Here is a 56252-nt window from a genome sequence, read left to right on the forward strand (position 1 = left end):
GGAGGGGGAGGAGAGGCCCGACGATGACGGCGGAGCAGGGTGCGAGAAACCGAAGTCACCCCGCCCTTCCCTCTCCCACCGTCATCCTCTCCGCCTCCCTCCACCGTCATCCCGGCCTTGAGCCGGGACCCGCAAGGTTTCAACGCCCCGCGCAAGGGCTGGGGGCATAGGGGTTTGCCGCCGGGTGTGGTTCGTTCCACTTCTGATGAGGATGCGACAGAGCAGCAGGTCCTCGCGTCAAGCGCGAGGATGACGGCGGAGGGGGAGATGACGGAGTTCGCGAGGATGACGGTGGGGTATGGGAAGGCGCGATGCATCATGCGCCTTGCCGGACAAGAAAAATCCGGCACGATCCGACGCAGTTATGCTTGAGAGTGTCCTAAGCCGCTGTGTCTGGCTTCGAACGCAAGCCGGCGGCGATCTGGCGGTTGATGTTGATCAACGCATCGAGCTTTTCAGGGGTCGGAGCACCCATGATTTCCATGGTCTGGCCCATGACGAAAATACCGAGATTGGCAATGTTCTCGCGGATCGGAGCGGGCAAGGGGCTGGCGTCGTCCGTCACTGCGGCGATGAAAATACTCCAGACCTTGCGGTTGCGGGTCAGCGCTTCGTCGAGTTCGGAAGGGGAAACCGGCCAGTTGTCGCGGATCTGCTGGAGGCGGCCGGCGAGCTTGGCGAGCAGGTTGGCTTCGAGATCGCGGGGGTTAGCCGTTTGACGGGCCGTCTGTTGATACGCCAGAGCTCCGTGTTGATACATTGGAAAGCAGTCCCCCTTCGTAGTCGATCAACTTGCGCGCGATCCTTAGAGCTTTGTACAAATCGCCAGTTAATATCTCGTTATTGATCTGGTCGATGTAGGGCAGGGTCGAAGGGGCCGCCTTGACGATATCGTTGACCAGTTCGAAATAGCTTTTTTGCAGCTTTTCGACGTTCTGTTCGACATACATGATCTGGATGGCGAGGTAGAGCGATTTGGCGGGCGTATCCGCAGTCTTGGGCGTCAGGATGTCCTTCTCGCGAAGGATCGGCGCGGAGCCTTCGATATAGAGGCGTGTGCGCTGGTCGGAATTGGTGATCACGCTATTGCCGATCAGCATTTTCTCGCCGGGCTTGAGTTCGACTTTCAACGCCATGATTCGCTCTCCGGATTTGGGGGGAACTATGCGGTTTAGGCGAGGAAAAGGGAAGGGCGGGGTGTGTGGCACCAGGGCAATCGCTTGAAGCCAACCTCTCCCCCCTCGCTGCCCCCGACTTGATCGGGGGGCCATCAGCGCTTTGGCGAGCCGGGATCGTCGTGCGATACACGCTAGCGCCACCGCGCCTTGCCGTGCCGAATGGTGAGGGCATCGGGTGCATTGGGCCGACAACGCGCCCCTCGCGGTCTCACCATTCGGCACGCCCCCGGTTTCAGGCCGCGCTTTGCATCGCACGTCCAATTCGGGCGCGCAAACGCTGATGGGCCCCCGATCAAGTCGGGGGCGGCGAGGGGGAGGTGGAGGTGGAGGCGCCAGACCTAGAGTTCGCCTCCATCCGGGCAGATAGCACGTCCCTTCAAGCGATTGCCCCGGGGCGTGGCACGGGCGCTCTACCAAAAAAGAAAGGGCGGGCCTTCTGGCCCGCCCAATCCTCTAAACGATCTGCTCTTCTTATTCTTAGAAGAGACGGAGAACAGCCTGGTCGGCCTGCGAAGCCATCGACAGAGCGGTCGAGGACAGCTGCTGGCGGGTCTGCAGGGCGAGGAGGTTGGCGGCTTCCTCGTTGGCATCGGCCAGGGTGAGGTTGGACGCGCCGGTCTCCAGCGTGTTGACCATGTTCTTGGTGAAGTCCTGACGGTTCTGCACGATCGAGAGGTTCGAACCGAAGGTCGAGGACTGCGACCGCACCTCGTTGAGGGCCGATTTGACGTCGCCAAGGATCTTGTCGATGTTGGCGTCGCTGTCGAGGTCCTTGGCTTCCATCGTGGTCGGAACGCCCAGATTGCCCGAGTTGATGGTTTCGCCATTCTCGGTCTGGATGTTGATTTCCGACGTGCCGGTCTCGTTGAACGTGATCTGCAGGTTGTCGCCGCGCAGCAGGTTGATGCCGTTGAACGAGGCGTCGTCGGCGAGTTTGTCGAGCTGGTCGCGCAGTTCGTTGAACTGGTCGGCCAAGCCAGCACGGACGGAGTTGCCTTCGATCGTGCTGGTGCCCGCTTCGCCGTCGATTTCACCGTCAGCGTCAACGCCGGTCACGGTCAGATCCTGTGTCGACTGGTTTTCGATCCGGAGCTTGCCGTTGTCGTTGGACGCACGGATTTTGCCGTCGAGATTGGCATTATTGTTAATCGCGGTGACCAGAGCGTCAACGGTTTTGGCTTCCGTGTTCTCCAGGCTTGCCGTACCAGCGGAACCGTCGGCGCCAAACCCGAGGTCAGTCGCTGCCAACCCTGTTGCCGTACCAGCACCGGGCGCCACGGCAAGATTGCTAACCGTAACGGAAGCATCGCCACTCGTCACTGCAGTGTCGTCAGTAAACGCGAGGTTACCGCCTTCGTTGCTGGCCGTGAGGCTGACAGGAGTCGAAGCGGCATCAAATGCAGCGTTCAAGCCGGTTACGAGTTCGTCAAGCGAAACAGCGTTAGCGTCGGCTACGGTCGACGTGGTTGCAGCACCACCATCAATCGAGACGCTGAGCGTCGTGTTGTCAGTGGCGGTAACCACGACGGAACGTGTGGCACCATCGCTGCCGGTGACATCGAACGAGATGCTATCGTCGAAGTTAGCTTCAGCGTCTTCAAGGTCAAGCGCGGTGAAGGCGTTGTCAGCCGTGATCCGGCCTTGCGAATTGGTCATTTCGACCGAAACAGCCGTATCGCCAACGGCTCCACCGCTGAACGCGACGGTTTCAGTGCCGTCGAGGTCTGCGCCGTCAATGGCATAGGAAGCAGTCTCGAACGACTTGTCCTGACGGGCCTGACGCAGGGTGGACTGCATCGATTCGAGCGTCTTGGTGATCGAGGAGAGGCCGTTATCAGCGGCTTCAAGTGTCTGGATACCATTAGCCATGGAGTCCAAGAGCGAGTTCATGTCGCTGGCACGAGCGTTGAGGCCCGAGGACGTGAAGAAGTTGGTCGGGTTGTCCAGAGCCGAGTTGACCTTCTTGCCGGTCGCCAGTTTGGTCTGGGTCGCGGACATCATGTCGGCGGTGTTCTGGAGGGAGAGCAGGTTCGAGCGAACCGCTTTGGAAAGCGTTACTTCAGACATTGGTATCCCCTTCTAGGATATATGTATCGCGTATAAGCGCCTCTTCCTGAGACGACCGGCCCGACACTGCGGCGGGAGGTTCTAAGGAATGGTTAATGTCGGTGGAGCAATTGACGGGGTGCGGGGCGGCGGTGGGGAAGGGTTAATGAAGGGTGATCGGGGTGTTGCGGGGCTTCGCGGATAATGATGAGCGGTTAATGACGCGCGATCCCCTCCCCCCACCGTCATCCTCGCGTCAAGCGCGAGGATGACGGTGGGGGGAGGAGAGGACACGGTGGGGACGAGGAGAGACCGGCGGGAGAAGGAGAGGATGGTGGGGGGAGGAGAGGACCGCGCGCCGCTATAACGGATCACCGGCGATTTCCGCCCACAGATCGTCCCAGTGGGGATTTTCGTTCTCGATCAGGTCCCACTTCCATCGCTGGCGCCACTTTTTGAGCGTCTTTTCACGCGCAATGGCGTCTGGCACCGTCGGGTACATCTCGAAGAAAACCAGCCGCGTGATGTTGTATTTGCGCGTGTGACCGGCGAACGCTTTTTTCGCGGTGCTCATAAACGCGCCGGGTCAGATCGTTGGTGACTCCGATATAGGTCGCGCCGCGCCGGCGGTTGGCGAGAATGTAGACGTAGCCCGCCATGCCGCCAGATGTGGCCCTACCCAAACAGCCGGAGCACCGCCTGGTCGGCCTGGCTGGCTAGGGAGAGGGCGGTTTGGGAGAGTTGCTGGCGGGTCTGGAGCGCAAGCATGTTGGCGGATTCTTCGTTGGTATCGGCAAGCGTCAAGTTGGCGGCGCCGGTTTCCAGCGTGTTGATCATCTCCTTGGTGAAATCCTCGCGGTTCTGGACGACCGAAAGGGTGGAGCCCAGATCGGATGCTTGTGCGCGCACTTCGTTGAGCGACACCTGGAGATTGGCCAAGAGCGTGTCGATGTCCTCGTCCGCGTCCAGATCCTCAGGATCGACCTGGAGGATATTGAGGTTGGAAACGTTGATGGCGCGGGCCTCGCCCTTGGCGTTCTTGGCCTCGATCACAAGGGTCGACGTGCCGGATTCATTGAAGACGATCTTGAGCTCGTCGCCCCGCAGGAGGTTGACGCCGTTATAGGAGGCGTCGTCGGCGATGCGGTCGAGTTCGGTGCGCAACTCGTTGAACTGGCGCGCGAGGCTGGCACGGATGTCGTTGCCGTCGATTTCGCTGGTGCCGGTGCTCGCGTCAATTGTGCCGTTGTCGACGCCGGTGACGGTGAGCGCGCTCGTCGACTGGTTCTCGATCCGGAGCTTGCCGTTGTCGTTGGCAGCGCGGATCTTGTCATCGAGATCGGGGTCCGCGTTGATGGCGGTGACCAGTTGGTCGACCGTGCGGTCGGTGACGTTTGTGGTCGACGCGGTGCCGCCGCCATCGAAGCCGAAGCTGCCAGTGAGAACCGGGGCGCCGGATGCGGCGACGTTGGTGACAGAAACGGCTGCGTCGCTGCTGCCAACCGCGTTATCCGCCGTAAACACGATGGCGCCGCCGACAAAGCTCGTCGTCGCACCGACGTCCTCGCCGGTGAACGCAGCGTTAAGTGCGGTGGCCAATTCGGTTCCGGTCACGCCATTCGTGTCCGTAACGTCGGTATCGTAGTCGTTGCCGTTAATGCTGACCCGGATGGTGTCGGCGTCGACGGCTTCAACGGAAACGCTCGTGGCGGTACCGCCATTGGTTGCGATGTCGAATGTCAGCGTTTCACCGAAGGCGCCGCCATTGTCGAAGTCGAGGTTGGTATAGGCCGCGCCGGTCAGTACGCCCTGCGCGGTCGTCAAATCCACGCCAACCGGCGTCGCGCCGACAGCTCCGTCGGAGAATGAGAGCTGGTCCGCGGCGGCGAAGCCCGTGCCGAGTGCGTAACTCGCCGTTTGGAACGACTTGTCCTGGCGCGCCTGGCGGAGCGTGGACTGCATCGATTCGAGGGTCTTGGTGATCGCCGACAGGCCATTGTCCGCCGCTTCAATGGTGCGGATGCCGTTCGACATGGCATCGAGCAGGGTGCCGATATCGGCAGCGCGACCCTTCAGGGATGCGGCGGTGAAGAAGTTGGTGGGATTATCCAGCGCCGAATTGACCTTGAGGCCGGTGGCCAGACGCTCCTGGGTGCGATCCATCATTTTGGCCGTGTTCTGCAGGTGCAGAAGGTTGGAGCGGACGGCTTTCGACAGGGATACGTCGGAGGACATGGCGTTTCTCTTCCTGGTTCGGCGTATGCAGAATCAGCCCGGTTAGCGAGCTGTTAACCATAGTGTGTAGCGCGAGATGCTACTGAAAGGTTAACAAAGTGTGATTGTATAGGTCCGAATTAACTCTTGACCGTCAGGCGCGGCGGTCGCGCAGGGCGAGGCTGGATTGGGGTGGCGTCCAGGGTTCGTCGCGAGATACGGGTCCTGCGTGAGGTTGGGTATCGGCAGGGAGCATGGCAGCTGCGAGGAGGCTGGCTTCGAACAGGGTCGCAGATTCAACGGATCCTGTAACCTCCTGATTGTACTCAAGATTTTCGATTTCGGGTGGCGGTACTTCGGTCTTTTGCCGGGCTGCCGGGTCAAGGCGCGCGCCAACGCCTGCCGCTACCGGCGCAACGCCGGGTGCCCCGGGTTTGGGGGCGGGGCGTCGCGTTGTGGCGGCAATACCGAAGGGGCCTTGCAGCAGTGAAATCGAACCAGCCATTTGTTAACCACTTTGCGCCGTATGCGGCAAAAGTTGCCGGGCAGTATCTGCCTGAGGTAATGAGTGGCCGGTTATGAAATTGGCTCGACTTGTCTTAAAATGAGACGGGTTAAAGGGCAGGGCGATCGGGTGAAGGATATATCTGCGGTATGCGGTGTTGCTGGATGCACCATGTCTGCTCCGCACGCCCCGTCATCCTCGCGCTTGACGCACTTCCGTCCGGTTCAGGGCAAAGCTGCGCCTCCCCCGCCATCGTGTCACCCCGGGCCCTGATTACCGGTTCGTTTGAACGCACAGACGAGTCCTTTCACGCGCTGGACAGCGCGTGGCTGGATTCCGGGGACTAGCCCCGGAATGACAGCGTGGGGGGAGGCAGGTATGGTGCCAACCTGTCATAACCACCGTGCAGGGCTCCTGGGTTAAAGGGCCTTGTTTATCGACAGGCCGCTAACGGAGGGTGTGGCCTTTTGGGGGTTCGGGCCGGGGGCGCCGTAGGTCTTGGGCGTGTTTTGCTGCTGCATCTTTTGCGCCACCTCGCCCAGGAGGCTCTCGGTGACGGATTTGGCGGTTGCGAGGACACGGAGATTTTCCGCCATTTGGGTCGCCAGCGCCTCGTGACCGCGCCTGAGGGTTTCGACGCGCTCGGGGGCTTCGGCCTTGAGGCGGTCGGAGGCGCGTTGCACGGCGCGGGCGATGGTCACGTAATCCTGCGCGAGCTGGGTCTTCTCGGCAGTCAGGGCCGAGGCCTGCTTCATGTGGCCGGCGCGCAGGAAAGTTGTTTCGCGGTTCATCACCTCGACGAGCGCGGCGAGGGCGGTTTCGGCCCGTTCGCACAGAATTGCCGCATCGAGGGTTTCCAGGGCGGCAAGGCGGTCGGCTGCGGTCATCGTTGGTAGGCTCCGATTGCGTGGGTGAGAGGCACGTTGGGTGCTTGTTGGCTTTGTACGAGCGAGGCGAGGATCTGATCGGCGACGCCGATACCGCCGGCCTTGGCCATTTCGGCGGCGTATTGTTCGGAAAGCATGCCGCGCCAGGTTTCCTCGGCATGCCCACCGCCGAAGCCGCTTGCGTCGGTCGAGAGGCCCTTGAACATTTCGGAGACGAGCGTGTTGAGGAATACGCCCTCAAGCTCCTCGGCCTTCTCGCGGAGGCGATCGACTGCCGGCAGGTTGGTCGTGCCGAGCGTGAGGGGAGCGGCGGCGTCCATCAGATCACCTCGATTTCCGCCTGGAGGGCACCAGAGGCCTTGATGGCTTGAAGGATGGCGATGAGGTCGCGGGGGCTGATGCCGAGCGCGTTGAGACCATCGACAAGCTCCTGCAGCGAGATCGATTCCGGGACGACGGCAAGCTGGCGCTCGTCGGACAGGACGTCGATCTGCGTGTTGGGCTCGACGGCGGTCTCGCCGAGGCTGAAGGGTTCGGGCTGCACGACCTGCGGGTTTTCCGCAATCGTGATCGTGAGATTGGCGTGGGCGATGGCGACAGCGGAGACTCGGACGTCGCGGCCAATGACGATGATGCCGGAATTTTCGTTGATGACGATGCGGGCGGCCTGGTCGGTCTGGACGACGAGTTGTTCGACGTCGGTCAAGAGGTCGACGATGTTGCCGTTGAAATTGTGCGGCAGGGTCAGCCGGACATTGGCCGGATCGGCTGGGATGGCGGCGGGCATGCCGATCAGGTCGTTGATCGCGAGCGCGATGCGCCGGGCGGTGGTGAGGTCGGGGTTCTTGAGCGAGAGTCTCAGGGAGTCCTGTGCGGCGAGGGAGAAGTTGATCTCGCGCTCGACAAGGGCGCCGGAGGAAACCCTGCCTGTGGTCGGGACACCGGATACCACCGAGGCGGCGTCGCCTTCGGCGGAAAAGCCGTTGGCGATGACTTGGCCCTGGGCGATGGCGTAAACTTCGCCGTCGGCGCCGAGCAGCGGCGTGACAAGCAGTGTGCCGCCCTGGAGGCTGGAGGCATCGCCGAGGGCCGAGACGTTGACATCGACCCGCGTGCCCTGGGTGGCAAAGGGGGGCAGGTTGGTGGTGACCATGACGGCTGCGACGTTGGCGGTGCGCATATCTTCGCCACGGGTGTTGACGCCCATGCGCTCGAGCATGGCGACAAGGCTCTGACGCGTGAAGGGCGAGTTGTTGAGCCCGTCACCCGTGCCGTTGAGGCCGACGACGAGGCCGTAACCGACAAGCTGGTTATCGCGGATACCCTCGATATCGACGATGTCCTTGATGCGCGCGGGCGCGGCATGTGCCGCTGCCAGTGGCGTCAGCGCGGAGGACAGGGCGACAAGCCCTGCCAGTGCGATGCGAATGAGCGGTTGCAGCATTTCGTTCTTCCCGATTCCGTCTTTGCGAACGCCTTCCCCAAGGGTTCGCGTGTTCCGTTGACCGGGTAGCGAAAAGCGTGCCAGTTCTGCCGATGTTTGTTAGTGCGCTGAAATATATGGAAAATATATTGGCGGCGAAATACCTTTTGCGCGCGCATCGGCAAGGGTTGCCGGGTGGTTAAGGTAAAATTAACATCTCTGGGCAGATTCTGCCGGTCAGGATTTGTTAACCGATGGGCACGGCATGCGGATCGAGAGGGCAGGACGGACAGTTTCCACTTCCGGCAGGGCCGGTTCTGGCCGGACGGAGGACGGTGCGCGGTTTACGATCGACGAAAATCAACCACGTCCACGTACGGCACCGACCGCCGCGCCACAGGCCGCCGGCGGCATCGATGCGCTCCTGGCGCTGCAGGCGGTCGACGATGCGACCACGGGGCGCCGCAAGGCGGTCAAGCGGGCCAACAGCCTGCTCGATACGCTTGAGGAAATTCGTGCCGATCTCCTCACCGGACATGTGAGCGAAGGCAAGCTCAATCGGGCGATGGCCTTTTTAGGGCAGGCCAAAGGGTATTCGGATCCCGAACTCGACCAATTGGTGGCCGATATCGAGTTGCGAGTGCGGGTGGAACTGGCCAAGCTGGGGAAGTATCCGGCGCTTTAGGTATTCCTCAGGGCGATCGGGTGAAGCAACGCTGTCACGAATCGTGCGGCAGTCCCTGACGCACGCGCCTCTCCCTCCCTCCCTCCGCTGTCATCCTCGCGCTTGACGCGGATCTGTTCCGGGCTCGATCCTACGACGTTCACACATCTCCGTTTGAGGCCGCAGGGCTTGCCATCCGCACGGCTCCCCTTCTCCCCTTGAGGAAGAAGGGGAGCCGCGCGTGTGGCAAGGTTTGGCGTCTCAAACGGAGATGTGTGAACGTCGTAGGATCGAGTCCGGGGCGGGCTCGCGTCAAGCGCAAGGATGACGGCGGTGCGGGGGGCGCGCAAGTTTCCGGCACCAAGTGTAAAAGCCACCAAGTAGGCCTGCTACAGGGCAGCTTCACTTTATCCGATTGCCGTAAGGCATTCCTCTGCCCCCTGTGTGGCTAGCCCCTCAAATCCGACTGTAACAGTTGTGTGACTTTCACCAGTAAATGCCGCTCATCCGGAAAAGCCGGTTGCCCTTGATTGCGCATAAATTTATATAGGCGCCGACCTATGGTCTTACCGGGAGTGAGTCTATCGATGTCGGTTGATGCCCTAGCTGACGCTTACCGTCCTTCCGAGGACGAGGAGTTCATGAACCCCCGTCAGCGCGAATATTTCCGCAATAAGCTCGAGGCCTGGAAGGACGAAATCCTTCGCGAGAGCCGCGAGACCCTCGAAAATCTCCAGGAAGAAAGTACAAATCATCCCGACATGGCCGACAGGGCTTCGTCGGAAAGCGACAGGGCCCTTGAGTTGAGGACCCGCGACCGTCAGCGCAAGCTGATTGCCAAGATCGATGCCGCGATCAAGCGGCTCGACGACGGCACTTACGGCTATTGCGAAGAGACCGGCGAGCCGATCGGGCTCGCGCGGCTCGATGCCCGGCCGATCGCGACACTGAGCCTCGAAGCGCAGGAAATGCACGAGCGCCGCGAGAAGGTCTATCGGGACGACTGAGCCGGACTGCCGGAGCTGCCTCCGGGCAGGGGGAAACGATAAGAAATGGCCTGCCGGCTTCGCGCCGGGAGGCCATTTTTGTGCCCTGCGCCGGTCCAAAATGGCGAGAGGGCAGGAAGAGAGACAGGCATCACGCCGATAACGCAACCTCACGCTCGATCCCGATGGCTTCGAGGAAAGGGCGGTCGTGGCTGACGACGAGGAGGGCGCCGTCATAGGCCTTAAGACCGGACTCTATGGCGTCGATGGCGTCGAGGTCGAGGTGGTTGGTGGGTTCGTCGAGGATGAGGAATTGCGGCGGGGTCGGGCCGCCGAGCGTGCAGGCTAGGCCGGCACGGAGCATTTGGCCGCCCGAGAGGCTGCCGACGGTCCGGAGGGCAGCGTCGGCACGGAAGCGGAACCGGGCGAGGGCGGCGCGGCAGGCGTTTTCGGTGCTGTCGGGGTTGAGGCGGCGGAAATTGTCGCGGATGGTTTCGGTGCGGTCGAGGAGGGCGACCTGCTGGTCGAGGAAGGCGAGCGGGACGTTGAGGCGGACGGCGCCTGCGAAGGGGTCGAGATCGCCGGTGATGAGCTTCAAGAGCGTGGTTTTGCCCGAGCCGTTGGGGCCGGTGAGCGCTATGCGTTCGGGGCCGGTGATGTCGAGAGAGAGGTTTTGGACGACGGGCCTGTCCGGGTCGTAGCCGGCGGTGACGGCTTCGAGCCCAAGGACGGCCCTGCCGCGGGGGAGGTTGGTGGCCGGGAGCGAGACGGCGAGCGGATCGAGGATCTCGATCTTTTCGCGGGCTTCGGCAGCCTGTTTGGCGGCCTCTTCGCGCTGGCGGACGGCGAGGCGGGCGTTTTCGCCACTGGTGTTCTCGGCTTTGTTGCGCATGGCGTTGAGGAGGATTTTGGGGGTGTCGCCCTTTGCCCTTTTTCGATTGCCGGCGCTGTCTTTGCGGGCCTTGCGTTCGCGGGTTTCCTGGACCTTGCGGTCGACTTCGGCAACACGGCGTTCGGCGGTGACGAGGTCGTGTCTGGCTGCGGCGAGCTCGATGGCCTTGCGCTCGCGGTAGTGGCTCCAATTGCCGCCATAGACGGTGGCGCCGAGGGTTGTGAGCTCGACGAGTGTGTCCATGGTTTCGAGCAGCTCGCGGTCGTGGCTGATGACGATGGCGCCGCCGCGCCAGGACGCGAGCATGGCGATGACGGCGTTTCGGCCATCGCGGTCGAGATTGTTGGTGGGCTCGTCGAGGAGGATGAAATCGGGTTCGGCGAAAACGAGCGCGGCGAGCATGGCGCGGGTGTGCTGGCCACCCGAGAGCGTGGCGAGCGGCGTTTGGGGCGATGCGAGAAGGCCGAGCTTTTCGAGGGCGACGGCCATGCGGGCTTCGAGCGTCCAATCGGCGGTGGCGAGTTCGTCGACGGTGGCGGTGCCGGCTTCGGCGCGTTCGAGGAGCGCGAGGGCGTCGGTGACGTCAAAGAGCGAGGCGATGGTTTCGCCGGGTTCGGGACGGACGCTCTGGCGGAGCGTGCCGATTGTGCCGTCGCGGGTGATGGTGCCCGATTGCGGTGTCAGTGTGCCGGCGATGAGGCGCAAAAGCGTGGTCTTGCCGACACCGTTGCGGCCGATGAGGCCGGTGCGGTGGGGGCCGAAGGCGAGATCGAGAGGCTCGAAAAGCGTCTGGCCGTCAGGCGTGGACCAGGAGAGGTTCGAAACGGTGATGGAAGGCATGCTTGCGGATTTCCCCGATGACAGAGCGAAGGCGGCTGGCTGTCTGATGGAAATCCATTGCGGCACACATCCTGTTGGTGTTTCGGACGGGGTGAAAGATAGGGGGCGGGGCGCGGAAGTCAAGGGCGCCCCGCCCCGCAGGTTTTAGAACGCCTGCTTGAAGGTTGCACCAAGGGCGGCGGCTTGCTCTCCGGCGATGTGACCGGCGTCGAGGCTGTAGACGAAGCCGAGTTCGAATGCGCCCAAGGGGTTGGGCTCGAAGGCGTAGGAGATGCCGAGGTCGAGCTGGCGGCCCGAGGGGGCGAGGTTGGCGGTGACCGTGTCGTAGAGGATTTCGCCCGTGGGCGTGCGCCCGACGGGGACGTCCATGCTCATGGTGCCGGTTTCGACCCTCAAGGGCTGGGATGCGGTGAGGGTGAGGCGGTCCTCGTTCAGCCAGAGCCCGGTCGCGCGGGCGCCGATCTGGAAGCCCGAGAAGGTGGCGGTGTCGAGGCTCGACATATAGCCCGAACCTTCCGCTCCCGCGGCGATGCCGTATTCGATGCCGCCGAAAAGGGCGAGGTTTTCACCGATATCCGTCGAGGCGGCGAGGTTCAGGGCGCTGATCGCGGTTTGCTGGCTGTCGGTGAAAACATCGGAGGCCGTCATACCGAGATAGCCGCCCTGCTCGGACATCTGCGATGCGCCGATGGTCAATTCCAGCGCTTCGAAATCGAACGCGATGGCGCCGCCAACGCCGGCAAGAGCGCCGTCGGTGGTGTTGTCGTGGGTGCCGATGAAGCCGTAGTGCTCGAAATCGGCGAAGCCCATGTCGTAGCGGCCATAGATGGCGGTTGTGTCGTTGGCGAGCGAAAGGACCGAGGCGTTGGCGACGTTCTCGCTCGAAAGACCCAGCGCATCCTGGAGGTATTCCGCGCCGCCGACGGCGGTGAAGCCGAAGGCATAGCCCAGATCCTCGAAGGCGATCTCGTCGCTGGCGGCGAGGCCCCAGGCGCCGAGGCCGAGCTTATCGGTCGTGGTGGCGTCGAGGCGGGGGATGGCGGCGGACTCGGCGGTACCAGCGGTGGCGTCGCGGGTGAGGAGGGCGCCGTCGATGTAGAAATCGCCGTTGAGGGCGTCGAAGACGGCGATGTCGGTGCCGGTGAGCGCACGTTCGACGCTGTCGCCGAAGGCGCCGCCTGAGCCGAGATAGGAGGAGGAGAGGGTGTGGCGGGAGCCCGACTGAAGGTCGCGGCCGTTGACGAGGGATACGGTGCCGATGGGGCTTAGGGCGGCTTCGAGGTCGAGGACGCCCTGGCCCCAGGTTTCAGAGTAGTATTTTTCGACGCCATTGCCGAAATCGGTGATGCCGTCATTGGTGAATTCAGCGAAATCGTTGTAGGCGGATGCAAGGAGGCGCTTTGCCCATTCCTCAGGGGAAAGTGAGGGGAACGCTTCGGCAATGAGGGCGATGGAGCCGGTGACGATGGGGGCGGCGTATGAGGTGCCGGTGCCCATGGAATAGCTGGTGTTCGAGGAGCTTGAGGCCCCAACCGTGCTTCCGCTGGCGGTGATGCAGAATTGGGCGGTTTGGCCGCAAGGCGCTGAAATCAGTGCCGCGTCGGTGATGTCGAGGTTGCCATCGAGATCGAATAGGCCATTTGCGACGGTAATCCAAGCGCCTTGAAGGTCCGGCTCGAGAATGGGCAGCCCAGCCGTTGCGTCGGCGTCGTTCAGCGTGTCATCGTTCGATAGAGCCCATACGAGGACGCCGGTATTTTGGAAATTTTCAAGCGCGTCGAAATACGCCTGCCAGTCGCTGTTCGAAGAGCCGATCAGCGATGTGAGAGCGGTCGCAGCGGATGTGATGTTATTGTCCGCCATATATTCTTGGACGTCCTGCAGGAGTAGCTCATTGCCGTCGGCATCGGTGTAACCCCAGCTGTTGTTCTGCGCGACAGCGTTAAGGCTCGCTGCCTCCGCTGTGGCTTGGGCTAGAGTTCCCGGACCAACGCCGACGAGATCAGTCGACGTCAGGTGCAGGTTTGCGCCATAAGCAACGCCAACCATATCGGACGTATTGGGGTTGGCGCTGATCAGAGATGCTACATGAGTGCCGTGATCCGCGACAGCAACCGAGCCGCCATAGGCAAAGCCTGTTATCCCATCGAACGCTTCGTGGGTGGTGCGAAAACCATTGTCGACAATGGCAATGTACAGACCTGCCCCAGAAAGCCCGGCGCCATGAGCGACGTGGAGGCGAATGACCTTGTAAGCGTTTCCGTTATAGGGGCCATCCGCAAGCTCGTTGCCCACATATTCGCTCGCGGTTGGTGAGCCACCATCGTTGTTTATGAATGCATATTGGGAAGAGTTGAACCAGTTCTGCGCTTCCACGGCATCGAAGTTAGTCGCATAGGTTGAAGTAACCCAGGCGTCGGTGGCCGAATTCGAAAATGGATTGACCGGATCGGGTGCCGTAAATCCGCCGTCCCCGCCGGTACTGCCACCGCCGCCGCATGCCGCCAGTGCTAAAGCTGCGAGCGGACAGGCTACAGCCAGTCGGACCCGATGCGTATCCGGTATACGCGCGGACAAAGTCATCATGTTATCAAAGTTCCCCTGCTGTCTTTCGACCGTCACCGTGCCGGTATTGCGGAGCAGGGTGACAGTCTGGCATACGCACAAAACCGTATTAAATTTCGGTGACTTCCACGCAAGTCGGATCTTTCAAATTGGTGAATTTGTTTTTGGACCTGATTCAGGTTTGACGGAATTGAGAGGGCAAGAATGGGTATAGAAAGTCTTTTGATCTTCCTGATCGTCGGTGTGATTGCGGGCTGGATTGCCGGAAAGCTCGTGCATGGCAGCGGGTTCGGGCTCGTGGGGAACATGGTGGTCGGTGTCGTGGGGGCGGTGATCGCAGGGTGGCTGTTTCCGTTTCTGGGGGTGAGCCTGGGGACCGGATTTCTCGCCGCCGTGGTGCATTCGACCATCGGGGCGGTGATACTCCTCGTTCTGTTGCGGCTGGTGAAGGGCTGAGGCGCGCGGCAGCGCCCGACGGTTTTTCAACCTCGGTCCATGGCAATGTGAGCGGTATGCGGCGAGACGCGCCTCATACTGATTATATAGATGCGAGACGAGTCTCGCCGCGCCGTCGCGCATAGCGCTTTGGGCGTCCGCGCGCTTGAAAAGCTCCACCGGAGCTTTTCATTCGGCTACGCCGAACCGCTTCGGACTCCGGGATTTTTGGCTTGGCGTCCGCTCGGGCTGGGGCCAATCCCCGCCAGGTTTCCCCGGTGACCACAGGATCGCTGTGGCTGGCCACGGTGACGTTTGGGCCTCCGCTGGGACGACTCCCATCGGACCCGGACCGGTCCCGCCCAAACGTTCGTTGCGCCTGCGCCCATCAAAAGCGGGTCCGTGGAAAGCATCATACTTGACGTTTCGGGGGCGGGGATAAGTTTCCCGGTTTTGCTGTTTTTCCAATGTGGTGCGGTGAACATAGCAGCCCGACGGTATGCTCTCGTCTCCCTATCGCCCACAGGGCAATCGCTTGAAACCAACTTCTCCACCACCCCCTCGCCGCCCCCGACTTGATCGGGGGGCTATCAGCGCCTTGCCGACCCGGGATCGTCGTGCGATGCACGGCAGCGCCACCGACCCTTGCCGTGCCGAATGGAGAGGGCGTCGGGTGCATTGGGCGGGCAACGGGATCCTCGCGGTCTCACCATTCGATAAGCACCCGGTTCCGGGCAACGCTTTGCATCGCACTGCCAATTCGGGCGCGCAAACGCTGATGGGCCCCCGATCAAGTCGGGGGCGGCGAGGGGGTGGTGGAGGCGCCAGAGCCAGAGCCCGCCTCCATTCGGGAAGATCGCACGTCCCTTCAAGTGATAGCCCTGAAGTTGGTGCCTATGGCGCGTGACCCGAGGAGCCCTGCCGAAGGGGGCTGATGCGAAGGTCGAGCACGCCGTGCATACCTTGGTGCGCCGACGGCCCTAAAGATACCGCCGCTTCAAGTGTGCGATGAAGATCTGTGGGTCCAGAGGGCCGCCCGTGGCCTTTTCAAGGAGTTCGGGGGTCGAGAAGCGGGAGGCGTTTTGCCAGATGTTTTTGCGGCGCCAAGCGTTGAGCGTTTCGAAATGGCCCTCGGCGATCTCGTCGAGAACCGCCGGGTGGGCCTTTTCGATTGCTGCCCATTGCTGCGCCGCGATCATGGCGCCCAGCGTGTAGGAAGGGAAATAGCCGAAGGCGCCGACGGGCCAGTGGACGTCCTGCATGGGGCCGTCGGCGGGGTTATCGAGGGTTCGAAGGCCGAGATATCCGGTCATCTTGGCGTCCCAGGCCTCGGGGATATCGGCGACGTCGATCTCGCCGGTGATGAGCGCCTGTTCGAGCTCGTAGCGCAGGATGACGTGGAGGGGGTAGGTGACCTCGTCGGCGTCGACGCGGATCAGGCCCTTTTCGATCCTATTGACCGAGGCGACGACGTCCTCGATTTCCCAGCCGTCGAGCGCGGCGTCGCCCAGGTGTTTTGAGACCTGCGGCATGGCCCAGACCCAGAATTGCGGGGCGTGGGCGAGCTGGCATTCGATAAAGAGCGACTGGCTCTCGTGGATCGCCATGCCGCGCGCCTTGCCCAAGGGGAGGTGGCTCCATTGTTTGGGTAGGCCCTGCTCGTAGAGCGCGTGACCGGTTTCGTGGAGGACGCCCATCAGCGCGGAGAGGAATTCGTCGGTGCGGTAGCGGGTCGTCATGCGCACGTCGGTTGGAACGCCGCCGCAGAAGGGATGATGGGAGACGTCGAGGCGGCCATGGGTGAAATCGAAGCCGAGCGCGGACATCATCGATAGGCCGAGTTCGCGCTGATGCTCGATGGGGAAGGGGCCGGTGACGGTTTTGAGGGGGCGTTCGGCATGGCGCGCTTCCTGCGCGGCGAGGGCTTCGGGGACGAAATCGACGAGAAAATCCTTGAGCGTCTGGAAGACCGGGTCGATCTGGGCCGTGCGGTTGCCCGGGTCGTATTGCTCCATCAGAGCATCGTAAGGGGCGAGGCCGAGCGCGTCGGCGCGCATGGCGGCTTCCTCGCGGGCGAGTGCGACAACGTTTTCGAGCGCCGGGGCGAAACCCGTCCAGTCGTTCTTGGCGCGGAGATCGCGCCAGAGCTGTTCGGAGCGGATGTTGGTTTCGGTCTGGCGGCGGACGAAATCGGAGGGCAGGCAGGTGGCGTTGGTGTAAACGCGGCGGAATTCGGCGACGGCTGCGCGATGGTCGGGCTCGAGGTCTTCGGCTTCGGCGGCGGCAATGAGGTCGCCGACTTCCCGGGCGGTCGCGGTTTCGTGCATCAGGCCGGAGAGGAAAGCGAGCGCCTCGGCTCGCTTTTCACCCCCGCCCACGGGCATGTTCGTCGCCTCGTCGGCCGAGAGGATGGCGACGGCGTGGCCGATGGATTCGAGCCGTTTACCGAGGGCTTCGAGTTTGGCGAAAGACATGGGGGAGGACTCCGGGCGGGTCAGTTGCTCCGATTTAGAGCATATTTGCGGTCGAATGAAGACGGGATTTTGGTGGCGGTGGCGCATGAAATCTGCAATTTGCATGGCATTCTATTTAACTCAGTGTTCAGAATTTAAATGCCGGGCGCTTAGATCCGGGTGCAGGCTTCAGGCAACAGGGGGGCAATAATGACCAGGTTTACATTCACGATCATCGCAGCGGGGTGCGCCCTGGCGGTTTCGACACCGGCGTTTGCGGACGATTGCCGTCCGAAGACGGTGGCGCAGTTGCTCGGGCTCGAGGAGATCGAGGGGTGCTCGAGCGGGAGCGGCAATACCGAGGGGGCGGTTTCAGGGTTGCAAACCGCGCACGAGTCGTCCGGTGGGCAGTCGACATCGGCTCTTGAACACGCAAACACCGTGAGCGGCGGTGCTGTCGTGACAGCGCTTTCGGGCAATGGCGGCAGCAACGACGATGACAACTCCGGGCATGGGCACGGTGGCGACGACGAGGACGATGATCGCAGCGGGCACGGACATGGTGGCGATGACGATGATGATCGCAGCGGCCATGGCCATGGTGGTGGCAACGATGACGATGATGACGACGACCGCAGAGGTCATGGCAATGGCGACGACGATGACGACGATCGCAGAGATCATGGCAGTGGCGACGACGACGACGATGACGACGATGAAGATGACGATGAAGACGAAGACGAAGATGAGGATGAAGATGAAGACGAAGACGAAGACGACTGAGTCTGCCTTTGCGGGCTCGATCGTTTAGGACCTCATCAAAACCGAAAAGGGGCGCGGCCGGGAAAACGCCGCGCCCCTTCTCTTTTTCGGTCCGGCGGGGAAGCCGGGCCGGGAGATCCGTCGCCGCGAATTGGGGGATCGGCGGCGGATCTGGGGAAGGAAAACCTAGAGGGTCAGAATGGCAGGATCGCGTCGAGGACCTGCTGGCCGTAGCGGGGCTGCTGGACGTCGGTGATCTGGCCACGGCCGCCATAGGCGATGCGGGCCTCGGCGATCTTCGAGGAGTCGATGGTGTTGTTCGAGGCGATGTCCTCGGGGCGCACGATGCCGGCGACGATCAGGTCGCGGACCTCGAAATTGACGCGGACTTCCTGGCGGCCTTCGATCACGAGGTTGCCGTTGGGCAGAATCTGGGTGACGACGGCGGCGACCTGGGTGGTGATGCGTTCCGAGCGGTTGACCGAGCCGTTGCCGGTGTTCGAGACGCCCGACGTGGTGCCGATGGCGGCGTCGGCTTCGACTTCGGGCGCGACGCTGTTGAAGACCGAGCCGAGCACGCCGCCAACGCCCATGTCGTTGCTCGAGGACCGGGTGGATGTGGTCTGGTTGCCGATGCGGGCGCTGTCGTCGATGGTGACGTTGACGGTGAGGATATCGCCGATCCTGCGGGCGCGCTGATCAGGAAAAAAGCCGGTGGCGTCGGAGCGGAAGAGTGAGTTGGGCTGGTAGCGCGCGGGCTCGGCGGCGGGCATGGGCATGGTCACCGGCCGGTAACCGGCCTGGACCGTAGGATCGGTGATCGGGGTCAGAGGCGGCTCCTGGCCGATGCGCGCGAGACGGTCGGATGTGGCGCAGGCGGCGAGCGACGTGACGAGCAGAAGGCCTGTCGCGAGTTTGAAAAAGCGGTTCATTTTCAAGTTTCCCGTTTAGTGGACCGCGCTTCCCCAAGCGCAGTGCGATTAAGACTCAAAGGCCCGCAAGCTGCGGATTGCCGCCGGTGACAATGACCGTGCCGTTGGCGGAGGCCGTGCCCTGCAGGACTTTGTTGGTCATGGTATTGAGGACGGTGACCGGTTCGTCGAGGCTTGCGGCGTTGAGCGCCTGGCCACGCGTGGTGAGGGTCAGTGCACCCTCCTGGTAGAGGACGGTCACGTTCTGGTTGCGGCTGATCAGTTCGGGCGCGGAGATATCGTTGGGGCGCAGGACGACGCCGGCGCGGATCTGGCGCTGGAGCTGCTTGCCCACGATCTCGTCGAGCGAGACGAGGCCGGCGGTTTCGGCATAGGCCAGCGGCACCATGCGCAGTTCGACGTCGTCGGGGCCAAGGATGGTGCCTTGAGGCAGGCTGCGCTTCAAATGCGGAGCCTCGATCATGAGCTGGATCTGACCTTCGATGTCGAGCGGCCGGGAGAGGCCGGAAACGTTGATGCGAGCCGAAAAGGTCGAGGAACCGGGCATATAGCGCAGCATGGTGAGGCTCGCGGGGCGCTCCATATCGGCAGCCGTAAGGTTTGGAAGCGGGCGGTCGAGGGCGATGTCCATCGTCATATCGGAGCTCAGGATGCCCCGGTTCGAAAGGTCGGCGGCGATCAGGTCCGAAATGAGTGGCAGATCGACCGGAACGCCGGCGCGGGTGACCTTGATGGCAGTGAGGCCAGCGTTGTCGAACTCGGTGATGCCGATGCTTTCAATGGCAGCGGCTATATCGTCGATACCAAGCGTGCCGGTGGTGCCGGGCGCCGGGGCGCGGAAGATCGCGGTTTCGGCTTTGAGCCCGGCGCCCGCGAAGAGGTCGCCGACGGTAACGAGGTCGGAGGCGACCGTGACATTGCCACGCAGGACCGGGCCAGCCTGTGCGACGGTCGCGGTGACGGCGAGCGCGGCGGCGAGGGCGAGGCGTTTGAGGATAAAAGCGAGCATTTGCTGGTCCTCCTTTATTCCTAGCGGAGCTGGGCTGTGGCCTGGAGCATCTGATCGGCGCCCGAGATCACGCGCGCGTTCATCTCGTAGGCGCGCTGGGCGGCGATGAGGTCGGCCATTTCGGTGACGGCGTTGACGTTGGCGCTTTCGAGATAGCCCTGGAGAAGGTGGCCCATGCCCTCGGTGTCCGCGACGCCGATCTGGGCTTCGCCGCTGGCGGGCGTTTCGCGGAAGAGATTGTCGCCCAGCGATTCAAGGCCGGCCTTGTTGGCAAAGCGCGCGAGCTGGATCTGGCCGAGCTGAACCGGTGCTGTGCCGTCGTTGATGTAGGCCTCGACGAGGCCGTCGCGGCTGATCGAAACGGACGTCGCGTCCTGTGGGATGACGATGCCGGGCTGAACCGCATAGCCGTCCACGGTGACGAGCTGGCCGTTGGCGTCGCGCTCGAAGGTGCCGTCACGGGTGTAGGCCGTGGAGCCGTCGGGCATTTCGATCATGAAAAAGCCTTCGCCGGAGATGGCGAGGTCGAGGCTCTTTTCCGTGGGCGCTACATTGCCCTGGCTCATGATGCGCGCGGTGGCGGCGACCTTGACGCCCGAACCGACCTCGATGCCGACGGGAACCTGGGTTCCGGTATCGGAGGTCGCGGCGCCGGCGCGGCGGTAGGACTGGTAGAGAAGGTCCTGGAACTCGGCGCGCTGGCGCTTGAAGCCCGTGGTGCGCATGTTGGCAATGTTGTTGGAGAGGACTTCGACGTTGCGCTCCTGCGCGGCCATGCCCGTCGATGCGATATAGAGAGCCTGCATGTGGGTCGCTCCTTTGAAGCTTAAGCTTGTAAGTCACCCAAGCGCTGAATTGCGCTGCGGCGGAGTTCGTCCTGGCGCTGCATGAGATCGGCCAGGGAGGTATAGGCGCGGGTGACGCGGATCATTTCGGTCATCTCGGCAACGCCGGTGACGTTCGAGCGCTCGGTGGTGCCTTGCAGGACGGTCGTTGCCTGAGCCTGGGCCGGTGTGCCGCCAGCAAAGAGCGTGTCGCCCTCCCGGGTCAGTTCCTGCGGGTTGGCGAATTCGACGACGCGCAGTTGGCCCTTGAGGCCTGCGCTCGAGGAGATGGTGCCGTCTTCGGTGATCGTGATGTCGGTCTCATCGGCGGCAAAGAGGAACTGGCCGCCGCCCTGGGCCTGAACCGGGTAGCCGTTCTGGTTGACGAGGACGCCCTGGGCATTGATCTGGAGGACGCCGTTACGGGTCCAGCGTTCGCCCTCGGGCGTCTCGAGCGCGAGGAAGCCTTCGCCGGCGAGCGCCACGTCGAGCGGGTTGCCCGTCTGGACCAGCGCGCCGGGGGCGAAGTCGTGCATCGTCGCCCAGTCGTGGACGTAGCTCAATTCCTGGCTGCCGTCGGGAAAGGTCCGGTCGGAGGCAACTGGCATCACATACTCTTCAAAGAGAATGTTTTCGGCCTTGAAGCCCGTCGAATTGATGTTGGCCATGTTGTTGGCCACGACATCGAGCTGGCGCTGAAGCGCCATTTGGCGTGAAAGCCCGATCAGTTGCGCGTTCTGTAGCATTGCGCGTTTCCCCGTTTTTCATCGAGCGTCCGACTTCCCCAAGACGGGGCGCTCGACGAAAACAATGCACGCACCGTGCCAAAACAATAAATTTAATAAAATCAGGTAGTTGACTTGAATCGGATAGGAAGGGCGGGTGGGGCATAGCTGGCGCTACGGCAAAAGCTGCCGGGTAAAACCTGCCGGGTAAATGCAAATGGTAACCATTCGTTAACCACGCGAGATTTAGCTGGGACGCAAGGAAAACCCCTTATGCTCACGGGATTCGGGCCGCATTTATGACCGACGTTACCGAAAATGACGAAGACGGCGTCCAGGAAGAGGCGGCGCCCAAGAAGGGGAGAGGGCGTCTGCTGCTCATCGGAGGGGCGGTCGCCGGGCTGTTGCTTGCCGCGGGTGTGGGTGCCTTTTTCCTTATGGGAACGGGCGGTGGCCAGTCAACGTCGGTTGCGGCCTCGACCCAACAGGCTTCGGTTTTCTACGATCTGCCCGAGATCACGGTCAATCTGAATACGAATGGGCAGGCCGCCGAATTCCTAAAGGTTTCAATCGCGCTCGAGATTCAGGATGAGTCGATGATCGAGGTGATCGAGCCGCGCTTGCCGCGCGTCATGGACGCGTTTCAGGTCTATTTGCGCGAGTTGCGCCGGTCCGACCTCGAAGGCTCCGCTGGTATCTACCGGCTCAAGGAAGAATTGCAGCGGCGGATCAACCTCGCGGTCTATCCGGCGACGGTCGAGAACATCCTGTTCAAAGAAATCCTGGTGCAATAGGAGGCGGCATGTCGGACCCCGATGGCAACAGCGGATTGAGTGAAGATTGGGCCGCAATGCTTGAGGCGGAGGCCGGAGGCGGTCCGGATTCCGACGATCGGGTGCTCAATCAGGACGAAATCGACTCTCTTTTGGGTTTCGATTCGTCTGCGAGCGCGAATGTCGAGCTGTCGGGCGTTCGTGCGCTGATCAACTCGGCGCTGGTGAGCTATGAACGCCTGCCCATGCTCGAAATCGCGTTCGACCGGCTGGTACGGCTGTCGACGACGACCTTGCGCAATTTCACCTCGGACAATGTCGAGGTGTCTCTGGATTCGATCTCCTCGGTGCGGTTCGGGGACTATCTCAATTCCATCCCGTTGCCGGCGATCCTTTCGGTCATCAAGGCAGAGGAATGGGACAATTTCGGGCTTTTGACCGTCGATAGTGCGCTCATCTATTCGATGATCGACGTGCTTTTGGGGGGACGGCGCGGGCAAAGCGTGATCCGGGTCGAGGGGCGGCCCTATACGACCATCGAGATGGCGCTGGCGCGGCGGATGATCGAGCACGTGCTCGATGACATGCACAGGGCGTTCGAGCCCCTGGGGCAAGTCAATTTCAAGCTCGACCGCATGGAGACCAATCCGCGCTTCGCGGCGATTTCGCGCCCCGGGAATGCGGCGATCCTCGTCGAACTCCGGATCGATATGGACGACCGTGGCGGGAAGATCGAAATCCTTCTGCCCTACGCGACCATCGAGCCCATCCGCGAGCAATTGCTCCAGATGTATATGGGCGAGAAATTCGGGCGCGATCCCATCTGGGAAGGGCATCTGGCGACCGAGATCTATTCGGCCGACACCGAGATCGAAGCGGTTCTGCACGAACTCGACCTGCCGCTCTCGCGGGTGCTGAACCTTACCGAGGGCGAAACAATCCTTTTCGATATGAAGCCGACCGATCCTGTGACGCTCCGGTGCGGGAACATTGAACTCACCAAGGCGGTCATGGGGCATATCCACAATAACGTTTCGGTGCGCGTTACGCGGCCGCTCAACCCGCCCAAGGTCACGATGGCCGCATTCGAGGCGATGGAAGAACAGGGGGAGAAGTAGCAATGACGGGATTGCCTATGGGGCTGATCATCGAGGGGGCGGTTGCCGTTCTTCTTGCTACAACAATCGGATATTGCGTTCTGCTCAACCGGCGACTCAAGAAGCTGCATTCCGACCGGGAAGCGTTGCAACAGATGATCGGCGATCTCGTTCAGGCGACCAACATGGCCAATGGCGCGATCAAGGGGCTCAAGCAGACCGCTATCGAGACCGACGAGATGCTCAACCAGAAGCTCAACCATGCCGAGCGGTTCGCGATCGAGCTGGCCAATCACGTCAATTCGGGCCAGGCGGTGATGGATCGGATTTCCAAGATCACCGAAGCGGCTCGGGGCCGTGAACCGCAGCGGGGCGAAGGCAACCGCGCCAGGTCCGCGCTCGAAACGCTCGCCGAGCATCAGCGCCGCCGGGAGACCGCCGCGTGACATCGATCCGCCTTCTGCCCATCGTCGTTCTGGCCGCGTCGGCTCTGCTCGTTCTCAAGACAGTGGGGCTGGTGACGGGCGGTGGCTATACGCTCTCGGGCGTTCAGGTCGCCAGTGCGCAGGATGCGGCTGAGGAGGACGAAGGCGGGGATGCGGAAGGGCAGGATGCCTATAGCGCCGAGGACCTAGCTGCGGCCGAAGCCGCCGCGGCGGCCTTGTTCGAATCCACACCGGAGAGCGGTGGGGGTGAGGATATTTCGATCATGGAGAGCACCGGCGGCGGTGGCGCCGAACCGCTCGAGAACAGGGAAGAGGATACCGAGGCACTGATTCTGCAACGGCTGGCCGAGCGCCGTGCCGCGCTCGATGCGCTTGCTGCGGAGCTCGATGAACGACTGGCGGTGGTCGAAGCTGCCGAGATGCGTGTCGAGGAGCGGATGAGCGAGCTTGCGGAGGTCGAGGCGCGGATCAATGCGATGGTCGACGCGCAGGAGGCTGCGGAAGACGCACAGTTCGCCGCCGTAGTCGCCATGTACGAGGCGATGCGCCCCAAGGATGCCGCGCGGATTTTTAACGACATCGACATGAGCGTTCTGGTGGATGTCGGCCGGGCGATGAACCCGCGCAAGCTTGGCCCGATCATGGCCGAAATGATGTCCGACCGCGCGCAGGAATTGACTGTCCGGCTTGCCGGGCCGGAGGACGCGTCCGAGGCTCAGGTGGCGGAAACCGGGTTTGAGAACCTGCCCCAGATCGTGGGGGAATAATCGCGCCGCCGGAGAAGAAAAATCCCGCGCGATCCAACGCAGTTATTCTTGAGAGTATACTAAATGGCTTTAAACGATCCGGTAAGGGCATTTTAAGCGCTCGTCCTTAAGGTCTGCACTCGGGTCGCGCCGGATCGAACATGCCGGGGCGATGCAGGTTCATCAGCGCATCCGGGGCGCGAAAGCAGAAACGCTTTCGCCGGATCGGCGCCAGCGCGGCAGGGCAGAACGCTTTTGACGACGTTTATCAAGGGCATTAAAGCGTTTACGCGCGTCCGGGCGACGGCGTGTGCCGTTGTTGCTTGCCTTGCGCTTTTCCTCGTATTTTCCACCGGTCCCGCGTGGGCGCAGGAGGACGTGACCATCGAAGCGCAGCGCTTCGAGAATTACGGCCGGATCATCATCACCTTTCCCGACCGGTTCACGCTGCCCGAGCACAATGTCACGAGCGAGAACGGGGTTCTGGTTGTCGAATTCGACGCGGCGATGGATGCCGTTGTGCCCGATTTCGGGACGGTGCTCGGCGAATACGTCGCCATTGCGCGGGTGGATCCGGACAAAAGAGCATTCCGCATGGGGCTGCGTGGCCCCTTGCAGATCAATACGATCGTTGCAGGTGAGCAGCTTTATGTCGATCTTCTGCCCGAGAATTGGGTAGGGCTGCCCCCGAGCCTGCCCGAGGACGTCGTCGCGCGGTTGGCAGAACGTGCGGAACGGGCCGAGGAACTCGCGGCGCAGCGGCAGCGGGCGCAGCTCGTGGCGGAATACAACCCGACCGCGACAGTCCGCGTGGGCCGGCATCCGACCTTTACGCGGATCGTTTTCGACTGGAATGTCGGTACGAGCGCGGAATTTGCGCGCGATGAAGCGGGCAATGGAAAAATCGTGTTCGATTGGCCCGTACCGATCGACCTTTATGAAATCCTCGCCGACATGCCTTCCGAACTTGCCGGGGTCGAGAACGCGGTGAGCCCGGCGGGGAGCGCTGTTTCGTTCGAACTGGCTGAGGAAACCGGAATGCGGTTTTACTCCGAAAGTCCGACGGTTTTCGTTCTGGATATCGACCATCCAGACATTCCGCCCGCCGGGATCGATCTTGCGAGTCTCGATCTTGCAGCCGAGGACGAACATGTCAGTGGCACGACCGATGCGCAAACCCCGGATGTCGAGGACGAGGTCGCAGGCAATGTCGAGACGGTGGACGAGATTACGCCTTTCGTGACCCAGGTGGGGACGACCGAGCGGATCGTCTTCCCGTTTCCCTCGGACGTGCCGGCGGCTGTTTTCAAGCGCGGATACACGGTCTGGCTGATTTTCGACACGGAGGTGCGGATCAATGCGCCGGAAGACCGGACCGCGGCGCAATCGGGGGCGCTGGTCGATGCGTTTTCCGTCCAGGCTGCCGGCAATGCGCAGGTCGTCAGGCTTGCGCTCGACGAGGACAGGCTGGCAACCATCGGGTCGGAGGGGCGATCATGGGTACTTTCGTTGGGCGACGTTTTGCTCAACGCGACTGAAGCATTGACGCTCGAGCGGCGGATGACCGACACCGGGCTTTACGAAATCACGGCCGATCTGGGCAAGCCGGCGCATGTGCATGAGTTGCGCGATCCGGATGTGGGGGACGTCCTGGAGGTCGTGACGGCGTATCCGCCCGCCAGGGGCATCGTGCGTAATCTCGATTATGTCGATTTCTCCGCGCCACGGACAGTCCATGGGCTGGTGGTGCGGCCTTTGCACGAGCAGGTCGAGGTTCGGATCGAGAACAATCTGGCCGTCGTTTCGGCGGTCGACGGGCTGATGGTATCGCCTGCAGACGAGCTGCGCTACCGCACGCCGGCGGAAAACCGGAGGGCGGCGCTCGATCTTATCGAACTGGTTGCGGAGACACCGGACCAGTTTTTTGCCCGGCGCGACGACATCATGAACATTGTCGTCGAGGCCGAGGGCAACGCGCTCGATCGGGCGCGGCTCGAACTGGCACAGTTCTACTTGGCCAACGGTCTGGCGTACGAAGCCCTCGGCGTCCTGTCGGTGCTGAACGGCGATCTGCGCCTTCGGGATATCGAGCCGGTGGCGATGATGGCCGAAGCGGCGGCCAACGTCGCCGCACACAGGCCCGAGGCGGCAATGGATATCCTCGATGCGAGTATTCTGTCGGATCAGGCCGATGCCATGGTCTGGCGTGCGATCGCGCGCGCCGAATTGGGCGATTATGCCGGTGCGCGGCTCGATGCGCTGGGGGCGAAATCGGTCATCGGGCTTTATCCACGCTGGGTGCGGACGCGGTTCCATCTCGCCGCGGCGCGGGCGGCGATCGAGCGTGAGGACGAGGACAACGCCGCGGCTTTCCTGGGGAATATCGAAATGGGCATGCTCGCGCGGCCGCAGCTTGCGGAATATGAGCTGCTGGGCGGGATGCTGGACGAGCTCGGCGGGCTTCATACCGAGGCGCTGGAAAGCTACGGGCGCGTCCTCAATATCGACAACCGGCCGACGACCGCGGAGGCGGTGCTGCGGACGATCAGGCTGCTCGACGAAATGGAGCGGCTGGACGTCGCACGGGCTGTCGATACGCTTTCAGTACAGGCGACGCTCTGGCGGGGCGACCGGGTCGAACTGGCGATCATCGAAACGCTCACGGATTTGCAGTACCGCAACGGCGATTATCGCGAGGCGCTGGACGCGACGCGTCAGGCGGCGGGGATTTTCGACGATACCACGGCGGTTTCGGGACTTGTCGAGCGGGCGCGAACTGCGTTTGCCGGGCTGTTCCTGAATGGGGAGGCGGACCGGCTCGATCCCGTTTCGGCGCTGAGCATCTATTACGATTTCCGCCATCTCACGCCGCCGGGCAGCGAAGGGGACCTCATGATCCGCAACCTGGCGCAGCGGCTCATCAAGGTGGATCTGCTCGATCAGGCATCGGAGCTTTTGCAATATCAGATCGATCATCGGCTCGAAGGCGCGGCGCGGGCTCAGGTCGCTGCGGATCTGGCGGTGGTTTACGTTGCCAATCGCCAGCCGGGCGCGGCGCTTCAGGTCCTGGGCGAGACGCGGATCGCAGGACTTCCACCGACCCTCGAACGGCAACGCAGGGTGCTCGAAGCGCGCGCACTCATCGATGCGAACCGGAACGATCTGGCGCTGGACCTGCTTTCGGGCGTGACAGGGCGGGACACAGAACTCCTGCGCATCGAAGCGCTATGGAACAGCGAGCACTACAGCCAGGCGTCGGAGTTGATCGAACTGCTCTATGCGCCCGATCTCGAAGACGGTCAGTTGAGCCCGGTGGCGCGAACGCAGATCGTCAAGGCGGCGGTGGGCTACGTGCTCGCGCGCGATCAGCTTAGCCTTTCGCGGCTGCGCGGGCGGTATTCGGAGGCGATGTCGCGGGCGCCCGAATGGGCGATGTTCGACTATGTCACCTCGACGGTGGAGCCGGCCGGCAGTGAATTCCGCGAAGTTGCCCGGGAGGTTGCGGGGGTGGATTCGCTCAACGCGTTCCTCAATGCCTATCGGCAGACTTATGCGGTGCAGGACGCGATTACGCCGTTGAAGGCGGCGCAGGCAGGGGTTTAGGCAATCGGATGAAGCGATTGCCTGGCGACGAGCCTGCTTTACGCTTTTGCGCCAGAGGCTTGCGCGCCAATAGCTCCCCCACTCCGTCATCCTCGCGCTTGACGCGAGGATCTGCAAGCTCTCTACGTCCCGAGCAGGGGCTGGGGGCAGGGAATTTGCGGTTGCGCGGTGTGCGCCCGACTTCTGCTGGGGAGCGGGCTGCGCTGCGGGTCCTCGCGTCAAGCGCGAGGATGACGGTGTGGGGGGCAGGGGTGGTACATCCAGCAATACCGCACACCGTAGGCAAACGCTTCACCCGATCGCCCTGAGGCGGGGGGTAGTGGCATTGAATTCAGGACCACTTCGTGCCTAATTTGTGCCGAAGGATGGTGTGGCGATGCGAACAACCCTTGCTATAGACGACGACCTTCTGGCCAAAGCGCGCGATTTGACGGGGCTCAACGAGAAGTCGGCGCTGGTTCGTGAAGGACTGAAGGCGTTGATCGCACGAGAGAGCGCGAGGCGTCTGGCGCGTCTTGGGGCACCGAGCCGCAGTTGACCGGCCCTCTTCGTTCACCTTCCTGCGCTTCCCTCCTCAACCGCTAAAACTCCTGATCAGCGAGCCCGCGACGAGGTGCCAGCCGTCCACGAGGACGAAGAAGATCAGCTTGAAGGGCAAAGAGATGATGACCGGGGGGAGCATCATCATGCCCATGCTCATCAGGACCGAAGCGACGACCATGTCGATGACGACGAAGGGCAGGAAGAGCAAAAAGCCGATCTCGAAGGCGCGGCGGAGTTCGGAGATCATGAAGGCCGGGATGAGGATGCGCAGTTCGAGCTCTTCTGGCGCTTCAGGGGGCTCGGTGCCGGTCAGGTCCATAAAGAGCATGACGTCGCGCTCGCGCACATGGGCACGCATGAATTCGTGCAGCGGGACGGCCCCGCGCTCGATGGCCTCGTTGATCTCGATGTCTCCGGCAATGAGCGGTGCGATGCCCTGGTCGTAGCTCTGCTGCAGGGTAGGGGCCATGATGAAGGCGGTCAGGAACAGCGCCAGCGAGATCATGACCGAGTTCGGCGGGGCCGTCTGCAGACCGATGGCCGTGCGCAGAAGCGAGAGGACGACGACGATCCGCGTGAAGCTCGTGACCATCACGAGGATCGACGGGGCGAGCGACAATAGGGTGATGAGCGCGATGAGCTGAACCGCGCGCTCGGTCAGTGTGGTCTCGTCGCCGAAATCTATGGAGATGTCCTGCGCGAACCCGGCGGCGGGGATGAGGACGAGTAGCCCCAGTGCGAACGCCGGGAGGATGAAACGGCGCAGCGCCGCGGCAGGCCGGAAGGTTCGGCCGTTCGACGTGTTACCGGTTCTTGGCGCCGTCCTCGGCGAATTCCCCATGTGCAGGCTCAGCTTCCTTGTGCAGCCGGTCGTCTTCGGTGACGGTCGGCTCTGATCCGGTTTTAGCTGAGTCGGGAGCGGCAGGGACCGCATTGTCCGGGTTTCCACTGTCCAGTTGTGGCTCGTCGGTCTCGCGGACACGCAGAAGGCCCGTATGGCGAAGGGAACGCGACGGCATTCTGCCGCCGATGGCGCGCAGTTGCGCGACGGTCTTGCCCGCCGTCTCGCTGGCTCCAGCGGGGATTTCGGACTCTGTGTTGCCGTTGCGCTGGAGGCGCGGAGGGCGCTGCATGGCGGGTTGCGCCGGTGGCTCGATACCGGTTTCGACGACGAGGTCGTTGGGTCCGCCCGTGATGATCAGATGCTCGACATTGTCGCGGCGGATCAGCATGGCCTGGCGTTTCTGGTCGAGCGTGATCGTATCGACCAGCATCAGGCGGCGGTTGCGGTTGCGCCCAACCGAACGGGAGGCGTCGCCAAGAAGCTTGATGAGCCACACGCCCAGAACGATCAGAACGATCACAATCCCCAACGCGAGGATCGCGGTAAGGTAATTGTTCTCGAAGCCAAGCAAATTGGCCAGGGTGTCCAAGAGCGTTCTCCTCGGCGTCGTTAAGAATTGTGCCAGTTTCTGCCGGTCCGGTCCGCGGAATCATGCGGCAAGTCTTGCCTAGCATAATCGCTACTGCGGCCAAAATGCGAATGCGCACTCCATATGGTTAACTCCTTGTTAACCACCAGGCAGGCAGGATTTGCCTAGTAGATTCACGTATAGGCGCTTCCCGGAGCACGATCACCATGGCCATGGGCGACCTGCCGATCTTTGCCGCACTCAAGGACCGGATGCAATGGCATCAAACCCGCCAGACGCTTCTGGCGGAGAACGTCGCCAATGCCGAGACGCCTGGATATCGCGGGCGGGACCTGGCGCCTTACACGTTCGATCAGGAACTTGAGGGGGCGCGGGTTTCCGTTGCAACGCAGACGACCAGCCCGCGGCATATTTCGGTCGGCGGTTCACGCGCCGACGCGTTCGGGGCGCGAGAGCTCAACAACTTCGAGGTCATGCCCCGAGGCAACGGTGTAACGCTCGAAGAAGAAATGATGAAAGTCACCACCAACCAGATGGATTACCAGGCCGCGACGACGCTCTATTCGCGTTCAATGCGGCTGTTGCGTATCGCGCTGGGCAAGTCCGCTTAAAGGTAGGGCGCAATGAACGATTTTATGGATTCAATAAAGGTCGCCGCGAGCGGGCTTTCGGCGCAGACGGCTCGTATGCGGGTGATCGCCGAGAACATGGCGAACGCCGACTCGGCGGGGAATACGCCGGGGGAAGACCCGTATCGGCGCAAGATTCCCACCTTTCACGCCATGCTTAACGACGACCTCGACGCTTATGAAGTGCGCGTGGGGCGCCTTTCCTATGATATGAGCGATTTTTCAACACGGTACGAGCCCGGCCATCCGGCAGCTGACGAGAACGGGTATGTGAAGTACCCGAACGTCAACCCGCTGATTGAAACCATGGATATGCGCGAGGCACAGCGCACCTATGAAGCCAATCTCAACGTCGTTTCCGTTTCCCGGCAGATGCTGGGGCGGACGCTCGATATTCTGCGCGGGTAAGGGATAAGAAGAAGATGTCTACACCATTTTCCGCAGCAACGAATGCGTATGGGAATATCTCGCGGCTTGTTTCCGATCAGGCTTCGGGCAAGGCGCCGTTGCAGCAGACCGAAGCCCCCGGTGCCGATTTCGGGCAGCTTCTGGCCGATCAACTCCAGAACGTGGTCGAAGCGGGCAAGGCGTCCGATCAGGCGAGCATGGATATGGTCAACGGCAAGTCCAGCGTGGTCGACGTGGTGACCGCACTCGCGGAGACCGAATCCACGATGGAGACCATGGTGACCGTGCGCGACCGGGTGATCTCGGCGTACGAAGAAATCATGCGGATGCCGATTTAGCGTGTTCTTCGGCCCGACTGAAACATTGCACCCTTCTCCTCCGTCATCACCCGGCTTGTCCGGGTGATCCAGAGCAGCCCCGGCACTGGGTACAAACGGGGCAGGGTCTCCCGCGCGCTGGATAGCGCGCTGCTGGATCACCCGAATAAATCGGGTGATGACGGGGGTGGGTGTGGTGGGTAGCGATCCAATATGAACGGATTGCACTCCAGGGTGTAAACTTGTCTAAACGATTCGCAACCGAACGGCAGGAGTCGGCGCCATGAGCGGAGCAGAAGTGCTCGACATTGCCCGGGAGGGGATCTGGGTGCTGATTATCATCTCGGCCCCGATGATGATTGTGGGGCTGGTCGTCGGCGTCATCATCGCGCTCTTTCAGGCGCTGACGCAAATTCAGGAAATGACGCTGGTGTTCGTGCCCAAGATCCTTGCGATCTTCGTCACGCTGCTGATCGCCCTGCCGTTCATGGGGGCAACCATGGCCGGGTACATGAACCGGATCGCCGATATGATCATTTTCGGCGGGTAAGGGCGGTCATGACGATCACGTGGGGCCCCGAGGTCGCTTACTACTTCTTTCTGCTCTTTGCGCGGTTGGGTACGATTTTGATGCTGTTGCCCGCGCTCGGCGAACAGACGATCCCGGCGCGGATGCGGTTGACCTTCGCGTTGGTGTTCACCTTCGTGCTCTATCCGCTCGTGGTGCCTTCTATTGGCCCGATGCCGGGAAATCTTGCAGGTCTTGCAGTGGCTTACGGGCACGAATTGGCAGTTGGATTCATTATCGGCGGGTTGATTCGACTGCTTTTGACCGCCGCGCAGGTGGCCGGTGCCGTGATCGCCTATCAGATGGGTCTGTCGATGGCGCAGACGGCGGATCCGACGCAGGGCGGAGTGCAGGGGGCGATCGTGGGTAATTTCCTCGCCTTTACCGGCGTTACGCTGATCTTTGCGACCGACATGCACCATATGCTGCTCGCGGGGGTTTATGAGAGCTATGCCTATTTTCCACCCGATGCGCCGCTGATGCTGGGCGATGCGGCGGATATGGCCGTGCGGTTCATCTCCGGCGCCTTCGTCGTGGGGGTGCAGATGGCTGCGCCGCTTCTCGTGTTCGGGCTGGTTTTCTATCTGGGGCTTGGGATTCTGGGGCGGCTGATGCCGCAGATCCAGGTGTTCTTCATGGCCATGCCAGCCAATATCATCGTGGGACTCGTGCTGTTCGCCGTGCTTCTGGGGCTCATCATGGGCTGGTACATGACCTATCTCGAAGCCAATTTCGCTTTGTTCAGAGGCTAGGGATGAGCGACCAGCCTGAACAAAGCGAAAAGACAGAAGACCCTTCCCAGAAACGGCTTGAGGACGCGCATAAGAAGGGCGACGTGGCCAAGAGCCAGGAGGTGACGACCTGGTTCATGATCATGGGCTCGGCGCTGGTTTTCGCCTTCGTTGCGCCGATAACCGCCGCTTCGGTAACCGAAGGTCTCAAGGGGATCATGGAGCATTCCGACCAACTGGACGTTGGCGGGCCGGGGTTCGGGCAGGTGATGCAGACGATCACCGTGGTGATCCTCGGGGCGCTGCTGATCCCCATGGCGCTGATGGCAGTGTTCGGGATCGCGGGGAACATGGTGCAGCACCGGATGGTGTTCTCGGTCGATCCGATCAAGCCCAAATTTTCGAAGGTTTCACCGGTTTCGGGCTTCAAGCGGCTGTTTTCGACCGAGGCCCTCGTCAATTTCGCCAAGGGGCTGTTCAAGCTCGTCGTCTTTTCGACGGTGATGTTTCTCGTCGTCTGGCCGCACCGGGACAATCTCGAGACCATGGTGCGGGCGGACCCCGTCGTTATCCTCGAATTTTTCCAGGAGATCGGCATCCAGCTTTTCATCGCGACGTTGATCACGATCACCATCGTGGCGCTTCTGGACTACATGTATATGCGTCACAAATGGTGGAAGCGGCAGATGATGACGCTCAAGGAGGTCAAGGACGAATACAAGCAGATGGAGGGCGACCCGCACGTCAAGGGCCGCATCCGGCAGGTCCGGCTGGAGCGCTCACGCAAGCGGATGATGGCGGCGGTGCCCGACTCCACGGTGGTGGTGACCAACCCGACGCACTTCGCCGTGGCGCTCAAATACGACCGGTCCATGCCGGCACCCGAGGTGGTAGCCAAGGGCGTCGATGCGATCGCGCTGCGGATCCGGGGGCTGGCGAAGGACCATGACGTTCCTATCGTCGAAAACCCGCCGTTGGCCCGCGCGCTCTATGCCGGCGCGGAGGTGGGCGAGCAGATCCCGGCGGAGCACTTCAAGGCGGTGGCGCAGATCATCGGGTATGTTATGCGCCTGAAATCGCGGAAGGGGTGGCAGCGTTCGTAGTGCCAAATGCGTGGCGCGGGTACGCGTTGGCTGTTAACTTGCGCTTAATCTGCACTACCCAAGCCAAAGCCGCTTTTGCTAGGTAGAAAGAGCGGCGATTCGTCCCGGAATGCACCGGGCAGGTGGAAGGTTCAAATGACGGTGGCTCCAATCGACGAGGATAACTATCCCGAGCCGGTGGTCGCGCGGCCCTCGTCCAACGGGGCGCTGTGGCGCGTCGTTGCGCTTTCGCTGGTTTTCGTCGCCATTGCCGTGGGCTTTTCCATGATGGGGGACACGGTTCCCTCCGACATGATCCTGCTCTTTCTGGGGCTTCTGGCTGTTGTAGGGGTGTTCTGCCTCTTTGCGCTTGCGGCCGGGTTGTTCCGGTTTGCGGGCGGGGACGAAAAGCGGACGCTGTCGCGCGCGATCGTCGATTCCATGCCTGCCGGAGCGCTGGTGACCGACAGGGAAGGCAAGATCCTTTACGCCAATGCGCGCTATGCGGAGATGACCAAATCCATCTCGAGCACGATGCCGGTCGGCGTGCCGCGACTGTTCGCAAGCCAGCCGGAGGCCTCCGAAGCGGTATACCGGCTGTCACGAGCCGCGCGCGAAGGACGGAGCATCATCGAGGATATCCGTATTCCCGGCGCTTCCGGCGCGCGCTGGCACCGGGTGAGCGTCAGGAGCCTGCCCGATTTCGATGGCGCACCGGGCAAGGCCGTGATGTGGACGGTCGAGGACATCACCCGCGACCGGGAGAGCCAGGAGAATTTCTACGTCGAACTGCAAAAGGCGATCGACTATCTCGACCACGCGCCGGCGGGGTTCTTTTCGGCCAATGCGCGCGGGCGCATACAATATATCAACTCGACGCTTGCCGATTGGCTGGGCTATGACCTCGCGGCCTTCGAGGCCGGGGACCTCGACCTGGGCGAAATCGTCCATGGCGACGGCGCGGGCTTGTTGATGGGTGGCGGGCAGGATGGGACCGTCAAGACCGAGATCATCGACCTCGACCTCGTGCGCCGGGATGGGACGAATTTGCCCGTACGGCTCCTGCATCGCGCGGCGCGGCTGGCCGAGGGCGAATTGGGCGAGACGCGGACGCTCGTGCTCGACCGTTCGCGCGGGGTGGATACCGAGGAGGCGCTTCGGGCCGCAGAGGTGCGATTCTCGCGGTTCTTCAACAATACGCCGATTGCCATTGCCGCGCTCGACAGCGCGGGGCGCGTGGTACGGACCAATGCGCCGTTTACGCGGATTTTCGGGCTGACCTCGGGCGAGCGGGGAATTGAAGGGCTCGATATGGCGAGCCTTGTGGACGAAGAGAGCCGGCGGCGGTTGGGGATCGCGCTCGAAGAGGCGCGGGCGCGCAAGTCGGAGATCGATCCGGTGGATGCGACGGTGCCGGGGGAAAAGCCCTTGAGCGTGCGGATGTATATTTCGGGGGTCGAAAAGGGCGGGGACAGCGACGAGGCGGCGATCCTTTACGCACTCGATATGACCGAGCAGCGCATGCTCGAAGAGCAGTTCGCGCAGGGTCAGAAGATGCAGGCGGTCGGCCAGCTCGCAGGTGGGGTGGCGCACGACTTCAACAACGTTCTGACCGCGATCATTGGGTTTTCGGATCTTCTTTTGATCAAGCACAAGCCGTCCGACCCATCCTTCGGCGACATCATGTCGATCAAGCAGAGCGCCAACCGTGCGGCAGGGCTGGTGCGGCAACTGCTCGCCTTCTCGCGGCGGCAGACGCTGCGGCCGCAGGTGCTCGATGTGCCCCAGCATATCGACGACCTGACGGTGCTTTTGAAGCGGCTCATCGGCGAACATGTCTCGCTCGATGTCGAACATGGCCGGGATGTGTGGCCCGTGCGGGCGGACCTCGTGCAGCTCGAGCAGGTGATCATCAACCTCGCCGTCAATGCGCGCGACGCGATGCCCGAGGGCGGGCAGATCACCTTGCGTACGCGCAATGTCGAGGAGGGCGAGGCGGCAACCTACGACTATCGCGGAATGGTGCCGGCGGATTATGTGCTGATCGAGGTCAAGGATACGGGCACGGGCATGCCGCCCGACGTGATGGAGAAAATCTTCGAGCCGTTCTTTTCGACCAAGGAACTGGGCAAGGGAACGGGGCTCGGGCTTTCGATGGTCTACGGGATCATCAAGCAGACGGGCGGGTTCATCTATCCTGAATCCGAAGTGGGCAAGGGCACGACCTTCCGGATTTTCCTGCCTCGCCACATTCCCGTGGAGACACAGAGAAAAGAAAAGGCCGCGACGCCGGTCAAGGATCTGACGGGGAACGAACGTATCCTCATCGTCGAGGACGAGGAGAGCGTGCGGATGTTCTCGGCGCGGGCGCTTTCGACGACGGGCTATGAGGTGTTCGAGGCCGAATCGGGCGAGGAGGCGCTCGAGGTGCTCGAGGAGACCGGCGAGGTCGACCTCATCATCTCGGACGTGGTAATGCCCGAGATGGACGGGCCGACGCTTTTGACCGAGGTGCGCAAGATCTACCCGGACATCAAGGTGATCTTCGTTTCCGGCTACGCCGAAGAGAGCGTGCGGCAAGGGCTCGAGGACGACCGCAGCGTCGAATTCCTGCCCAAGCCGTATTCGCTCGATCAGATCAATTCCAAGGTCAAGGAAGTGCTCTCGGGAGCGCAGGCGGAGCAGGCCGAGGACGAGTAGGGCAGACTATTCGTCTTTCTCGTCTTCATCGGACATGGCCGTGTTGTAGGCCATGCCGATGGCGGCGCCGATCGCAATGCCGACGCCCATCCCCATCGCGAGGTCGTCAAGAAGGACACCGAGCCCGGCGCCAAGGGCGATACCGATGGCCAAGCCCGGTGCAAGTCCGTTCTTTGGCATTCTGCTCCAACGCAGTGAGCCTGCAACGGTTCCGGCGGATAAATGTTCTCATTTTGTACTTGACGCGTGGAAGTGATTTGTGAGAACAAAACAAATACAAAATGAAATTCTGTTGAGGACACACCGGCGCGTTGCCTGCACCGGCCATAGGTGAAATAAGGAGAGAAGTTATGTCGGTTTCACAGCTTCGCGTGGTGGAAGGTTCCATGGATAAGAACAAGGCGCTCGAGGCCGCTCTGGGCCAGATCGAGCGTAATTTCGGTAAGGGCTCGATCATGCGGCTGGGGGAAAACACCGCCGTCAATGTCGAATCCGTCTCCACCGGATCGTTGGGTCTCGATATCGCTCTGGGGATCGGCGGGCTGCCGCGGGGGCGTATTGTCGAAATTTTCGGGCCGGAAAGCTCGGGCAAGACGACGCTGGCGCTGCATGTGGTCGCCGAGGCGCAGAAGGCGGGCGGAATTTGCGCGTTCGTCGATGCCGAACACGCGCTCGATCCCGGTTATGCGCGCAAGCTGGGGGTCAATGTCGACGATCTTCTGATTTCGCAGCCCGACGCGGGCGAGCAGGCGCTGGAAATCGCAGACACGCTGGTGCGGTCGGGGGCGATCGATATTCTCGTGGTCGACTCGGTGGCTGCCTTGACGCCGCGGGCCGAACTCGAGGGCGAGATGGGCGATTCGCTACCAGGTCTGCAGGCACGGCTGATGAGCCAGGCGATGCGCAAGCTGACGGCTTCGATCTCGCGTTCGAAGGCGATGGTGATCTTCATCAACCAGATTCGTATGAAGATCGGCGTGATGTTCGGCTCGCCGGAAACCACGACCGGCGGCAACGCGCTCAAGTTCTATTCTTCGGTGCGGCTCGATATCCGCCGCATCGGTTCGATCAAGGACCGTGACGAGGTTGTGGGCAACCAAACCCGTGTGAAGGTCGTCAAGAACAAGATGGCGCCGCCGTTCCGTCAGGTCGAATTCGACATCATGTATGGCGAGGGGATTTCCAAGACCGGTGAGTTGCTCGACCTGGGCGTAAAATCGGGGATCGTCGAGAAGTCGGGCTCCTGGTTCTCCTACGATAGTCAGCGGCTGGGGCAGGGGCGCGAAAATGCGCGGCAGTTCCTGAAAGACAATCCCGACATTTCCCAGCAGATCGAAGCCGGGGTGCGCGAGAGCGCGGGGCTCTTGGCACAAGACTTGATTGAAGCTGGCGACGACGCCGGCGCGAGTGCGGATGAGGATTGAGCTTTCCGCCGTCTTCAAGGCCGCAGGAAACGATATCGGGCGCCGGGAAGCCGGCGCCTTTTTGTTACGCCGGGCTGAACCTTCGCATTACGGGCGGCGGGCGGCTTTGCACGCATTGCGCTTGAGCCGTGATGACGATAGAAGGCTTTTCCAGCGTCTCTGGCGGGTTTCGCCACATTCACCTTCTCGGATCCGATAATGACCAGCGTAAACGACATCCGTTCGACATTTCTGGACTATTTCGCGCGCAACGGACACGAAGTCGTTGCATCGAGCCCGCTCGTGCCGCGTAACGATCCGACGCTGATGTTCACCAATGCGGGGATGGTGCAGTTCAAGAACGTTTTCACCGGCCTTGAAAAGCGCCCCTATAACCGCGCGGCGACAAGTCAGAAATGCGTGCGCGCGGGGGGCAAGCATAATGACCTCGATAATGTCGGGTTCACCGCGCGGCACCATACGTTCTTTGAGATGCTGGGGAATTTCTCGTTCGGGGATTATTTCAAGGACGAAGCCATTCCGTTCGCGTGGAATCTGATCACCAAGGAATTCGGGCTGCCCAAGGACCGGCTGCTGGTCACCGTCTATTCCGAAGACGACGAGGCATTCGACCTCTGGAAGAAGGTGGCGGGGTTTCCCGATGATCGGATCATTCGCATTTCGACGTCGGACAATTTCTGGTCGATGGGCGATACCGGACCGTGTGGACCCTGCTCCGAAATCTTCTACGACCACGGTGAGGAGATTTGGGGCGGCCCTCCTGGCAGCGCGGAAGAGGACGGGGACCGGTTCATCGAGATCTGGAATCTCGTTTTCATGCAGTACGAGCAGCATGCGAATGGTGAACGGACCGACTTGCCACGGCCATCGATCGATACGGGCATGGGGCTCGAACGCATCGCGGCCGTCCTGCAGGGCGTGCACGACAATTACGATATCGACCTTTTCAAAGCGCTGATTGGCGCTGCCGCGCAGGCGACGGGTACCGAACCGGACGGCAGGGGCAAGGTCAGCCAGCGCGTGATCGCCGACCATCTGCGCTCGATGGCATTTTTGATCGCCGAGGGCGTATTGCCGGCCAATGAAGGGCGCGGCTACGTGTTGCGGCGCATCATGCGCCGCGCGATGCGGCACGCGACGCTTTTGGGGACCAACGCGCCGACGATCTTCAAGCTCGTGCCAACGCTGGTGCGCGAGATGGGGCAGGCTTACCCCGAGCTTGCGCATGGCGAAGCGATGATTTCGGAAACCATCCGGCTTGAAGAGGAGCGCTTCCTCAAGACGCTGAGCCGTGGGCTGCAGATCCTCGAAGAGGAAACCGCCGGGCTTTCCGAGGGCGACACGCTGGCAGGCGAAACCGCTTTCAAGCTCTATGACACCTACGGCTTTCCGCTCGATCTGACGCAGGATGCGCTGCGGACGCGGGGGATCACTGTCGATCAGGGCGGTTTCGATACGGCGATGGCAGCGCAGAAGGCCGAGGCGCGCAAGAATTGGGCGGGTTCGGGGGAAGCTGCGACCGGTGCCCACTGGTTCGAGATCGCCGACAAGGTGGGGGCCACGGAATTTCTCGGCTATGAAACCGAGGACAGCGATGGCGCTATCGTCGCGCTTGTTAAAGATGGACAGGCGGTCGATGCCCTTTCCCAGGGTGAAGAGGGTTTCGTCGTTGTCAACCAGACCCCGTTCTATGGCGAAAGCGGCGGCCAGGTCGGGGATACCGGCACCATGGCGGGCGAGCGCGCGCGCGCGGATGTGCTCGACACAACCAAGCAGGCCGGCGGCGTCTTTGCGCACCGCGTGAAGGTCGCCGAAGGGTCGCTCGCGGTCGGTGATACGCTGACGCTCTGTGTCGATCATGCACGGCGCACGGCGATCCGCGCGAACCATTCGGCGACGCACCTCATTCACGAGGCGTTGCGCGAGGTGCTGGGCCCGCATGTGGCGCAGAAGGGCTCGCTCGTGGCGCCGGACCGGCTGCGGTTCGACTTTTCGCACACAAAGCCGATGAGCGAAGCCGAACTCAAGGAGGTCGAGCGCATGGCCAACGCGATCGTCCTGCAGAACGAGACCGTGGAAACACGGCTGATGGCCGTCGACGACGCCATAGAAGCCGGCGCCATGGCGCTTTTCGGCGAAAAATATGGTGACGAGGTGCGGGTCGTTTCCATGGGGACCGCGCTCGAAGGGAACAAGGCTGGCAGGACCTATTCGATGGAACTGTGCGGCGGCACACACGTCAAGCGCACCGGGGAGATCGGGCTGATCACAATCGTCCAGGAAACCTCGGTGGCAGCCGGTGTGCGCCGCGTCGAGGCGCTGACGGCGGACGGCGCGCGAACCTATCTTGAAGAACAGGATGCACAGCTTCGGGCTGTTGCTGCCGCGCTTAAGGCAACCCCGCGCGAGGCGCTGTCCCGCGTCGAAGCGCTGATGGAGGAGCGCCGCCAACTCGAGCGGCAGCTTGCCGAGGCGCGGCAGAAACTCGCCATGGGCGGTAGCGGTGCCGCGGGCGGTTCGGCCGCTGAGGAGATCAACGGCCTTACCTTCCTCGGCCGGGTCGTCGAGGGGCTTCAGCCGAAAGACCTGCGTGGGCTTGTCGATCAGGGCAAAAAGCAGGTCGGTTCCGGGATTGTCGCGATCGTCGGGGTCACCGAAGACGGCAAGGCCGGCATCGCGGTCGGCGTGAGTGAGGATTTGACGAGCAAGGTCAGCGCTGTCGATCTGGTACGGCTGGGATCTGGCACGTTAGGCGGCAAGGGCGGTGGCGGGCGTCCCGACATGGCGCAGGCCGGCGGCCCGGACGGCAGCAAGGCGGCGGACGCGATCGCCGCGATCAGGGCACAGCTTGCCAACGCATAAACCGGGACAGGGCGGCATGTGGTACGCCCCCCGATCCGGCACAAAACGGCGATCAGGGCAGAAAGAGAGCGCGGCACGTATTGGATATTCGTGCATGCTCTGCCAACGCAATGCGCTCTAGCGGACCTCCGGCAGGCATATGCTCTCCAGCTTGGGCGCGTAATCGAATACGAGTGCGCCCTTTTCGGCGAGCAACGGCCCGACGAACTGCTTGAACGCATGGTGGTCGGGGTCGTAATAGGCTGAATCCGTCACAACGGGCGTGCCGACATAGTAATTGCGGTCCCCTTGCGATTTGAAGGTCAATAGGAAAGCGTCTTCAAATCCGAAATCGGCTCCTTCGCCGCTCGATTGCCGGCCAGATTCGAGTGCAACGATGTATGGCTTTCCATCCCGCCGCGAGAGGGATTTCAATGCGTGAAAGCGCTGGCGGACTTCTGCGCGCGTCTCGGCATCGACATCCTGCCGATACCGGAAGAGCACGATGTGGCGGACGGTGCCCGGCTTATAGTCCGTGTGCGTGAAGGCTGCTGCGCCAATCCGGAGCAATTCGGCGGTCATGCTTTCCATTTTGCAATCCTTCGGCAGGGAGAACGAAGTGAGGGGAACGGGCCGGGCTCTAACGGCCTTGAATTGTTACTACAATCTAGAGTTTTTTTTGACCTGACGGAGGAGGAGTGCACAGCAATCCAATACGAATGCGTTGCGTTTCAATTGACCCTTACGTCACCGCCGAAGGATTCTTCGGTTTCAACGTCGGCCGGATTTCCCGAGACATTGATCTGTGCGCCGCTCGATGCATCGGCTTTGAGTGTGTCCGTGGCCTTAAGGTCGATGGTGGCCCCACTGCCCGCATCGGCAAAACCGCCGGCGCATGCCAGGGTAGCGGCTTCGATATTTGCCCCAGAGCTGGCATCGGCTTCCACGGTCTCACAGCTTCCCGACGCTCTTATAGATGCGCCGCTTGAGGCGTTTAGCTCTACCCTTTCGGCTTTTAGATCCGAAAGGACGATACGCGAGCCGCTGGATGCATCGGCGGCGAAGCTGTCGGCGTTTGGAATGGCGCCGACAGTGACCGTTGCGCCGGAGGACGCCGTGGTTGCGTCGAGTTGAGGCATGCCGATCTGCAGGCTGACGCCGTCGTCGGTCCCGAGAAATTCCCCAAGCAAACCGCCTTCGACGAGGAATTGCATGAAATTCCAGTCGATATAGGCGTGGAGCACACCGTCGCGGACTTCGAGCTTGAGATCGTCGAGAGTGTTTTGAGCGCCGGTTGCAGCAACGGATTGCCCGGTGGCTTCGGTTATGTCGGCCTTTATGCCGGTGGCGATGTCGACGGCGGTGAAGGGTGGCAGATCGTAGCTTTGGTCCTGCGCGGCGGTAGGAAGCGCGAGGGCTGCGAGCGGCAAGGCGGCGAGCATCGCGCGGGCAAGAGCGGGCATGAGGTCCTCCTCAAGTTGGATGTCCGGCCCGGATGTGGGAAGAGCTGGCGGCGCAGGCAAGTGGACCGATTTGCGGTTTTGACCTGGCATGGCGGATAAAAGGGCCGCCCCGAAGGACGACCCTCTTGCCCCGGGGAGGAAGCCAGGCGCGGTTTAGCGGTTTAGAAGGTCCCTTTGAAACCGCCGCTGACAGCGATGACGTAGCCGCGATCCCAGCTTTCGCCCGCGGCGTTGGAGCCGCCGGCCAGCGTACTTAACGAAACGCCGCCGGAGAATTGTACTCCTTCTGCCGCATCATAGGCCGCGCCTAGGGCGAGGCCCCAGCGATCGGTTTGGGAGCCCGCAACCAGAACGCCTCCGGCGCCGGGCGTGGACGTGCCGCGATCCCAGGTCACGCGGCCAAGCACTGTGAGGTCCGGGGTGAGCTGGTGGCCGACGCCGGCGGATACGGTCCAACCGTCGCGGTAGGAGTAGTCCGAGGAAAGGGGCGCGCCGACTGTGGTAACGTCCAGGGATTGAATAGTGGACCAGTCGATCCATTTGACCGACGCCATGGCGAGCCAGCCCGGGGCAATGCCGGTTTGCGCCTTGACCTCGAAGGTTTGGGGAGCCGTCACGTCGGCGCTCGCTGCGCCTCCGAATGCCGTACCTTCGAGATTATAGTCGACAGCGGCGTTGTAAATTGCGCTCACGCGCAGCGCGTATTCCTCGATCTCATAGGCGACACCGGCGCGCCAGCCGGTCCCCCATCCATCGATGGAGAGCGGGGTTGAGGTCGAAACCGAGGTCGGGATGTCAGCTTCATAGCGCAACTGCTGGGCCGAGACGCCACCAATGACGCTGACGACGCCCGCGCCGAGTTCGACGCCGACCGCGCAAGTGAGACCGAGATCGACAGAATGGAGTTGCTCGCGTACCGCCTGCCCGGTCTGAGCGGCATAAAGGTTGGTACGCTCTGTGCCCGAGCCCCAGGGGTTCTGGCCCGAGACAAGGCAGGATGCGTTATCGAAGAGATCGCCCTTTGCCCCGACATTGAAATAGACGCGGTCGAGCGAACTGGCGACCGTACTGCCGCTCGGGTCGAGCGTGGTGTTGCCGAGGTCGTGGTTCACGTGCACGTAGCTTGTCGAGGCTTTGGCTGCATAGGTGCCGGAATCGAAGAGCAGATCCCAGTCGTAGCCGTTGGCTTCAAGCCCGCCGGCATGAGCAGCTCCGGCGCTCAAAACGCCAAGCGCAACTGCCGAGATCGCGCCTGTCAAACGATACTGAAAGGTCATCAAGTCCTCCTGCGGCCACTGATCTTGTGTCCGTCCCCAGCAAAAGTCGATCCGGCAACCATTCCTCCATAGGTTCCCGCATTGACGCTTACGTCAAAGATTGGGCCGATTTGGAAGTAAGGTCAATATGGCATTTTGTGGAATGGGGAAAAGACGGAGCCATCCGATCGGGCGCGTGGCGTTACGTTCGCGTATGGTGCGGCTTTGGGGGAAAACCAATATGTTTCCAAGGTGCTGCTTGCAGGCGGACGGTGCAAACCGCTAATGTTCGGTCACATTGGCGCGTAATCGGGAGGAGCGCGTTTTGGGGGAATGGCTGACATACATCCGTGCCGTGCGACGGCTCGCGGCGGGGGTAATTCTCGCCTGCGGGCTTGCCGGTGGGGCAAGCAGTGCACTGGCGGGGCCTGCGGCGCAGGATGTGCTCATCACATGGAACCGCATGGTGCTCGAACTGGTGCGGCACACGCCGACCTATTCGCCGCCCGTTGCAAGCCGCGCCTTCGCCTATCTGGGGGTCACGGCGTTCGAAGCGACGGTGGGCGGAAGCGAGACACTCACTTCGCTCGCGGGCCAGCTTAACGCGTTGGAACCGGTCCCCGGGCGGGAGACCGGGGAAGGTTATGACGAGGCCGTCGTCATGCATACGGCCATGGCGCATGCCGTGCGGCACTTTTTCAGCAATACCGGTCCCACGGGGCAGAGGGCGATGACCATGCTCGAGACCCGGATGGGCGCGCAGGTTGCCGCCGGTGTGCCCGAGGAGGTCGTTGCGCGCAGCACGGCTTATGGCCGTGCGGTGGCCACGCACATCATCGCATGGTCGGTGGATGATGGTGGCGCGGTCGTCGAGAACCTCGGTTTTCCGGCTGCGTTTGCGCTGGGTGAAGGCCGGGACCGCTGGGTGCCGACGAGTTCGATTCCGCTTCAGCAGACGCCGCTTCTGCCCGAGTGGGGTAAGAATCGCACCTTTGCGATGCCGGCGGGATCGTCGTGCCCATTGCCGCCACCGCCCGAATACAGCGAGGCGCCGGGTTCGGATTTTTATGCCGAGGCGCTGGAAGTTTATAATGTTGCGAACAGCCTCGATGCCGAACAGGAAGCGATTGCGCGGTTCTGGTCGGACGACCCGATGCTGTCGCCGACTCCGCCGGGCCATTGGCTGTCCATCGCGATCCAGATTCTCGAGCATGAAAACGCGACACTGGACGAGAGTGTCGATCTTCTCGCCCGGCTCGGCGTAGTGCTCGCGGACGCGTTTATCGGTTGCTGGGACGCGAAGTATGAATTCGATCTGGTCCGGCCCGTTACCTATATCGGCCGGCTCATCGATGCGGACTGGAAGCCGATTCTCATCACGCCGCCATTTCCCGAATATCCGAGCGGGCACAGTACCCAGTCGGGGGCCGCGGCGGCGGTGCTCGAGGCGCATTTCGGGGCGGACTTTGCTTTTACCGACGCCACGCATGAAGGGGACGGCCTTCCCGCGCGCACGTACGCAAGCTTTTGGGAGGCCGCCGAGGAGGCTGCGATATCGCGGCTTTATGGAGGCATTCATTATCGGGCGGCGATCGAGAGGGGACTCGATCAGGGCCTTTGCATCGCGGACTTCACCGCCGCGCTGGAAACACGGAGGTGAGGGCGATGAATTCCAAGCTGGTGTTTGCGATCCTTTTGCTGACCATGCCGGGCGCGGCTCTGGCGCAGGATGCCGATACGCCCGCCGTGCCGCACTTTGTGGAGGTGACCGAAAGTGCGGGGATCGACAGCGTTTACGAGGGCGAGTGGGAATATATGGTAGGCGGCGGCGTCGCGGTTTTCGACTGTGACGGGGATGGTCTGTCCGAAATGTTGCTTGCCGGAGGCAGTGCGCCTGCCAGTTTCTACCGCAATGTGGGAGAGCCGGGGGGAGCGCTGCGCTTTGCGCGGCAGGAGAGCGGGCTGGAGGTCGACGCGGTTTCGGGCGCTTATCCGATCGATATCGACAGCGACGGCATCATGGACGTCGTGCTGCTGCGAGTGGGGGAGAACCGCGTGATGCAGGGCATCGGTGAATGCCGGTTCGAGCCCGCGAACGATGCATGGGGATTTGACGGCGGCGATGCGTGGTCCACGGCGTTTGCCGCGACATGGGAGCCGGGTTCGGACTGGCCGACGCTTGCGGTTGGAAACTATATCGACCGCAACGAGCCGCTTTTCCCCTGGGGATCGTGCACGGACAACTGGCTGCACAGGCCGGATGGCGAGAGGTTCGCCGCACCCGTGCCGCTGACGCCAAGCTATTGCGCGCTTTCGATGATGTTCACCGATTGGGACCGGTCGGGAACGCCCGATCTGCGGGTTTCGAACGACCGCGAATACTATCGCGGTGGGCAGGAGCAGCTCTGGCGGATCGAGGCGGGGCAAGCACCGGTGCTTTACGGCGAGGCGGATGGCTGGCAGCAATTGCGGATCTGGGGCATGGGGATCGCAAGCTATGATCTCGATTTCAATGGCTTTCCCGAATATTTCCTCACGAGCATGTCGGACAACAAGCTCCAGACGCTCGCCGATGCGGGGGACCCGGGGAAGCCCGACTTTATCGACGTTGCGTTTGCGCGTGGGGTGACGGCGCATCGGCCTTATACCGGGGACGAGATCAAGCCGAGCACGGCCTGGCATACCCAGTTCGAGGACGTGAACAATGATGGGCTGGCCGATCTTTTCATTGCCAAGGGCAATGTGTGGGAGATGCCTGACTTCGCCTTGCACGATCCCAATAATCTCCTGCTGCAGCGGCCGGACGGGACGTTTTTCGAGGCCGGCGAGGCGGCGGGTGTCGCATCGATGTTGACGGCGCGGGGTGGCGCGTTGGCTGATTTCAATCTTGATGGGCTTGTGGACCTTGTCGTCGTCAACCGGCATGCGGGCGCGCAGCTTTGGCAGAATATGGGCGGCGAGACGGGGCATTGGCTCGCTGTGCGGCTGAGGCAGGATGGAGCCAACCGCGACGGCGTGGGTGCCTGGATCGAGGTGCGGCGCGGCGATGTGGTGATGCGGCGGGAAGTCACCGTGGGCGGCGGGCACGCGAGCGGACAGGCCGGGTGGTGGCATTTTGGGCTCGGCGAGACGGACGATGCGGATATCCGCATGATCTGGCCGGACGGGACAGCGGGTGACTGGCAGACGGTTGAGGCGGACGCGTTCTATACCTATCGGCGTGACGCAACGCTCGAGCGTTGGATGCCGGGAAGGTAAGGGGCGGCGCATGGCCGCCCCCTTTTGCGTGCCCGTCAACGATCGGCGTTCTGGCGTTCGATCATCCAGCCGGGATATTCGGGCGGCAGGGCGCTGACCGTGTTCAGGCGGTCGCGTTCTTCGGCGGTCAGTTCGATCTCGGTGGCGCCGAGATTGTCTTCGAGCTGTTCGACGGTCTTGGCGCCGACGATCACCGAAGTGACGACGTCCTGGTGCAGGAGCCAGGCAAGCGCGATGCGGGCGACGGAGACGCCGCGCGCGTCGGCGATGTCGCGCATGACGTCGACACAATCGAAGGCGCGATCCTTGTCGACCGGCGGGAAATCGAAGCTGGCGCGGCGGGCGCCGTCGGGGCCCTTGCCGTCACGGTCGAATTTGCCGCTCAGAAGGCCGCCCGCGAGTGGGCTCCAAACCATGAGGCCGACCTTTTCTTCGCGCAGGAGTGGCGCGATTTCGCGTTCGAGGTCGCGGCCGGCGATGGTGTAGTAGGCCTGGAGCGAGGAGAAGCGGCTCCAGCCGTTGGCGTCGGCGATCCCGAGCGCCTTCATGATGCGCCATGCGGCCCAGTTCGAGCAGCCGACATACCGGACGTAGCCCTGACGCACGAGGTCTTCGAGCGCGCGGACGGTTTCTTCGACCGGAGTTTTGAGGTCCGTGGCGTGGATCTGGTAGAGGTCGATATAGTCGGTGCCCAAGCGCTTGAGGCTGGCCTTGACCCCGTCCATGATGTGCTTGCGCGAAGCGCCGCGATCGTTCGGGCCTTTGCCCGTTGCGCCATAGACCTTGGTCGCGAGGACGAAATCGGAACGGGGACGGCCTGAATTGACCATGGCCTTGCCGGTGATCTCTTCGGAAAGCCCTTCGGAATAGACGTCGGCGGTGTCGATGAAATTGACGCCGGCCTCGAGCGCGCGGTTGACGATCGCGTCCGCCGTGGCCTGGTCGAGCTGGCCGATCGCGGTCCAGAAACCGGCGCCGCCGAAGGTCATGGTGCCGAGGCAGATTTCGGAAACGAGCAGGCCCGTTCCCCCGAGGGAATTGTAATGCATAGTGAAATGTCCTTTGCGATACGCGCAGCAGTAAGCGCGAAAAGCGGCGGGGCCGAATTCCGTTGGATTACTTGAATGATGCACGAAGAAAGCCGCAACCGATCACGTCTCGCGCGAGGGGACCCGGCTCGATTTGACTGTTATGCGACCTAGTTGGTGAGAACACTCAAACGTTAGCACCGGCACGGTGCCCGCGTCAAAGGGGGCGCATAAAAAAAGCCGCCCGGGAGGGGCGGCTTTCGCGTTCGCTATCGCAATGGCCTTACGCCATGGCCTTCTGCAGGTTGGCGTCGACGGCGTCGAGGAAGCCCATGGTGGTGAGCCAGGGCTGGTCAGGGCCGACCAGGAGCGCCAAGTCCTTGGTCATCTGGCCGCCTTCGATGGTGTCCACGACGACCTTTTCGAGCGTATCGGCGAACTTGGCGAGTTCGGCGTTGTCATCGAGCTTGGCACGGTGGGCGAGGCCACGGGTCCAGGCGAAGATCGAGGCGGTGGAGTTGGTCGAGGTTTCCTTGCCCTGCTGGTGCTGGCGGTAGTGACGGGTCACGGTGCCGTGGGCAGCTTCGGCCTCGACGGTCTTCCCATCTGGGGTCATCAGCACAGAGGTCATCAGGCCCAGCGAGCCGAAGCCCTGAGCGACGGTGTCGGACTGGACGTCGCCGTCGTAGTTCTTGCAGGCCCAGACATAGCCGCCTGACCACTTGAGCGCAGCGGCGACCATGTCGTCGATAAGGCGGTGCTCGTACCAGATCTTCTTGGCTTCGAACTTATCTTTGAACTCGGCTTCATAGACTTCCTGGAAGATGTCCTTGAAGCGGCCGTCATAGACCTTGAGGATGGTGTTCTTGGTCGAGAGGTAGCAGGGTACGCCGCGGCCCAGCGCGTAGTTCATCGAGGCGCGGGCGAAGTCGCGGATGGAGTCATCGAGGTTGTACATGCCCATCGCAACACCGGCGGCGGGGGCGTCGAACACTTCGTGCTCGATCTCGGTGCCGTCCTCGCCGACGAACTTCATCGTCAATTTGCCCTTGCCGGGGAATTTGAAATCGGTGGCGCGGTACTGGTCGCCGAAGGCGTGACGGCCGACGATGATCGGCTGGGTCCAGCCCGGCACGAGGCGCGGGACGTTCTTGCAGATGATGGGCTCGCGGAAGATCACGCCGCCAAGGATGTTGCGGATGGTGCCGTTGGGCGAGCGCCACATCTTTTTAAGGGCGAATTCCTCGACGCGCGCTTCGTCGGGCGTGATGGTGGCGCATTTGACGCCGACGCCGTGCTTTTTGATGGCATTGGCGCTGTCGACGGTCACCTGGTCGTCTGTGGCGTCGCGGTTTTCGACGCTGAGGTCGTAATATTCAAGATCGATGTCGAGATAGGGGTGGATCAGCTTATCCTTGATGGCCTGCCAGATGATGCGGGTCATCTCGTCGCCGTCGAGCTCGACGACGGGGTTGGCGACTTTGATCTTGCTCATAAATGTGCTCCTCGGCGCGCAAAGTGTCCCAGGGCGCTTCGTTCGGGCTAAGAGCGAAGCGCCCCACTGTTGGAGATGGCGGCTGACGGGAGATCAGCCAAAATCTGCGCCCCTATAGCAGAGCAATGATAAGGCGCAAAGTCTTCCGCCGCGATGGGGGCCTTGCCGAGCGGCGGTGGAGTGATGCGGCTTCTATAGTGTATTTACACATGTGCAATTACACTATAGTGCTGCGATATGACCTATGCCTTTTTCGATTGCCTCGTGCTCAACACCGTGATGGCGGCCCGTGCTTTAACGCGGCGCTACGACAAGGTGCTTCGACCGTTCGGGATTTCGGTCGTTCAGTTCACCGTGTTGATGACCGTGCGGAACTCGCCGCGTATGTCCGTCAATGCGATGGCAGCCCGGATTTCGATGGATCGCACGACGCTTCTGCGCAATCTCGATCCGCTGCGACAGCGGGGGTTTGTCGTGGTCGGGCGACCGGAGAAGGGGAATGTGCGGCACTATGAGCTGACCGGGAAAGGTGCGGATCTGCTCGAAGAGATTTTGCCGCTTTGGCGGGAATCGCAGGTCGAATTGCGGGCACTGGTAGCCGATACCGGGCCGGAGGACTTTCTGGGCGGGCTGCGCGCGCTGACCGCGGGCGAACGCATGGACGCCTGACCGTGGAGCTTTTGTTATGTTGCGCTTTCGAACCGCAAAAGTGGTTTCCACTTTTGCTGAAGGCGCTCCAGATCAATCCATAACCATTGATGGAGACTTTCGATGCAAAGCGATGATCCGGTTGTCATAACCGGTATGGGTGCCGTGAGCCCGCTCGGGGTGGGCGTTGCCACCAATTGGGAACGGCTGCTCGCTGGCAAGAGCGGGATCGTCCGCAATGACCGGTTCGACGTGAGCGCGTTCGCTTCACAGATCGCGGGCCTCGTGCCGCCCAAATCGCGGGACGAGAACGGGTTCGATCCGACCGATTTCATCGATCCCAAGGACATCAAGAAGATGGATGTCTTCATCCAGTATGGCCTCGGGGCCGCGCAGGAGGCGCTTGCGCAGGCCGGGTGGATGCCCGAGAGCGACGAGGACAAGGCCGCGACCGCGACGATTATCGCTTCGGGCGTGGGCGGATCACCGATCATGGCACAGACCGCGCAAACGATTGCCGAGAAGGGGCCGCGCAGGCTGTCGCCGTTCACCGTCCCCGCGTTTCTCGCCAATCTCGCGGCGGGGTGGATTTCGATCCGCTATGGGTTCACGGGTCCCATCGGGACGCCGGTGACCGCGTGCGCGGCCTCGGCGCAGGCGATCGGGGATGGGTTGCGGCTTATCCATACGGGGGAAGCCGAGGTTGTTGTGTGCGGCGGAGCGGAAGGATCGGTCGATCCGATCTCGATTGGCGGGTTCGCCGCGGCGCGGGCCCTGTGCACGAGCTTCAACGATGCGCCGGAACAAGCATCGCGGCCATTCGATACGAAACGGGCCGGGTTCGTTTTATCCGAGGGCGCGGGGGTGATCGTGATCGAGAAACTGAGCCATGCGCAAAAGCGCGGGGCAACGCCGCTGGCGGTGCTTTCAGGGTATGGCACCTCGGCGGATGCGTATCATCTCACGTCGGGGCATCCCGAGGGGCTCGGGGCGCAGGTGGCGATGCGGCATGCGCTCAAGATGGCGGGGATTTCGCCGGATGAAGTGGACTATATCAACGCACACAGCACCTCGACCGAGGTGGGCGACGCGGCGGAGATCGCGGCGATTTCGGGCGTGTTCGGGGATCGGGGGAAGTCGCTTGCGGTGACGTCGACCAAGTCCTCAACGGGACATTTGCTTGGCGCGGCTGGCGGTCTCGAAGCGATCTTTTCAGCAATGTCGCTACGGGACCAGACCGTGCCGCCGGCGCTCAACCTCGAGGAGCCGGACCCCGTTGCGGGCACATTCGATCTCGTGCCGAAAGTGGCCAAGAAGAAGGTGCTCAGGCATGTGCTGTCGAACTCGTTCGGGTTCGGCGGGGTGAATGCGTCGCTGATCTTGAGCGCGGTCTGATCACTTCGGCGGCAGCGTCTTTACGAAGGCCCACGCGCGGGCGATCCAGTCCGCGAGGGTGTCGTCGTCTTCGATGACGTCGCCGTCGACCTCGACGAAGCCGGACATGGTCTTTTCGCCCATGGTCATGGGGTTGCAACCGGGTTGGGCAAGGGCGTCGTCGTAGCCGTCCTTGCCCACACGCACCAGAAGGCTGCCGTCTTTCATTGGGCCGACGAGCATGTTGCCGTCAACCATGAAGGCGATACCGCCGAACATCTTCTTTTCTACGATGCCGGGACGGTTCCCGATCTGGGTACGGATGCGTTCGGCGAGTTCTTCGGATGCGAGGCTCATGGACTACATTTCCGCGTGAGATTCGATCTCGGGATCGACGATATCCCAGTCCGGGCGCTGGCTGGCGTAGAGATTGACCATCGGCTTGAACCAGCTCGAATCGTCGAAGGCACCAGCGGCGATGCCGATGACGGCGGGGTTCTTGGAGTTTTCGGCGAAGAGCCGCGAGCCGCAATTGGGGCAAAAATGCCGGGTGCGTTCGGAGCCGGAATCGGCGATGGATTTGTAGGTGGCCGTCTTGCCCTCGATGGCGACGTCCTCGCGCTTGAAAAAGGCCTGGACGATATGACCGGTGCCGGTCGAGCGGCGGCACTGCTCGCAATGGCACTGGGCCATGCGCACGGGCGGGTTTGCAACGGTGAAGGTGATGGCGCCGCACAGGCACCGTCCGGATGCGAACATGGGTTATAGACCCTCCCTATAGGTCTCGTAGCGGGGAATCGTATCGGGGAGTGTATCCCAATCGGCGTGGCTGCGTGCGAAGATCACCTGATTGGGAACGAACCAGTCGCCGCCCAGAAGCCCGGCGGGGATGAGCATGGTTTGCTCGGCGCGGGAGGATTGGGCGTAGAGCGTGACGCCGCATTGGGGGCAGAAATGGCGGGTCGTCGTCGCGCCAGAGGCGGCGGGGCGGGCAAAGGCCGAGAGCGTGCCGGATACCTCGACGTCTGCGGCTTTGACGAGCGCGACGGCGGAATGACCGGTGCCGGTTTCCTTCTGGCAGTCGAGGCATGTGCACAAGAGCATCGAGAGCACGGGGCCGTTGACGGTCAGGGTCGCGGCGCCGCACGAGCAGGTCGCCTGGGTGTCGAGCAAGGGGCGGTGAGGTGTTGTCATGGCGGCAGGCTGGCATGGTGGAACGGGGCTGGCAATCTTGATTTGCGGCGTCGCGCGGCGTAAGCGGGGCGCGAAAAAGGAGATACGCCTCACAATGGCCGGTACCGACACGAGCAAGGATTTCGTTTTCCGCCCCACGCCGGCGGTCATTCTGTGCGAGCCGCAGCTTGGCGAGAATATCGGCGCGGCGGCGCGGGCGATGGCGAATTTCGGGCTTTGGGACCTGCGGCTCGTCACGCCGCGCGATGGGTGGCCGAACGAAAAAGCCACGGCGGCTGCGGCGAAGGCCGACCATGTGATCGAGCGGGTACAGGTGTTCGATACGCTCGCCGACGCGATTGCCGATCTTAACCTCGTTTACGCGACGACGGCGCGCAGCCGCGAGATGTTCAAGCCGGTGATCGGGCCGGATGAGGCGGCGGACCGGATGACGGCGCATATTGGGGCAGGGCACAATGCGGGCATTTTGTTCGGACGCGAACGGTGGGGGCTCAACAATGAGGAAGTCGCGCTGGCCGATGCCATCGTGACGTTACCGGTCGAGCCGGCGTTCGCTTCGCTCAATATCGCACAGGCGGTGCTGGTGTTGGCGTATGAATGGCGGCGGGCGGCGCTCAAGGACGCACCGCTGCCGATTAGCGGGGATACGGGCACCCCAGCGCCGCGCGAGCAGCTTGTGGGGCTGATCGAGCAGTTGGGCGAAGCGCTCGACAGGGCCAATTACTTCAAGGCCGCCGACAAGCGGCCGGGGATGATGAACAACATCCGCTCGATGTTCGCGCGCGCCGGGTTCAACGACCAGGAAGTGCGGACGCTGCGCGGAATGATCGCCTCTCTCGACAGGCGGCACGAGCGGCCCAATCCACGTCGGCAGCGCACGGGGACGGCGATGCCCAAAGATTGAGCGGCTGGCGGCAACATGTTAGTGGGTTGAGTCCATCTGTTTGCATTCAGGTCTGCTATGTCGACGCCATCTTCGGCCTCCGCTCCGGAAAAGGTCCATTCGCCGGAGAGCGGCATGGCCTTCATGATTGCTGCAGTGCTGCTGGTGCCGATTGGCGATGCGTTGTCCAAAAGCCTGACCGGTGTCCTCGGCCCGTTCGAGATCGCGTTCTGGCGGTTCGGGTTCCAGATGCTGGTTCTGGGGCTGTTCATCGCGGTTATGCGCCGGCGGCTGGCGCGGGGGCCGTGGCACCTGATGATCATGGGCGGGTTGACTGCCGCGACGGTGCTGTCCGCTCTTATCGGGGCGTTCGTCACCATGCCGATTGCGACGGCGATTGCGATCTTCTTTGTCGAGCCGCTGGTCCTGACGGTGCTCTCGAGCCTGCTTCTGGGGGAGCGAACAGGCTGGCGGCGCTATGCGGCGGTGGGCGTGGGGCTCATAGGGGCCGTGATCGTGATCCGGCCGAGCTGGGATATTTTCGGATGGGCTTCGCTCCTGCCGTTGGTCGCGGCAACGGCATTTGCGCTCAATGCCATTGTCATCCGTAAGCTCTCCGGGGCGATGGACGCGGTTTCGATCCAGTTCTGGTTCGCGTTGGTCGCGGCGGTGGCCCTCGGGACGGGGTTGATGACGTTCGGCCGCTTCGATCTTTTCAGCTTCGGTGGCGGCTTCTCCGCGCACGGGCCGTGGGGACAGTTGCTGTTCATGGGCGCGCTTTCGGGGTTCACGTTTTTCCTTTTTGCCGAAGCGTTCCGGCGTACGCCGACTTCGACGCTGGCGCCGTTTCAGTATATCGAGATCATCGGGGCGACGATTGTCGGGTATATCGGTTTCGGCGACTTCCCCGATTTCTGGACCTGGGTTGGCACGGCGATCATATTCGCTTCCGGGCTCTATGTGTTCCAGCGTGAGCGCAAGCTGGGCCGGATCGACAGGGTGGAGGTCAGCGGACGTGCCGAATAGGGCCGGTCCTGCTTGACTTTCCAGCGATTGCCCCATAGAAACCGCCCATCCTGATTGGCTCGTTCCGTCAGGAAGCACCCGAGACCGTCGGTTTGCCGTTTCCAGTCAGGCATTCGAACCTGGCCGCACGACGTTTTTTCGCACGGTCTGTCAGCCGCGTCTTCGGGCGCGGCAGAGGAGGGCGCTGTCTTTGATCTAACACTTTAAAAGGACACGCGATGTCAAAGCGTCATACGCAGAAATATAAAATCGACCGCCGCATGGGCGAGAACGTATGGGGCCGTCCCAAGAGCCCGCTCAACGCGCGCGCCTATGGCCCCGGCCAGCACGGCCAGCGCCGCAAGGGCAAGCTTTCAGACTTCGGTGTGCAGCTCCGCGCCAAGCAGAAGCTCAAGGGCTATTACGGCTCAATCACCGAGAAGGCCTTTAAGCGCGTTTACGCCGAGGCTGCCCGCCGCAAGGGCGATACCGGTGAGAACCTCATCGGCATTCTCGAAAGCCGTCTCGACGCGATCGTTTATCGCGCGAAGTTCGTGCCAACCGTTTTCGCGGCGCGGCAGTTCGTCAATCACGGCCATGTGCTCGTCAATGGCAAGCGGGTCAACATCCCATCCTACAACTGCCAGCCGGGCGACGTGATCGAACTGCGCGAAAAGTCCAAGCAGCTCGCCATCGTGCTCGAAGCCACCCAGCTCGCCGAGCGTGACGTGCCGGACTATGTGGACGCCGACCACAACAAGATGACCGCGACCTATGTGCGCGTTCCCGCGCTGTCGGACGTTCCCTATCCGGTCCAGATGGAACCGAACCTCGTCGTCGAGTTCTATTCGCGCTAAGCGAAGCGAACAGCGTTTTGGAAAAGGCCGCCCGATTGGGCGGCCTTTTTGTTTGGTCAGGTCATGTAGGCGGCGACGAGGTTTTCGTCGGGCTCTTCATCCTGCGGGATGAAGCTTTCGAACCGCTTGAGCCGGGCGCGAACCGACATCAGCTCGATAACAACGGTCCAGGCTCTGGCAAGGAACTGGAACGAGGTCGCGACCTGCCCGAAGGCCTGCTGCACTTGCTGGTAGGCGCCCAACGTCAAAGTGCCTGCAAGAATTGCCGGTGACAGGGTCATCAGCGGAATATAGCCGGCAAGCTGCAGATAGCCGTAGCGCGCGAAATTGAAGTAGGTGTAGTGCCAGTAAATGCGGAAATAGTTGCGCTGCACATTGGCGAAAAGCTCGCGGACCGATGGGGGCGTTGCCCGGTCGGCGCTGTCTTCACCATAAACGAGTTCCTTACGGTACGCAGCTTCGACTTTCTGGTTCTCGAACTGCAGGCCGGGCAGTTTTATGCCAACTGCCGCAAGCAGCACGGTACCAAATGCCGACGCGACCAGCGCGACCCAAACAAGGCTGCCGGGTATGTCACCCAAAAAGGGAACATCGGCGACGTGCTGGGAGAGCGTCCACAGGATGGGCACGAAGACGGCGAGGGTGATGAGTGCATCGAAAAAGGCCGTGCCGAGATCTTCCATGATCTGGGCAAACCGCATCGTGTCTTCCTGAACGCGCTGGGCGGCGCCCTCCGTGGTCCGTATTGCGGGCCAATAGCCCATATAGTAGGCGTTCATCGCCTTGCGCCACCGGAACACATAGTGCGACGTGAAAAACGCCAGAAGCACGAGAACGAGGATGCGTGGCGTCAGTACAATGAACAGCAAGAATATGCCGCCGTAAAACTCTTCCGGGCTCACTGAGCCAGGTTGGGATAGCGCCTGTTGTACCGTATTGAAGAATGCCCCCTGCCAATCGTTTACGAAGGCATCAACCTGGACGTTGAAGTAGATGACGATCAGGATGGTCGTCGTGCCGACCACGGACCACCAGTACCAGCGGTTGCGCTTATAGACATACCAGAACGCGCAGAAGGCGAGTGCGACGATGAGCACGTATTGGTAGAGC

54 protein-coding genes and 1 pseudogene (1 of these 55 running past the window's edge) are annotated in these 56252 nt (G+C 62.2%); 26 read left to right on the forward strand and 29 right to left on the reverse strand.

The features are described 5' to 3' along the window. Positions 1-379: 379 nt before the first annotated feature. The 10 genes and pseudogenes from flaF to LG281_RS00050 form a co-directional block, all read right to left on the reverse strand. Positions 380-760 carry a flagellar biosynthesis regulator FlaF gene (flaF, locus tag LG281_RS00005; protein WP_404403209.1) on the reverse strand — a complete coding sequence of 127 codons (381 nt, stop codon included), beginning with the start codon at positions 758-760 and terminating at the stop codon, positions 380-382. After that, positions 708-1136 (reverse strand): flagellar biosynthesis repressor FlbT, encoded by a 429-nt coding sequence (flbT, locus tag LG281_RS00010; RefSeq protein ID WP_404403210.1) that lies wholly within the window; start codon positions 1134-1136, stop codon positions 708-710. The genes flaF and flbT overlap by 53 nt, the downstream gene beginning before the upstream one ends. A gap of 519 nt (positions 1137-1655) precedes the next feature. Next, positions 1656-3245, reverse strand: coding sequence for a flagellin (locus LG281_RS00015; protein ID WP_404403211.1), 1590 nt, complete (start codon positions 3243-3245; stop codon positions 1656-1658). Between the two features lie 340 nt (positions 3246-3585). Then, complete coding sequence (locus tag LG281_RS00020; protein ID WP_404406820.1) at positions 3586-3798, reverse strand: GIY-YIG nuclease family protein; 213 nt, start codon at positions 3796-3798, stop codon at positions 3586-3588. Positions 3799-3814: 16 nt separating this feature from the next. Next, a pseudogene (locus tag LG281_RS00025) lies at positions 3815-3883 on the reverse strand (GIY-YIG nuclease family protein); the annotation flags it as partial. Between the two features lie 16 nt (positions 3884-3899). Then, positions 3900-5459, reverse strand: coding sequence for a flagellin (locus LG281_RS00030; RefSeq protein ID WP_404403212.1), 1560 nt, complete (start codon positions 5457-5459; stop codon positions 3900-3902). Between the two features lie 133 nt (positions 5460-5592). Then, positions 5593-5943 (reverse strand): hypothetical protein, encoded by a 351-nt coding sequence (locus LG281_RS00035; RefSeq protein ID WP_404403213.1) that lies wholly within the window; start codon positions 5941-5943, stop codon positions 5593-5595. Positions 5944-6362: 419 nt separating this feature from the next. Further along, on the reverse strand, positions 6363-6830 hold the full coding sequence (locus LG281_RS00040; protein ID WP_404403214.1) for a hypothetical protein: 468 nt from the start codon (positions 6828-6830) through the stop codon (positions 6363-6365). Further along, positions 6827-7150 carry a rod-binding protein gene (locus LG281_RS00045; RefSeq protein WP_404403215.1) on the reverse strand — a complete coding sequence of 108 codons (324 nt, stop codon included), beginning with the start codon at positions 7148-7150 and terminating at the stop codon, positions 6827-6829. The genes LG281_RS00040 and LG281_RS00045 overlap by 4 nt, the downstream gene beginning before the upstream one ends. Further along, entirely contained in the window at positions 7150-8274 is a 1125-nt protein-coding gene (locus LG281_RS00050; RefSeq protein ID WP_404403216.1) for a flagellar basal body P-ring protein FlgI, read from the reverse strand. Before LG281_RS00050 ends, LG281_RS00045 begins: the two co-directional genes overlap by 1 nt. Positions 8275-8518: 244 nt before the next feature. Here LG281_RS00050 and LG281_RS00055 point away from each other — a divergent pair, with 244 nt between their 5' ends. Together LG281_RS00055 and dksA are read left to right on the forward strand one after the other, a co-directional pair. Further along, complete coding sequence (locus LG281_RS00055; RefSeq protein WP_404403217.1) at positions 8519-8938, forward strand: flagellar assembly protein FliX; 420 nt, start codon at positions 8519-8521, stop codon at positions 8936-8938. Positions 8939-9504: 566 nt separating this feature from the next. Continuing rightward, positions 9505-9924, forward strand: a complete 420-nt coding sequence (dksA, locus tag LG281_RS00060; RefSeq protein WP_404403218.1) for an RNA polymerase-binding protein DksA — start codon at positions 9505-9507, stop codon at positions 9922-9924. 130 nt (positions 9925-10054) lie between these two features. Here dksA and LG281_RS00065 read toward each other — a convergent pair whose 3' ends face one another. Further along, on the reverse strand, positions 10055-11635 hold the full coding sequence (locus tag LG281_RS00065; RefSeq protein ID WP_404403219.1) for an ABC-F family ATP-binding cassette domain-containing protein: 1581 nt from the start codon (positions 11633-11635) through the stop codon (positions 10055-10057). Between the two features lie 144 nt (positions 11636-11779). Further along, positions 11780-14221, reverse strand: a complete 2442-nt coding sequence (locus tag LG281_RS00070; protein ID WP_404403220.1) for a S8 family peptidase — start codon at positions 14219-14221, stop codon at positions 11780-11782. Positions 14222-14404: 183 nt separating this feature from the next. On the opposite strand from LG281_RS00070, the gene LG281_RS00075 reads away from it, so the two are divergent. Beyond that, positions 14405-14656 (forward strand): GlsB/YeaQ/YmgE family stress response membrane protein, encoded by a 252-nt coding sequence (locus LG281_RS00075; RefSeq protein WP_404403221.1) that lies wholly within the window; start codon positions 14405-14407, stop codon positions 14654-14656. Between the two features lie 959 nt (positions 14657-15615). On the opposite strand, the gene LG281_RS00080 is transcribed toward LG281_RS00075, so the two are convergent. After that, the gene (locus tag LG281_RS00080) at positions 15616-17109 is read right to left on the reverse strand and encodes a carboxypeptidase M32 (RefSeq protein WP_404403222.1); all 1494 of its coding nucleotides are present in this window, start codon (positions 17107-17109) and stop codon (positions 15616-15618) included. A 189-nt stretch (positions 17110-17298) separates the two neighbouring features. Between LG281_RS00080 and LG281_RS00085 the strand changes: the two genes are divergently transcribed. After that, positions 17299-17871, forward strand: a complete 573-nt coding sequence (locus LG281_RS00085; RefSeq protein ID WP_404403223.1) for a hypothetical protein — start codon at positions 17299-17301, stop codon at positions 17869-17871. A 173-nt stretch (positions 17872-18044) separates the two neighbouring features. Here LG281_RS00085 and flgH read toward each other — a convergent pair whose 3' ends face one another. Genes flgH through flgF form a run of 4 tightly spaced genes read right to left on the reverse strand, consistent with a single transcriptional unit; the run spans position 18045 to position 21361 of the window. After that, positions 18045-18782: a flagellar basal body L-ring protein FlgH gene (gene flgH, locus LG281_RS00090; protein ID WP_404403224.1), complete on the reverse strand. Its 738-nt coding sequence runs from the start codon at positions 18780-18782 to the stop codon at positions 18045-18047. A gap of 55 nt (positions 18783-18837) precedes the next feature. Beyond that, positions 18838-19791 (reverse strand): flagellar basal body P-ring formation chaperone FlgA, encoded by a 954-nt coding sequence (gene flgA, locus LG281_RS00095; RefSeq protein WP_404403225.1) that lies wholly within the window; start codon positions 19789-19791, stop codon positions 18838-18840. Between the two features lie 20 nt (positions 19792-19811). Next, a complete protein-coding gene (gene flgG, locus LG281_RS00100; RefSeq protein ID WP_404403226.1) occupies positions 19812-20597 on the reverse strand; it encodes a flagellar basal-body rod protein FlgG in 786 nt (261 codons plus the stop codon). A 20-nt stretch (positions 20598-20617) separates the two neighbouring features. Then, positions 20618-21361: a flagellar basal-body rod protein FlgF gene (gene flgF / locus LG281_RS00105; RefSeq protein ID WP_404403227.1), complete on the reverse strand. Its 744-nt coding sequence runs from the start codon at positions 21359-21361 to the stop codon at positions 20618-20620. A 278-nt stretch (positions 21362-21639) separates the two neighbouring features. Here flgF and LG281_RS00110 point away from each other — a divergent pair, with 278 nt between their 5' ends. The 6 genes from LG281_RS00110 to LG281_RS00135 all read left to right on the forward strand — a co-directional run bounded on the left by LG281_RS00110 (position 21640) and on the right by LG281_RS00135 (position 28543). Further along, a complete protein-coding gene (locus tag LG281_RS00110) occupies positions 21640-22134 on the forward strand; it encodes a flagellar basal body-associated FliL family protein (RefSeq protein ID WP_404403228.1) in 495 nt (164 codons plus the stop codon). An 8-nt stretch (positions 22135-22142) separates the two neighbouring features. After that, on the forward strand, positions 22143-23231 hold the full coding sequence (gene fliM / locus LG281_RS00115) for a flagellar motor switch protein FliM (RefSeq protein WP_404403229.1): 1089 nt from the start codon (positions 22143-22145) through the stop codon (positions 23229-23231). 2 nt (positions 23232-23233) lie between these two features. Then, positions 23234-23656: a DUF6468 domain-containing protein gene (locus tag LG281_RS00120; RefSeq protein ID WP_404403230.1), complete on the forward strand. Its 423-nt coding sequence runs from the start codon at positions 23234-23236 to the stop codon at positions 23654-23656. Continuing rightward, on the forward strand, positions 23653-24423 hold the full coding sequence (locus LG281_RS00125; RefSeq protein WP_404403231.1) for a MotE family protein: 771 nt from the start codon (positions 23653-23655) through the stop codon (positions 24421-24423). Before LG281_RS00120 ends, LG281_RS00125 begins: the two co-directional genes overlap by 4 nt. 234 nt (positions 24424-24657) lie before the next feature. Beyond that, positions 24658-28005, forward strand: coding sequence for a hypothetical protein (locus LG281_RS00130; protein ID WP_404403232.1), 3348 nt, complete (start codon positions 24658-24660; stop codon positions 28003-28005). Between the two features lie 376 nt (positions 28006-28381). Then, a complete protein-coding gene (locus LG281_RS00135; RefSeq protein ID WP_404403233.1) occupies positions 28382-28543 on the forward strand; it encodes a type II toxin-antitoxin system VapB family antitoxin in 162 nt (53 codons plus the stop codon). A 36-nt stretch (positions 28544-28579) separates the two neighbouring features. On the opposite strand, the gene fliP is transcribed toward LG281_RS00135, so the two are convergent. Together fliP and LG281_RS00145 are read right to left on the reverse strand one after the other, a co-directional pair. Further along, positions 28580-29389 (reverse strand): flagellar type III secretion system pore protein FliP, encoded by an 810-nt coding sequence (gene fliP, locus LG281_RS00140; RefSeq protein WP_404403234.1) that lies wholly within the window; start codon positions 29387-29389, stop codon positions 28580-28582. Beyond that, on the reverse strand, positions 29352-29981 hold the full coding sequence (locus LG281_RS00145) for a hypothetical protein (protein ID WP_404403235.1): 630 nt from the start codon (positions 29979-29981) through the stop codon (positions 29352-29354). Before LG281_RS00145 ends, fliP begins: the two co-directional genes overlap by 38 nt. Before the next feature lie 206 nt (positions 29982-30187). Between LG281_RS00145 and flgB the strand changes: the two genes are divergently transcribed. The 7 genes from flgB (at position 30188) to cckA (ending at position 36416) form a co-directional block, all read left to right on the forward strand. Then, positions 30188-30592, forward strand: coding sequence for a flagellar basal body rod protein FlgB (gene flgB / locus LG281_RS00150; protein WP_404403236.1), 405 nt, complete (start codon positions 30188-30190; stop codon positions 30590-30592). Positions 30593-30616: 24 nt separating this feature from the next. After that, the gene (gene flgC, locus LG281_RS00155; RefSeq protein WP_404403237.1) at positions 30617-31018 is read left to right on the forward strand and encodes a flagellar basal body rod protein FlgC; all 402 of its coding nucleotides are present in this window, start codon (positions 30617-30619) and stop codon (positions 31016-31018) included. A gap of 14 nt (positions 31019-31032) precedes the next feature. Further along, positions 31033-31356, forward strand: a complete 324-nt coding sequence (locus LG281_RS00160) for a flagellar hook-basal body complex protein FliE (RefSeq protein ID WP_404403238.1) — start codon at positions 31033-31035, stop codon at positions 31354-31356. Positions 31357-31618: 262 nt separating this feature from the next. After that, positions 31619-31885, forward strand: coding sequence for a flagellar biosynthesis protein FliQ (gene fliQ, locus LG281_RS00165; RefSeq protein WP_404403239.1), 267 nt, complete (start codon positions 31619-31621; stop codon positions 31883-31885). An 8-nt stretch (positions 31886-31893) separates the two neighbouring features. Beyond that, a complete protein-coding gene (gene fliR, locus LG281_RS00170) occupies positions 31894-32655 on the forward strand; it encodes a flagellar biosynthetic protein FliR (RefSeq protein ID WP_404403240.1) in 762 nt (253 codons plus the stop codon). A gap of 2 nt (positions 32656-32657) precedes the next feature. Continuing rightward, positions 32658-33737 (forward strand): flagellar biosynthesis protein FlhB, encoded by a 1080-nt coding sequence (gene flhB, locus LG281_RS00175; protein ID WP_404403241.1) that lies wholly within the window; start codon positions 32658-32660, stop codon positions 33735-33737. A gap of 135 nt (positions 33738-33872) precedes the next feature. Continuing rightward, positions 33873-36416: a cell cycle histidine kinase CckA gene (gene cckA, locus LG281_RS00180; RefSeq protein ID WP_404403242.1), complete on the forward strand. Its 2544-nt coding sequence runs from the start codon at positions 33873-33875 to the stop codon at positions 36414-36416. Positions 36417-36422: 6 nt separating this feature from the next. Here the strand turns inward: cckA and LG281_RS00185 are convergent, their stop codons facing one another. Beyond that, positions 36423-36596 (reverse strand): hypothetical protein, encoded by a 174-nt coding sequence (locus tag LG281_RS00185; protein ID WP_404403243.1) that lies wholly within the window; start codon positions 36594-36596, stop codon positions 36423-36425. 170 nt (positions 36597-36766) lie between these two features. Here LG281_RS00185 and recA point away from each other — a divergent pair, with 170 nt between their 5' ends. Beyond that, positions 36767-37840, forward strand: a complete 1074-nt coding sequence (gene recA / locus LG281_RS00190; RefSeq protein ID WP_404403244.1) for a recombinase RecA — start codon at positions 36767-36769, stop codon at positions 37838-37840. A 198-nt stretch (positions 37841-38038) separates the two neighbouring features. After that, on the forward strand, positions 38039-40702 hold the full coding sequence (gene alaS / locus LG281_RS00195) for an alanine--tRNA ligase (RefSeq protein WP_404403245.1): 2664 nt from the start codon (positions 38039-38041) through the stop codon (positions 40700-40702). 117 nt (positions 40703-40819) lie between these two features. On the opposite strand, the gene LG281_RS00200 is transcribed toward alaS, so the two are convergent. The 3 genes from LG281_RS00200 to LG281_RS00210 form a co-directional block, all read right to left on the reverse strand. Then, entirely contained in the window at positions 40820-41272 is a 453-nt protein-coding gene (locus tag LG281_RS00200; RefSeq protein ID WP_404403246.1) for a Dabb family protein, read from the reverse strand. 140 nt (positions 41273-41412) lie between these two features. Continuing rightward, positions 41413-42144 (reverse strand): GIN domain-containing protein, encoded by a 732-nt coding sequence (locus LG281_RS00205; RefSeq protein ID WP_404403247.1) that lies wholly within the window; start codon positions 42142-42144, stop codon positions 41413-41415. A 161-nt stretch (positions 42145-42305) separates the two neighbouring features. Then, entirely contained in the window at positions 42306-43421 is a 1116-nt protein-coding gene (locus tag LG281_RS00210) for an OmpP1/FadL family transporter (RefSeq protein ID WP_404403248.1), read from the reverse strand. Between the two features lie 304 nt (positions 43422-43725). Between LG281_RS00210 and LG281_RS00215 the strand changes: the two genes are divergently transcribed. Then, on the forward strand, positions 43726-45060 hold the full coding sequence (locus LG281_RS00215) for a vanadium-dependent haloperoxidase (RefSeq protein ID WP_404403249.1): 1335 nt from the start codon (positions 43726-43728) through the stop codon (positions 45058-45060). 5 nt (positions 45061-45065) lie between these two features. Beyond that, positions 45066-46658, forward strand: coding sequence for a CRTAC1 family protein (locus LG281_RS00220; protein WP_404403250.1), 1593 nt, complete (start codon positions 45066-45068; stop codon positions 46656-46658). Positions 46659-46693: 35 nt separating this feature from the next. On the opposite strand, the gene LG281_RS00225 is transcribed toward LG281_RS00220, so the two are convergent. Further along, positions 46694-47707 carry an aldo/keto reductase gene (locus LG281_RS00225; RefSeq protein ID WP_404403251.1) on the reverse strand — a complete coding sequence of 338 codons (1014 nt, stop codon included), beginning with the start codon at positions 47705-47707 and terminating at the stop codon, positions 46694-46696. A gap of 262 nt (positions 47708-47969) precedes the next feature. Beyond that, positions 47970-49181: an NADP-dependent isocitrate dehydrogenase gene (locus LG281_RS00230; RefSeq protein WP_404403252.1), complete on the reverse strand. Its 1212-nt coding sequence runs from the start codon at positions 49179-49181 to the stop codon at positions 47970-47972. A 237-nt stretch (positions 49182-49418) separates the two neighbouring features. Here LG281_RS00230 and LG281_RS00235 point away from each other — a divergent pair, with 237 nt between their 5' ends. Further along, entirely contained in the window at positions 49419-49850 is a 432-nt protein-coding gene (locus LG281_RS00235; RefSeq protein WP_404403253.1) for a MarR family winged helix-turn-helix transcriptional regulator, read from the forward strand. A 102-nt stretch (positions 49851-49952) separates the two neighbouring features. Further along, complete coding sequence (gene fabF, locus LG281_RS00240) at positions 49953-51224, forward strand: beta-ketoacyl-ACP synthase II (RefSeq protein ID WP_404403254.1); 1272 nt, start codon at positions 49953-49955, stop codon at positions 51222-51224. Here fabF and LG281_RS00245 read toward each other — a convergent pair whose 3' ends face one another. The 3 genes from LG281_RS00245 to LG281_RS00255 are packed head-to-tail and all read right to left on the reverse strand — an operon-like array spanning position 51225 to position 52397. Next, on the reverse strand, positions 51225-51560 hold the full coding sequence (locus LG281_RS00245; RefSeq protein ID WP_404403255.1) for a TfoX/Sxy family protein: 336 nt from the start codon (positions 51558-51560) through the stop codon (positions 51225-51227). A 3-nt stretch (positions 51561-51563) separates the two neighbouring features. Further along, positions 51564-51962: a GFA family protein gene (locus LG281_RS00250; RefSeq protein ID WP_404403256.1), complete on the reverse strand. Its 399-nt coding sequence runs from the start codon at positions 51960-51962 to the stop codon at positions 51564-51566. A gap of 3 nt (positions 51963-51965) precedes the next feature. Next, positions 51966-52397: a GFA family protein gene (locus LG281_RS00255; RefSeq protein ID WP_404403257.1), complete on the reverse strand. Its 432-nt coding sequence runs from the start codon at positions 52395-52397 to the stop codon at positions 51966-51968. 94 nt (positions 52398-52491) lie between these two features. On the opposite strand from LG281_RS00255, the gene LG281_RS00260 reads away from it, so the two are divergent. The 3 genes from LG281_RS00260 to rpsD all read left to right on the forward strand — a co-directional run bounded on the left by LG281_RS00260 (position 52492) and on the right by rpsD (position 55142). Further along, positions 52492-53301, forward strand: coding sequence for an RNA methyltransferase (locus LG281_RS00260; RefSeq protein WP_404403258.1), 810 nt, complete (start codon positions 52492-52494; stop codon positions 53299-53301). A 114-nt stretch (positions 53302-53415) separates the two neighbouring features. Continuing rightward, positions 53416-54306 carry a DMT family transporter gene (locus LG281_RS00265; protein ID WP_404403259.1) on the forward strand — a complete coding sequence of 297 codons (891 nt, stop codon included), beginning with the start codon at positions 53416-53418 and terminating at the stop codon, positions 54304-54306. Between the two features lie 218 nt (positions 54307-54524). Beyond that, a complete protein-coding gene (rpsD, locus tag LG281_RS00270) occupies positions 54525-55142 on the forward strand; it encodes a 30S ribosomal protein S4 (RefSeq protein WP_404403260.1) in 618 nt (205 codons plus the stop codon). 56 nt (positions 55143-55198) lie between these two features. Here the strand turns inward: rpsD and LG281_RS00275 are convergent, their stop codons facing one another. After that, positions 55199-56252, reverse strand: the 3' portion of a protein-coding gene (locus LG281_RS00275) for a peptide transporter (protein WP_404403261.1). Its footprint extends 290 nt past the window's final position; only the last 1054 of its 1344 coding nucleotides appear in the window; its start codon lies off the right edge, out of view — the gene reads right to left on this strand; it ends in the stop codon at positions 55199-55201.

The organism is Pelagibacterium halotolerans, from assembly GCF_044811015.1.
GTDB lineage: Bacteria > Pseudomonadota > Alphaproteobacteria > Rhizobiales > Devosiaceae > Pelagibacterium > Pelagibacterium halotolerans_A.

What these genes read in the sequence shown, in the direction of transcription:
- alaS (WP_404403245.1), top strand. Translation starts at nt 38,039, where the DNA reads ATGACCAGCGTAAACGACATCCGTTCGACATTTCTGGACTATTTCGCG.
- LG281_RS00210 (WP_404403248.1), bottom strand. Translation starts at nt 43,421, where the DNA reads ATGACCTTTCAGTATCGTTTGACAGGCGCGATCTCGGCAGTTGCGCTT.
- cckA (WP_404403242.1), top strand. Translation starts at nt 33,873, where the DNA reads ATGACGGTGGCTCCAATCGACGAGGATAACTATCCCGAGCCGGTGGTC.
- LG281_RS00205 (WP_404403247.1), bottom strand. Translation starts at nt 42,144, where the DNA reads ATGCCCGCTCTTGCCCGCGCGATGCTCGCCGCCTTGCCGCTCGCAGCC.
- LG281_RS00055 (WP_404403217.1), top strand. Translation starts at nt 8,519, where the DNA reads ATGCGGATCGAGAGGGCAGGACGGACAGTTTCCACTTCCGGCAGGGCC.
- LG281_RS00045 (WP_404403215.1), bottom strand. Translation starts at nt 7,150, where the DNA reads ATGGACGCCGCCGCTCCCCTCACGCTCGGCACGACCAACCTGCCGGCA.
- flgB (WP_404403236.1), top strand. Translation starts at nt 30,188, where the DNA reads ATGGCCATGGGCGACCTGCCGATCTTTGCCGCACTCAAGGACCGGATG.
- LG281_RS00250 (WP_404403256.1), bottom strand. Translation starts at nt 51,962, where the DNA reads ATGTTCGCATCCGGACGGTGCCTGTGCGGCGCCATCACCTTCACCGTT.
- LG281_RS00070 (WP_404403220.1), bottom strand. Translation starts at nt 14,221, where the DNA reads ATGATGACTTTGTCCGCGCGTATACCGGATACGCATCGGGTCCGACTG.
- LG281_RS00230 (WP_404403252.1), bottom strand. Translation starts at nt 49,181, where the DNA reads ATGAGCAAGATCAAAGTCGCCAACCCCGTCGTCGAGCTCGACGGCGAC.
- LG281_RS00160 (WP_404403238.1), top strand. Translation starts at nt 31,033, where the DNA reads ATGTCTACACCATTTTCCGCAGCAACGAATGCGTATGGGAATATCTCG.
- LG281_RS00075 (WP_404403221.1), top strand. Translation starts at nt 14,405, where the DNA reads ATGGGTATAGAAAGTCTTTTGATCTTCCTGATCGTCGGTGTGATTGCG.
- LG281_RS00085 (WP_404403223.1), top strand. Translation starts at nt 17,299, where the DNA reads ATGACCAGGTTTACATTCACGATCATCGCAGCGGGGTGCGCCCTGGCG.
- LG281_RS00120 (WP_404403230.1), top strand. Translation starts at nt 23,234, where the DNA reads ATGACGGGATTGCCTATGGGGCTGATCATCGAGGGGGCGGTTGCCGTT.
- flgF (WP_404403227.1), bottom strand. Translation starts at nt 21,361, where the DNA reads ATGCTACAGAACGCGCAACTGATCGGGCTTTCACGCCAAATGGCGCTT.
- LG281_RS00185 (WP_404403243.1), bottom strand. Translation starts at nt 36,596, where the DNA reads ATGCCAAAGAACGGACTTGCACCGGGCTTGGCCATCGGTATCGCCCTT.
- recA (WP_404403244.1), top strand. Translation starts at nt 36,767, where the DNA reads ATGTCGGTTTCACAGCTTCGCGTGGTGGAAGGTTCCATGGATAAGAAC.
- fliP (WP_404403234.1), bottom strand. Translation starts at nt 29,389, where the DNA reads ATGGGGAATTCGCCGAGGACGGCGCCAAGAACCGGTAACACGTCGAAC.
- LG281_RS00050 (WP_404403216.1), bottom strand. Translation starts at nt 8,274, where the DNA reads ATGCTGCAACCGCTCATTCGCATCGCACTGGCAGGGCTTGTCGCCCTG.
- LG281_RS00110 (WP_404403228.1), top strand. Translation starts at nt 21,640, where the DNA reads ATGACCGACGTTACCGAAAATGACGAAGACGGCGTCCAGGAAGAGGCG.
- flgH (WP_404403224.1), bottom strand. Translation starts at nt 18,782, where the DNA reads ATGAACCGCTTTTTCAAACTCGCGACAGGCCTTCTGCTCGTCACGTCG.
- flgG (WP_404403226.1), bottom strand. Translation starts at nt 20,597, where the DNA reads ATGCAGGCTCTCTATATCGCATCGACGGGCATGGCCGCGCAGGAGCGC.
- fliM (WP_404403229.1), top strand. Translation starts at nt 22,143, where the DNA reads ATGTCGGACCCCGATGGCAACAGCGGATTGAGTGAAGATTGGGCCGCA.
- LG281_RS00035 (WP_404403213.1), bottom strand. Translation starts at nt 5,943, where the DNA reads ATGGCTGGTTCGATTTCACTGCTGCAAGGCCCCTTCGGTATTGCCGCC.
- LG281_RS00030 (WP_404403212.1), bottom strand. Translation starts at nt 5,459, where the DNA reads ATGTCCTCCGACGTATCCCTGTCGAAAGCCGTCCGCTCCAACCTTCTG.
- LG281_RS00235 (WP_404403253.1), top strand. Translation starts at nt 49,419, where the DNA reads ATGACCTATGCCTTTTTCGATTGCCTCGTGCTCAACACCGTGATGGCG.
- dksA (WP_404403218.1), top strand. Translation starts at nt 9,505, where the DNA reads ATGTCGGTTGATGCCCTAGCTGACGCTTACCGTCCTTCCGAGGACGAG.
- fabF (WP_404403254.1), top strand. Translation starts at nt 49,953, where the DNA reads ATGCAAAGCGATGATCCGGTTGTCATAACCGGTATGGGTGCCGTGAGC.
- LG281_RS00080 (WP_404403222.1), bottom strand. Translation starts at nt 17,109, where the DNA reads ATGTCTTTCGCCAAACTCGAAGCCCTCGGTAAACGGCTCGAATCCATC.
- LG281_RS00135 (WP_404403233.1), top strand. Translation starts at nt 28,382, where the DNA reads ATGCGAACAACCCTTGCTATAGACGACGACCTTCTGGCCAAAGCGCGC.
- flgC (WP_404403237.1), top strand. Translation starts at nt 30,617, where the DNA reads ATGGATTCAATAAAGGTCGCCGCGAGCGGGCTTTCGGCGCAGACGGCT.
- rpsD (WP_404403260.1), top strand. Translation starts at nt 54,525, where the DNA reads ATGTCAAAGCGTCATACGCAGAAATATAAAATCGACCGCCGCATGGGC.
- flhB (WP_404403241.1), top strand. Translation starts at nt 32,658, where the DNA reads ATGAGCGACCAGCCTGAACAAAGCGAAAAGACAGAAGACCCTTCCCAG.
- LG281_RS00255 (WP_404403257.1), bottom strand. Translation starts at nt 52,397, where the DNA reads ATGACAACACCTCACCGCCCCTTGCTCGACACCCAGGCGACCTGCTCG.
- LG281_RS00265 (WP_404403259.1), top strand. Translation starts at nt 53,416, where the DNA reads ATGGCCTTCATGATTGCTGCAGTGCTGCTGGTGCCGATTGGCGATGCG.
- flaF (WP_404403209.1), bottom strand. Translation starts at nt 760, where the DNA reads ATGTATCAACACGGAGCTCTGGCGTATCAACAGACGGCCCGTCAAACG.
- fliR (WP_404403240.1), top strand. Translation starts at nt 31,894, where the DNA reads ATGACGATCACGTGGGGCCCCGAGGTCGCTTACTACTTCTTTCTGCTC.
- LG281_RS00040 (WP_404403214.1), bottom strand. Translation starts at nt 6,830, where the DNA reads ATGACCGCAGCCGACCGCCTTGCCGCCCTGGAAACCCTCGATGCGGCA.
- LG281_RS00260 (WP_404403258.1), top strand. Translation starts at nt 52,492, where the DNA reads ATGGCCGGTACCGACACGAGCAAGGATTTCGTTTTCCGCCCCACGCCG.
- LG281_RS00015 (WP_404403211.1), bottom strand. Translation starts at nt 3,245, where the DNA reads ATGTCTGAAGTAACGCTTTCCAAAGCGGTTCGCTCGAACCTGCTCTCC.
- flbT (WP_404403210.1), bottom strand. Translation starts at nt 1,136, where the DNA reads ATGGCGTTGAAAGTCGAACTCAAGCCCGGCGAGAAAATGCTGATCGGC.
- LG281_RS00225 (WP_404403251.1), bottom strand. Translation starts at nt 47,707, where the DNA reads ATGCATTACAATTCCCTCGGGGGAACGGGCCTGCTCGTTTCCGAAATC.
- LG281_RS00220 (WP_404403250.1), top strand. Translation starts at nt 45,066, where the DNA reads ATGAATTCCAAGCTGGTGTTTGCGATCCTTTTGCTGACCATGCCGGGC.
- LG281_RS00020 (WP_404406820.1), bottom strand. Translation starts at nt 3,798, where the DNA reads ATGAGCACCGCGAAAAAAGCGTTCGCCGGTCACACGCGCAAATACAAC.
- flgA (WP_404403225.1), bottom strand. Translation starts at nt 19,791, where the DNA reads ATGCTCGCTTTTATCCTCAAACGCCTCGCCCTCGCCGCCGCGCTCGCC.
- fliQ (WP_404403239.1), top strand. Translation starts at nt 31,619, where the DNA reads ATGAGCGGAGCAGAAGTGCTCGACATTGCCCGGGAGGGGATCTGGGTG.
- LG281_RS00245 (WP_404403255.1), bottom strand. Translation starts at nt 51,560, where the DNA reads ATGAGCCTCGCATCCGAAGAACTCGCCGAACGCATCCGTACCCAGATC.
- LG281_RS00065 (WP_404403219.1), bottom strand. Translation starts at nt 11,635, where the DNA reads ATGCCTTCCATCACCGTTTCGAACCTCTCCTGGTCCACGCCTGACGGC.
- LG281_RS00200 (WP_404403246.1), bottom strand. Translation starts at nt 41,272, where the DNA reads ATGGAAAGCATGACCGCCGAATTGCTCCGGATTGGCGCAGCAGCCTTC.